Genomic DNA, 56856 nt, shown 5'->3' with positions numbered 1-56856 from the left:
GTGTTGCGGGTGTGTAGCGCCCACTAGTCCCACATATTGTTGTTGCAATGCAAACAAAGTAGAACGGGTGCTTCTATTTTGTAAAGCTATGATCTAATGCCGTTTTGATTGTTGAAAACTATTAACGGAAGGATGGACATATGCTGAAAAAATGGATTGCAATCGGCGCTCTGCTGGGCAGCAGCATGGCCCAGGCTTACATGCCCCAGTCGGGCACCTGGGTGGTTACCAGCGAACTCAATGGCAAGCCCGGTCGCGGCTTGGCTATTGATGTGCAGGGCCAGACGCTGGTCATGCAGATGTATGCCTACGACGCCTCCGGCAACGCCACCTTCTATCTGACGTCCGGTGCTTACAAGAACAACCAGTATTCCGGCACCTTGAACAAGTACCGTGGCGGCCGCTACCTGGGCAGCAGCGAACGCATTGGGCAGGAGAACGGCAACGATGGTGTCGTGTCGATGCGTTTCGAATCCGGCACCAAGGGCTACATCAGGTTCCCCGGCGAAGCAGAAAAGGAGATCTCCCGCTTCAGCTTCGGCTATGACAAGAGCCCGCAAAGCCTGTATGGCATGTGGTTGTTCACCCCGTTGGGGACCAGCACTCCCCGGTCGGATGTGGTCAAACTGCAAAAGCTGGTCGCGGGAAGCGGGTATGGCACCGGCTTTGTGACGACGGCAGACAATCGTTTCGCTTGCGAAAATGTGACCAGCGGCCCGAATGCAGGCTTGGTGGTCTGCATCAAGTTCAACATTGCCGATCGCGTGGAACAGGTCTACTACTTCGACTACAAGGTCAATGATGGCGAAGGCTATACAGGCACCTCGGCAGCTACCGCCACCAACCTGCTGATTGTTCGCCGCCTGACCACCAGCACTGATGACGGTACCGGAATCACGTTCAAGAGCGACGAAAGCGCCCCACCCGCCGATCTCGATGCGCTGCGCCAGGCTTTTGAAGCTGTTGTGGCAGAGCCTATCGAGCAATAAGCCCTCACGGCACCGCTCTCCAAGAAGCCAGCAGCCACCCAGGCTTGGGTGCTGCTGGCTTTTCTGCTGGTGAGCAAAACGCTCATCCATCGCGTACGGTGGACCCGACTCCGCAAGCCCAGCGCTACACTCAGCCACCATGCCAGCCTCTCAGCCCAGCCGCCTGTCCATCCGCGCTCTACAAAGCCCCATCAGCGGGCCCTGCTCGCTGGAGTTGGGCGCAGGCGAATGCATCGCCGTCATGGGGGCATCGGGGGCGGGTAAATCGGTGTTGTTGCGGCTGATTGCCGACCTGGATCCGGGCAGTGGCGAGGTGCTGCTCAACGGCCAGCCGCGCAGCACCTTCAGTGGGCCTGCGTGGCGCCAGCAGGTGATATACCTGGCAGCGGAGCCGGCCTGGTGGGGGCCATCGGTGATGGAGCATTTCCCGCAGGGTTCGCAATCGGCGCTGCTGGAGATGGCCAGCGAACTGGGGCTGCGCCAGGGATTCATCGGTATTCCGCTGGCCCAGTTGTCGACCGGGGAGCGCCAGCGCCTGGCCTTGCTGCGCGGACTGCTGCGCCAGCCCCAGGTGCTGCTGCTCGATGAGCCCACGGCTGCGCTCGATGACACGTCGGTCGCTGCGGTGGAGCAATTGCTGCAGCGCTGCCAGCAGCAGGGCTTGAGCCTGCTGTGGGTAACCCATTCGCAGGCCCAGGCGGCCCGCGTCGGCCAGCGCTGCCTGCAACTGGTAGACCACCAACTGCTGCCAATGGAGGCTGCGCAATGAACCCGGCCATCCATCTGCAGCCCAGCGATCTGCTGGTGGGCGCGGCGCTGGTGCTGGCCGCTGCTGCTGCATCCTGGGCCATGCGCCTGCAGCTGCAGCGCCAGGTGCTGTGGGCATCGCTGCGCATGGGGGTGCAGCTGCTGCTGGTGGGCTATGTGCTGCGGCTGGTGTTCCAGCAGGCGCACCCGGGCACCACCTTGGTCGTGGTGCTGGTGATGGTGGCCGCTGCCGCGCGCGAAGTCGCGGTGCGGCCGCACCAGCGCCTGTCCGGCGGGGGCAACTACCGCATTGCGGGCCTGGTGGTCGCGCTGTCGAGTCTGTCGACCGTAGTGCTGGCGCTGATGACCGCCGTGCGGCCCGACCCCTGGTTTGATGCGCGCTATGCGATTCCGTTGATGGGCATTGTGCTGGGCAGCGTGCTCAATGCCGCCAGCCTGGGGCTGGACAGTTTCTTTGACGGCGTACGCACCGGCCGCGCCGCCATTGAGGCCCAGCTGGCGCTGGGTGTTTCCTTGCGCCGGGCGATGGCGCCGCACACCCGTGCGGCCATCCGCCGGGGGCTGATCCCCATCATCAACCAGATGTCGGCCGCCGGGCTGATCACTCTGCCGGGCATCATGACCGGCCAGATCCTGGGCGGCATGGACCCGCTGGAAGCCGCCAAATACCAGATTCTGCTATTGCTGCTGCTGACCTTTGCCGGCGCGCTGGCCGCTGCCGGCAGCGTGCTGCTGGCCGCCCGGGCGCTGGGTGATGAGCGCCAGCGCCTGCGGCTGGACCGGCTGAACGCCACACGCTGACCGGCTTTTGCGTTGCTGCTGCGCCGTTCCTAGAATGGAGGAACACATCTGGGAGAGCAGCCATGGCAGAGCGCAACAAGGACAACCTGGTGGATGAGCTGGTCGGCTACGACCCGCTGGGCAGCGATCCGGCCTTGCAGGCCGCGCTGGCGCGTGCGCAGGCCCACCCCTGGCTGCCGGGCTTGCAGCAGCATGCGCGCACCGTGGGCAGCGCGGCGTTTGCTCAGTTAGCCGACCAGGCCAACCGCCACCCGCCGCAGTTGCAGCCCTGGGATGCACGGGGCCGGCGCATCGACCAGGTGGAGTTCCATCCCGCATGGCACCAGGTGCTGGCCCATTACCGCGCGCAGCAGCTGATCGACATGCCGTTTGCCGGCGCACCCGCTGCCGATGCACCGGCCCATGCACCGCCCCCTGCAACCAGCGGCCGCTGGACGGCCTGGGCCGCCGGCTTTTACCTGCATGGCCAGGCGGAGGCGGGCAGCCTCTGCCCCGCAACGATGACGACGGCAGCCATCCCGGTGCTGCGCAAGGAGCCCGCGTTGTGGGCACAGATCGCGCGCGGCATCAGCAGCGCCGAGCATGACGCGCGTGATGCACCGGTGGCAGACAAAACAGCTTTGTGGGTGGGCATGGGTATGACCGAAAAGCAAGGCGGATCGGATGTGCGCAACAACACCACCGTGGCCTACCCGCCGGATGCCGCAGGCGGTGGGCGCGGCGCCGCCTACCGGCTTCAGGGCCATAAATGGTTTTACTCGGTGCCGACGGCCGATGCGCACCTGGTGGTGGCACGCATGGCCAGCAGCGCGCACGACACCCATGCGCTGCAGGCACCGCTGGCCTGCTTCTGGGTGCCGCGCTGGCGGCCCGATGGCAGGCGCAACAGCGTGCTGGTGCAGCGCCTCAAGGACAAGGTGGGCAACCGCAGCAATGCCAGCAGCGAGGTGCTGTTTGACGACGCCTATGGCGTACTCGTAGGTGAGGAAGGCCGGGGCATTGCCACCATCATGGAGATGGCCACCATCACGCGGCTGTGCTGCGTGCTGGGCAGCAGCGCGCTGCTGCGCCAGGCCACCGTGCAGGCCCTGTGGTCTGCCAGGCACCGCCAGGCCTTTGGTGCGGCCTTGGCGGCGCAGCCGCTGATGCAATCGGTGCTGGCCGATCTGGCGCTGGAGAGCGAAGCGGCGCTGCTGCTGGCCATGCGGCTGGCACAGGCCTTTGAAGACAGCAGCGCCCCAGGCCAGACCACGGCGCTGGCCTGGCAGCGCATCATGACACCGGCGGCCAAGTTCTGGGTCTGCAAACGTGCCATTGCCTGCAGCGCCGAGGCGATGGAAGTGCTGGGCGGCAATGGCTATACCGAGAGCTCGGCGCTCGCCCGTATTTACCGCGAAGCACCGGTCAATTCGATCTGGGAGGGCTCGGGCAATGTGATGTGCCTGGATGTGCTCAAGGCGCTGCAGCGCGAGCCCGCGTTGCGTGATGCACTGTGGCAGGACCTGCAGCGCATGGCAGCGGATGACCTGGCGATGGCGCAAGCGCTGCAGCGCCTGCACACCCAGTGGCAGGCGATGGCGCAGGATGCCTGGGCACAGCAGGCGCAGGCGCGCCAATGGGTGCAGCAGCTGGTGCTGGTGGCGCAGGCGGGCCTGATGCGGCAGCACGCCGCGCCCGCGCATGCCGATGCCTTTGTGGCCAGCCGCCTGGGGCCGCATGCCCACCTGGGCGTGATGGGTGCTTTTCCCCTTGCCAAGGCCCAAATCAGCGCTATCCTCGGCGCCAGTCTGCAGTTGCAACATTGACCGGAAAGTAGCCATGGCCGTCAGCGTGTTTGATTTGTTCAAGATCGGTATCGGGCCCAGCAGCTCGCACACCGTCGGCCCGATGCGCGCCGCGCACGCCTTTGTGCAGCGCCTGCAGCGCCAGGGGGCGCTGGCACAGGTGGCCCGCCTGCGCTGCCAGCTGTTTGGCTCGCTGGGCGCTACCGGTATCGGCCACGCCAGCGACCGCGCCGTGATCCTCGGTCTGGCCGGCCATGCACCCGATACGGTCGATGTGAACGCCGTCGATGCCATCATTGCCCAGGTCAACAACAGCCAGCAGCTGCTGCTCAACGGTGAGCAGCGCATCGTGTTCGACCCCGCCACCGACCTGCTCCTGATTGGCGCGGTGAGCCTGCCTTTCCACCCCAACGGCATGCGCTTTGAGGCCTGGGATGCCCAGCATGAACTGGTTGATGCGCAAGCCTACTACTCGGTGGGCGGCGGCTTTATCGTCAGCGAAGAAGCGGCCCACGATGCCGAGCGCCAGCAAGCGATTGCACCCGATACCGATGTGCTGCCCCTGCCCTTTCACAGCGCCGCGCAGCTGCTGCAACTGGCGCATGACCACCAGCAGCCCATTGCGCAGATCATGCGCACCAATGAGCGCCACTGGCGCAGCGATGCCGACATCGACAGCGGCCTGCGCAAGATCTGGCAGGCGATGCAGGACTGCGTGCAACGCGGCTGCAGCACGCAAGGCCGCCTGCCTGGTGGACTGAACGTGAAGCGCCGCGCCGCAGGCTTTTACGAAGGCCTGACCCAGCATGCCAACACCGATCCGCTGGAGGTGATTGACTGGGTGAACCTGTTTGCGCTGGCGGTGAATGAAGAAAACGCTGCCGGTGGCCGCGTGGTGACCGCACCCACCAATGGCGCCGCCGGCATCGTGCCGGCCGTGCTGCACTATTACTGGCGCTTTGTACCCGGCGCCACCGAGGCCGGGGTGGTGGACTTTTTGCTGACCGCCGGCGCGATCGGCATTCTGTACAAGGAGAACGCCTCGATCTCCGGCGCCGAAGTGGGTTGCCAGGGCGAAGTGGGTGTGGCCTGCTCGATGGCGGCCGCCGGCCTGTGCGCCGTGCTGGGCGGCACCCCCGCGCAGGTGGAGAACGCCGCCGAGATCGGCATGGAGCACCACCTGGGCCTCACCTGCGATCCGGTCGCCGGCCTGGTGCAGGTGCCCTGCATCGAGCGCAATGCACTGGCCGCCGTCAAGGCCATCAATGCAGCGCGCATGGCGCTGCGCGGCGACGGCTCGCACATCGTCAGCCTGGACAAGGTGATTGCGACGATGCGCGCCACCGGCGCCGACATGATGAGCAAGTACAAGGAAACCTCGCTGGGCGGCCTGGCGGTGCACATCGTCGAGTGCTGAGGGCGCTGGACCCAAGCCCAACCTGGGTGACAGGCGGGGCAGCTTGCGGCGGCCAGAGGGTCCCTGGGTTAAAACGCAAGGCCTACAATCGCGCCATGGCTATGCATTTTGACTTGGTGGATCTGCGCCTGATGGTGCATGTGGCAGACGCGAACAGCATGACGCGGGGGGCCGAGCTGTCGTTCATCTCGCTGCCGGCGGCCAGCACCCGCATCAAGAACCTCGAAGAGAGCATGGGTGTCAAGCTGCTGTACCGCACCAGCCAGGGCGTCACCTTGACCTTGCCGGGCCAGGCCTTTGTGCAGCATGCCCGCACGGTGCTGGGCCAGATCGAGCACCTGCGCGGCGACATGCAGGAGTACGCACGCGGCATCAAGGGCCATGTGCGGGTGTTTGCCAACACCACGGCGCTGGGCGAGTTTCTGCCTCCGGTGCTGCGCGCCTATCTGCGCAAGCACCCGGATGTGGACATCGACCTGCGCGAGCGCCTGTCCAACGACATCATCCGTGCCGTCGGCGAAGGCCAGACCGATATCGGCATCGTCGCCGGCCAGGTGCGCACCGAAAGCCTGGTCGCAATGCCCTACCGCAGCGACCGCCTGGTGCTCGTCGTCTATGCCGACCATGCGCTCGCCCGCCGCAAGTCCGTGGCCTTTGGCGATACCTTGGAATACGACTACATCGGCCTGCACGAATCCAGCGCCATCCATGCGTTCCTGCGCCAGCACAGTGACCTGCTGCACCGCCCGATCAAGCAACGCATCCAGGTGGGCAATTTTGAAGCGGCCTGCCGCATGATCGAGGCGGGCGTAGGCATCGGCATCCTGCCCGAATCCGCTGCCCGCCGCCATGCGCGCAGCATGGACATCCGCATCATCAGCATCTCGGACGAATGGTCCAACCGCGAGATGCAGATCGTCGTGCGCAACCTCGAATCCCTGCCCTCCTTCGCCCGCGAGCTGGTGGAGCTGCTGGTCGAAGACGGCGCCAGCGGCGACGACGGCCTGGGTGAGGCGGACGGCGATGGCGAGCAGGTGCCAACGAGCAATTGAGCGGATCGTAGGCCTGAGAACCTGTACAGAAGGCCCGCCGCTGCATCAAAAGCTGCCACAAAGCTCACCCCAGCGCCCCGCCTCAACCGACGCGTCATGCAGGCGGTAGGCAGCCGGCTTGCGCAGCGCTATGCTGTGGCATCCCTGTTGTTGAGCCTGGACACCCCATGACTGCTATCTGGAAAAAGCCCATCTCGCTGGACGCGTTGCGTGACAAAGCGCGCCATACGGCGATTGAACACCTGGGCATCGAATACCTGGAAATTGGCGATGACTACCTGGTGGGCCGTGTGCCGGTGGACCACCGCACGCACCAGCCCTTTGGCCTGCTGCATGGCGGCATCAGCGTGGTGCTGGCAGAGACCCTGGGCTCCGTCGGTGCGCTGTTCTCTTCGCCGGCAGGCTGGCACTGTGTCGGCCTCGATATCAATGCCAACCATATCCGGGGCGTGAAGAGCGGCTGGGTCACCGGCACGGCCAAGCCGGTGCATATCGGCCGCATGACCCAGGTCTGGCAGATCGAGATGGTCAACGACGAGGGCAAACTGACTTGCGTGTCGCGCATCACGATGGCGGTGCTCGAAAACGCGGACTGATTCAGTCGCCGTAGGCCACGCGCGCCAATGCCTTGGCCAGCTCCCAGGCCGGGTCGATCAGCGGCAGGCCTTGCACGCTGTCGGCCCCGGGCAGGGCCAGCGGTATTTCGGTGCAGCCCATGATCAGGGGCACATCGCCATGGCGGGCGCGCATGGCCTGGGCCACAGCTGCAAAATCGGCGCGCGCCTGGTCCATGCGGTCCGCCTTCACACCCTGGTAGATGCCGCGCATCAGCTGCTCGCGCTCGGCCTCTTGCGGCAGGTGTACGGTGATGCCGCAGGCGGCCAGCGCCTGGTCATACAGGCCAATGCGGTAGGTGCCTTGCGTGGCCAGCAGCATGCAGGACGGCTGGCCTTGCTGCTGCAGCCCCTCGGCCACGACGCGCGCGATATGCAGCAGCTGCAGCTGCGGGTAGGCCTGCTGCAGGCGCCCATGCCAGGCATGGGCGGTATTGCAGGCCACGGCCACCGCCTGGGCACCGACGGACTGGAGCTTGTCCAGGCCCTGGCACATCATCGCGAAGGGGTCTTCTGCGGTCTCGGGCGCCAACAGCGCTGCGCTGCGGTCCGGTATGGGCAACTGGGCCAGCCAGTGCTCGGGGTAGCCCTGGTCGGTAACGGGTGCGCCGCTTGCGCGCACATGGTCTGCGCAGGCCTGTACAAACAGGCGCACAAAATCAGCGCCTGCTGCCGGGCCCATGCCGCCCAGAATGCCTACGGTGTGAAGCTTCATGCCGAACTCCAGAGAAAATGAAAAATGGCCCGTTGCCGGGCCATTGCAGTGCGTGCCTTGCACGACACGGGATTGTCCATCAGATCGCAGGCTTGTCGCTTTGCGCGGTCAGATTGTCCTGCAGTTCCTTGTTCATTGGCAGGCCCAGCGCCTGGTTCTTCGGAGGGATGGGCTGCAGGAACCACTTGTCGTACAGCTTGGTGAACTCGCCCGACTTCATCATGCCGCCGATGACGCCATCGACGATCTTCTTGAACGGTGCATCGCCCTTGGGCAGCATGCAGGCATAGGGCTCGACTTGCAGTGCGTCGGCCACCACTTCGTAGGCCGCCGGGTCCTTGGAGTTGGCCTTGAGGCCGAACAGCAGGATGTCGTCCATCGCAAAGCCGGCTGCGCGGTCGTTTTCCATCAGCAGGAAGCCGTCAGCATGATCCTTGGCCAGGGTAATGTTGATGTCCAGCTTCTGGTCGGCGCTGTACTTGCGCACCACAGGCAGGTTGGTGGTGCCGGTGGTGATCGCCAGGGTCTTGCCCTTCAGATCAGCCCAGTTCTTGATGCCCGCGCTCTTCTTTACCGCCACGCGGGTGCCGGTGTAGAAGTAGTTGATCGCGAAATCCACGTCCTTGTTGCGGGCGCTGTTGTTGGTGGTGGAGCCGCATTCGAGCACCACGGTGCCGTTCTGGATCAGCGGAATGCGGTTGGCCGAGGTGACGGGTTGCCATTTGACCTTCAGGTCGGGCTTGCCGATTTCCTTGCGCACGGCGTCTGCCACGGCGTTGGAGATGTCCACCGAGAAGCCGATGGCGTTCTGGCCACCGGAGAGGTAGCTGAACGGCACCGAGGATTCACGGTAGGCGAACGTGATTTCGCCCGAATCCTTGGCCTTGGCCAGCACATCGGCAAAGGCCGAGGGCAGGCAGGCGATGGCGGCAGCAGCACAGACCAGCGACTTAACAAACTTCATCGGGAACCTCCTTGAATCAAACAATAGGAACAGTGTAGAAACCAGCACTTTGTTTCAACAATGCCTTTTTGGGACAGGCCCATAACGCTTGGTTATGGTGCATGGCATACCGCACAGAGGCGGAACCGCTGTACCTATAAGCAAATGGCATGCCTGTTGCCCATTTTGCTATGCGACAGGCGGATTTCAAGCGCCTATATTTAAGGGTTTTCAGGGGGTGTTCCATGCAGGTTTGCATTCTGGGTGCGGGGATTGTGGGTTTGGCTGCCGCCTATGAGCTGACCCAGGCCGGGCACCAGGTGACGGTGGTTGACAAGGCCTCCCATGCGGGCAGTGGCACCAGCAAGGGCAATGGTGCGCAGCTGAGCTACAGCTATGTGCAGCCGCTGGCCGACCCTGCGATCTGGAAGCAGCTGCCCAAGCTGCTGTTCAGCAGCGATTCGCCGCTCAAGTTCCGCCTGCAGGCCGATCCCCAGCAGTGGAAATGGGGCCTGGCCTTTCTGGGCGCCTGCAATGCCGACCGCTCCGCCGCCAGCACCCGCGCCTTGCTGCAACTGGCTGCCGTCAGCCGCCAGCGTTTTGAGGCCATGCAGACCCAGGTCGGGGGCGACTGGGACTACAGCACCACCGGCAAGCTGGTGCTCTACCCCAGTGATGCAGCCGTGCAATCGGCGCGCCACCAGGTCGATGTGCAAAGCCAGCTGGGCAGCGCGCCGCAGCGCATCGTCGGCCCCGACGAAGCGGTGGCGCTCGAGCCCGCGCTGGCCGCTTACCGCAGCCAGTTCGCCGGCGCCGTGCACACGCCCAGCGAGTGCGCCGCCGATTGCTACCAGGTCTGCCGCCAGCTCGAAGACTGGCTGCGCCAAAAGGGCGTGAAGTTCATCATGGACACCCCCATCGAGCGCCTGCGCCGCGAAGGGGGCAAGATCGTCGCGCTGCAGACCGCGCAGGGCGAGATCGAGGCCGACCACTTCATGGTCGCGCTGGGCGTGGACAGCGTGGCGCTGTGCAAGCCGCTGGGGGTGGATCTGCCGGTCTACCCGCTCAAGGGCTACAGCATCACGTTGGACGTGGCCGCAGCAGGCCGCAAGGCACCGGCGGTGAGCATTACCGACAGCGCCCGCAAGGTGGTGTTTGCGCGCATTGGCCAGCGCCTGCGCGTGGCCGGCATGGTGGAGCTGGTGGGCCACGACCTGCGCATTCCGCAGGACAAGATCCGCAGCCTCTGCGCGTCCACCGAAGCGGTGTTTCCCGGTTGCAGCGATTACGTCAACGTCCAGCCCTGGGCCGGCCTGCGCCCTGCCACGCCGACGGCCGTGCCGATTGCCAAGTCGGCCGGTGCCAGCAACCTCTGGATCAACACCGGCCATGGCGCGCTGGGCTTTACGTTGGCGTTTGGCACCGCTGCACAGCTGGCCTACGACATCGGCCAGACCGCCTAAGCCGCAAATCCGCCTACAGCTGCGCCGCAAGCACCTTCTGCATCTCGCGCGTGATGGCCTTGACCAGCAAGGACTGCGGCTGCGAGACCGCGCGGATCGCATTGACCGGCACCTGCAGGCCCGGCGCCAAAGGCAGCACATCGACCTTGCTGTGGTCCGCGGACAAGGCGGTGCAGCCATCGACCATCGCGACGCCCAAACCATGGTGGGCCATCGCCAGCGCCGTGTGGTAGGTCTGCACCGTCACAAAGTGGTCCAGCCCGGCGCTCGATTCGCGGGCCAGCTGGCTCAGCAGCATGCCGACGGGGTCCTGCGCATCCAGGCTGATGGTGGGCACGCCGGTCAGGTCCTCGAGCGAGAGGCTGCCCGCGCGCAGCTTGAAGGGCGGCAGCATGCCCTTGGGCACCACGCAGACCATGGGCACGCGCGCCAGGCTCTCCTGCTGCAGGCTGGCCTGCTGCACATTGCTGAGCACAAAGCCGACATCGGCCTCCTGCATCATCAGCGCCGAGACGATCTGCGGCGAATGCAGCGACTGCAGGCTGACGCTGACATGCGGGTGCTTCTGCTTGAACTGCGCCAGCGCCCGGGGCAGTACCTCATGGCTCAGCGCCAGCACGCTGGCAATGCGCAGCTCATCGCCGTCGCGGCCCTTGCGCAGGCTGTCGGCCAGGCGCTGCACCTCTTCGAGCTGGGCAAACAGCTTTTCCATATGCGGCAGCAAGGCCAGCGCCTCGCTGGTCGGCGCCAAGCGGCCCTTGCTGCGCTGGAACAGCGCAAAGCCCAGCTGCAGCTCGGCATGCTGCAAGGTGCGGCTGACGGCCGGCTGCGAGATGTTGATGAGCCGCGCCGCAGCGCTGACGCTGCCGGTGTGCATCACGGCGTTGAAGACTTCGATATGGCGCAGGCGCATGGGTGGGGCCTCGCGGGTCAGCGGCCAGCGCCGATGTTGCTGCCGCCAGGGCCATCTTCTGCCTGCATGCGCGCCAGCCGCGCGCTCTTCCAGTACACATCGTCACCGCCATCGACACGGTTGAGCACACGGGCCAGCACAAACAGCAGGTCGGACAGCCGGTTGAGGTACTGGCGCGGCGCGGGGCGCATGGCCTCGCCCTGCTCCAGCGCCACCACCATGCGCTCGGCGCGGCGCGCCACGGTGCGGCAGACATGGGATTGCGCAGCAGCGCGCGTGCCTGCGGGCAGGATGAATTCGGCCAGGCGCGGCAGCTGCGCGTTGTAGTGCGCCAGTGCGGTATCGAGCTGCAGCAATGCATCGTCCTTGAGCAGTTCGTAGCCGGGCATGGACAGCTCCCCACCCAGGTTGAACAGCTGGTGCTGGATGTCGATCAGCAGCTCACGCACATCGGCGGGCAGGGGCTCGCACAGCAGCAGCCCGATGTGGGAGTTGAGCTCGTCGACATCGCCCATGGCCTGGGGGCGGCCGCTGGCTTTGGAGACACGGCTGTTGTCGCCCAGGCCGGTGCTGCCATCGTCACCGGTTCTGGTCGCAATTTGGGAGAGACGGTTGCCCATGGGTAATCCTTGTAAAGCGGCTGTGAATCTCCGCCTATTTTCTGTTACCGGCGCGGTAAATATGTAGCCGAGGCAACACTAAGCAAAAATGATAGCAAACAGCGCCGATTCCGGGTTCAATAGAGCCATGTCTGAATGACGAAAGGATCTACAGATGTCTGGCAAGTTTTTCGCCCACCCGTTTGACGCCCGCAGCGTGATGCTGTTTGCATCGATTGCGGTCACATCGGCGATGGCCAGTGCCCAACCTTTGAGCAGCAACCAGCAGCGCATCGGCCAGGCTGCCAGCGGCAGCCGCATTATCCAGGTCGAGCGCCAACTGGGCACCCATGACCCGCGCCGCCACCAGGCGCGCCAGCCGGTCAAAAAGTCTCTCTGACCAGCGTCCCCCGCTGGTTCTCCCGAACTCTCCCTCTCCCCGCTACGGCGGGGTTTTTTCATGGCCGGCTGCAGCGCAGCGGACAGCGCTGGAAGGCGGGCGGTGCTATTCTTGGCTTCCGCCCTGGAGAACCCCATGAACGCGCCCACCTCCCCCCACATCCTGGCTGCTGCGCAGCGCCCTATTCCCGATGCCTTCATGGCAGCGCTCAGTGCCCGTTTTGGCAGCCAGTGCGTGACCTCGCAGGCCGTGCGCGAGCAGCACGGCCGCGACGAAGGCTCGATCACCGCGCCGCCACCGGCCGCCGTGGTCTATGCCGAATCCACGCAGGACGTGCAGGATGCCGTGGCCCTGTGCCACCAGTACGAGGTGCCCGTCATTGCCTACGGCGCCGGCTCCTCGCTGGAAGGCCATCTGCTGGCCGTGCAAGGCGGCATCAGCATCGATGTGGGGCGCATGAACCGGGTGCTGTCGATCGACACCGAGGACCTGACCATCACCGTGCAGCCGGGCATCACCCGCAAGCAGCTCAACGAAGCGATCAAGGACACGGGCTTCTTCTTCCCGATCGACCCGGGCGCTGACGCCTCCATTGGCGGCATGGCATCGACCCGCGCCAGCGGCACCAATGCCGTGCGCTACGGCACCATGCGTGAGAACGTGCTGGCGCTGGAGGTGGTGACCGCCAACGGCCAGGTGATCCGCACCGGCAACCGCGCCAAGAAAAGCGCGGCCGGCTACGACCTGACACGGCTGATGGTGGGCAGCGAAGGCACCTTGGGCATCTTTACCGAGATCAGCCTGCGCATCTACCCGCTGCCCGAGGCGGTGAGCGCCGCCATCTGTTCGTTCCCGACCATTGAAGCGGCCGTGCGCACCGTCATCGAGACCATCCAGATGGGCATTCCGATTGCGCGCGTGGAGCTGATCGATGTGAATGCGGTGCGCATGGTCAATGCCTACAGCAAGCTCGATCTGCGCGAGGAACCGATGCTGCTGATGGAGTTCCATGGCTCGCCGACCGGCGTCAAGGAACAGGCCGAGATGGTGCAGGAGCTGGCCAGCGAACATGGCGGCAATGCCTTTGAATGGGCCGAGCGCCCGGAAGACCGCACGCGCCTCTTCACCGCCCGCCACAATGCCTACTTTGCAGCCGTCTCCAGCGTGCCGGGCTGCCGCTGCATCACCACCGATACCTGCGTGCCCATCAGCCGCCTGGCCGATGCGCTGCTGCAGTGCGTGACCGAGGCCGATGCCAGCGGCATCCCCTACTTTCTGGTCGGCCACGTGGGTGACGGCAACTTCCACTTCGGCTACCTGATCGACCCGGACAACGATGCCCAGCGCACCCAGGCCGAGCAGCTCAACCACCAGCTGGTGCAGCGCGCCATTGCGCTGGGGGGCACCTGCACCGGCGAGCACGGCATTGGCGTGCACAAGCAGGGCTTTTTGCTGGAAGAAGCCGGCGAAGGCGCCGTCGCGATGATGCGCGCCATCAAGCAGGCGCTGGACCCGAAGAACATCCTGAACCCGGGCAAGATCTTCCAGCTGGGCTGATCGCCACCATCCCCTTAGAACCTGTTCAAAGTCTCCTCGCGCCGCGACAGTGTCTTTGCGAGATGGGATGCGAGGCGCAACACCGCAGCAATAGCCGCGCTATTGCGAGGATTTGCAACGACGCAGACCGCTCGCAAAGCCACTGTCCCTACGGGTTGGAGTGAAATCGGGCGATTTCTGCGCGCTGGCCCTTGCTTGCACCCCGGTGCAAGCTGCGAACCAGCCCTTCGAACTCATCCCGATTGCACTCCAACGCGGCTGCGTAGAGACTTTGAACAGGTTCTTAGCCAAAGGCCCGCGCCACCAAGCGGTTGCGCGGGCCTTTTAACGCCTTCTGGCGGGTTTGCTGCTGCCACCTAGGGGTGGGCAGCGTCGTGCTTATGCAGGCACCACGGCAGCCTTCTGCTTGCGCGCGGCGACCCCGGCGCCGACAAAGCCGGCGGAGACCACGCTCAGCACCATGCCCACGGCCGCGCCAAAGAACACGCCGGCGTTCATCTGGTGGTCCAGCATGTAGCCAAACACCGGGGCAGCCAGGCAAAAGCCCAGGTCCAGGCCGGAGTACACGGTGCCGTAGACCCGGCCGGTGGCGCCCGGTGGCGCAGCGCGCTTGACCAGCATGTCCCGCGAAGGGCCGGCCAGGCCGGTGCCGATACCGGCCAGCGCCGCCACGCCCAAGGCCACATAGCCGGGCAGCCAGCCGGTGCCCACCAGCGCCAGCAAGATGCCGGAGAACAGCAGGCAGGCAGAGATGACTTTCTCCAGCCGCTCCACCCGGCCCACCAGAAAACCGCCCAGCACCATGCCGGCGGCGCCAAACAGCATATAGCCCGTCACCACATAGGCGGTGATGCTGGCAGGCAGCCCGTAGAGCTGCTGCAATGCGGGGCTGGAGAAGGACTGGATGGCGCTCATCGCGCAGGTGGTCCAGAAAAAGAAGGAGAAGCACAGCCAGACCGATGGCAGCTTCAGAAAGGCCATCGGGTGCTCCTGCGGGGCGGCGGCAGCACCGGCGGCCTTGGGCGCAGCGCCAGCCAGGCTGACGCGGTCATCGAGCGCATCGCGGTTGATGACCATGATGGCCAGGATGATGGCCGCCAGCGCAGCGCCGCAGAGGCAGGCCATGCGCCAGGAGCCGGTGGCCGAGGTGATGCCGGCCATGAACACCGGTGCAGCCGCCCAACCCAGGTTGCCCGAGAGCCCATGCACCGAAAAGCCATGGCCCAGGCGCTGGGGCGAGAGGCGCTTGTTGAGGATGGTGAAATCCACCGGGTGGAAGGGCGCATTGCCCAGGCCGGCAAAAATGGCGGCCAGCATCAGCTGCGCATAGCTGTTGGCGGTGCCGGCAATGACACCGGCCACCGCAAAGCTGCTGAGCGCGGCAAACATGATGGGGCGGGCGCCAAAGCGGTCGACCACAAAGCCGGCCAGCGCCTGGCCCACGCCCGAGACGATGAAAAAGGCCGACACCAGCACGCTGAGCTCGGAGTAGCTGAAGCCGAAGTCCGCAATCAGCCAGGGAAACAGCGGCGGCAGCAGCAGGTGGAAGAAGTGCGAGGAGCCATGGGCCAGGCCCACCAGGCCGATGGTGCGCGAATCCTGCCGCAGGCTGCCCAAGGCGCTCGGGTCGGGTGCGCCGGGGTCCGGTGCGGCGGTCGATGTTGTTGTGCTGGTTGTCATGACAGCGATGTTAGCCAAAGCCCTGTCGGCATGTATGCGACAGAAGGACGATTACTATCGCCAATGTGCCAAGCTGCTGTGCCTGGCACGTTTGCCCTTGCCCACCGCGAACCGCCTTGCGCCCTGCCGCCATGACTTCTGCCGTGACTGCCGCCCCGCCCCCACCGGCACGCATTGCCGCCGGAGGCGACGCTGCCAGCGCCCGCCGTGCCTGGTTGTATGTGGACTCGCTCACCCCGCATCTGTTTGTGCCCACCGCCGAGCGGCCGGTGCGCGCCAAGTTGCGTGAGCTCAGCGGCGACACCCGGGTGCTGCCCCACCAGCATGCCTGGGCGCAGTTGGCCATCTCGGTCACCGGCACCGTGCACCTGCGCGTGCCGTCGGCCACCTTTGTGGTGCCGCCCCGGCGCGCGCTGTGGATTCCGCCTGGCGTCGAGCATGCGGTGACCCTGGTGGAGACGGCCGAGCTGCGCACCCTCTACATCTACCAGGCCGAGGGCCAGTGCGGCCCGGGCCCGGGCGACAGCGCCTCCAATCTGTGGCGGCGCTGCCGCGTGCTGGAAGTCTCGGAGCTGATGCGCGCCCTGGTCTGCGACCTGCCCACCGAACCGGATGGCGGGCCCGCGCCCAGCGCTGCGCAACTGGCCCGCGAAGGCCATGTGAGCGCGCTGCTGCTCGATGAGCTGCGCCAGGCCACCCAGCTCGATCTGCGGGTGGACATGCCGCGCGACAAGCGCCTGCACAGCCTGTGCCAGGCGGTGCTGGACGATCCGCTGGCGCATGACAGCCTGCAGGCCTTTGCGCACAACAGCGGCGCCAGCCCCCGCACCATTGCGCGCCTGTTCCGCCAGGAGCTGGGCTGCACCTACCTGCAGTGGCGCCAGCAGGTCATTCTGGCCAAGGCGGTGGAGCTGGGTGCCAGCGGCCTGGCCATTGGCCAGATTGCCGCCGAGCTGGGCTACACCCCCAGTGCCTTCAGTGCGATGGTGCAGCGCGCCTGCGGTCTGTCGCCGGTACGTTTTCTGGGAATGCAAACCCGCTAGGAATCTGTTCTCCCCCGTCTCGTCTCCAACCTCTGTCATTGCCCCACCATGCCCCTGCACAGCTACGAACCCCGCCAAGGCCACCGCCTGCCCCATGACCCGTTCAACGCCATCGTCGGCCCGCGCCCGATCGGCTGGATCTCCAGCATCAGCAGCAGCGGAGTGCTGAACCTGGCGCCCTACAGCTTCTTCAATGCCTTCAACTATGTGCCGCCCATCGTCGGCTTTGCCAGTGTGGGCCGCAAGGACAGCCTGAACAACATCGAGGCCACCGGCGAATTTGTGTGGAACCTGGCGAGCGAATCGCTGGCCGAGGCGATGAACCAGAGCTGCGCAGCCGTCGGCCCCGAGGTCAATGAGTTTGAATTGGCGGGCCTGGCCACCGAACCCTCGCACCTGGTGCGCCCACCGCGCGTGCAAGCCAGCCTGGTGACGATGGAATGCCGCTGCACCCAGATCGTGCAGCTGCAGACCGCGCAAGGCACGCAGGTGCCTACCTGGCTGGTGCTGGGCGAGGTGGTCAAGGTGCACATCGACGAGCAGCTGTTGCAGGACGGCATCTACCAGACGGCAGCGGGCAAGCCGCTGCTGCGCGGCGGCGGGCCGGGTGACTATTTCACGATCAGCGAGGCCGGCAAGTTCGTGATGCGCCGGCCCACCTGATGCGGCAGGCCGGCCTCAGTCGCAGCGCATGCCAGTTGCTGCCGCAAAGCTGCCCAGTGACCAGCCCTGACCGAGCAGAAACATGCGGGTGCTGAGCGGATCGAGCCGCTCGGGTGCAATGCGGTCGCCCAGGTACTGCATCTTCTTGTTGGTGATGTCGACATAGCCCAGGCGGTGGCTGGCCGAGAGCTTGTGCCACAGCGCATGCGCACCGGGCGACTGGCGCGCGCCGGTGACCAGGCACAGGCCTGCATCGAGCGCCCAGCGGTAAATGCAGGAGGCCAGGCCCTTGCGCTGGTAGGCGGGGTCAAAGCGGCTGTGCGGGCCGCGTATGTAGCGGTCGGCGCGCCTGTCCAGCTCGATCAGGCGGTTGAAGACGGTAAAGCCCGCAATGCGGTGCTCCAGCTGGTCTTCGACATAGACGTAGAACTCGCCATCGGCGCTGCGGTAGCGGATCGCGAAACGGGGGTCGGACAAAGGGATTTCGGGCAGGCCATGGAGCCTGTCACCGGGGGTGTGGATGCGATCGTGGATGGAGGCGCATTCGCCTTCGAGTTGATGGGGTGGAATCGGGCTCACATCGATGCGCAACTCCACCGGCCGGTACAGCCAGGATGCCCAGAAGGGCGGTATCGCGAGGTTCATCAAAAACTCCTGCAGTGGAAAACCCGGCAGGTTAGCCCCGCCACCATTTCGCACGCAAAGGGTGCGATATGCGGCTGCCTCCGACGCGCGCAAAAAAGCCCGCCTGGTTTCCCAGGCGGGCTGTCAAAGTGCAAGGCCTTACGGCTTATTGCACACCCAATGTCATCGACGAGGTGGCACGGTTGCCAATCGCCACCGCAGACGAGCGGTTGCCCGATACATTGATGCCGCTGGTGCTTGGCACACCCGAGGCGCTGTAGCTGCCGCTCACCACCGCACTCACGTTGCCGCTGTTGACCTGCGTGGAGGTCAGCACCGCACTGGCCATCTGCTGGCCGGGCAGCGCCGAGACGTTCACCACGTTGTCTGCGTTGTTGCCTACGGCTGTGGCGCTGGCGGTGTTGCCGCTCAGATTGAGGGAGCTGCCACGGGTGAAGGCATCGGCGTTCAGGCTTGCGGTGGCGACAACATTGCCGCTGTTGGTCTGCGCATTGAGCAGGCCCACGGCCGATCCGCTGTTGAGCGCCGTGCCTGCACCTACTTGCACGCTGTTGAGCGAGGTGTTGCCTGCAGCCACTGCCAGCGCCTGGTTGCCGGTGGTGGTGATGTTGCCATCGAGGCGGTTGGCCGCAGTGCCTTGCATCTGCAGGCTGGCGGTAGAAGCCACGGCACCGGAATTACCCTGCACATTGCCCAGCAAGACGGCCTGGTCGCTCGCAAGCGTGCCGGCTGTCACGGTCAGCTGGTTGTTGGCCACGTTGGCACGGGCCAGGCTGCTGGCCTGGTTGCCAGTGATGGTGGTGTTGCCGCTGGGATCGGTGACCACGCTGCGGCCACTGAGGATCTGCATCTCGGTGGTGGCCGTGGTGTCACCTGCCGACAACTGCAGGTTGCCCAACAGGTTGGGCTGGGTGCCGGCCGCACTCAAGGTGCTGGTGGCCTGGATGTCCAGCGCATTGGTTGCCTGGTTCTGGCTGGCATTGGCGCTGAACTGGTTGCCGCTCACCACCAGTTCATGGCCGCCTGCGCGCGTGGTGACAGGTGTCAGGTTGCTCGTACCCTCAACGCCCAGGTTGACCTTGGTCAGTGCGCTTGCATTGCCCGATTGCACGGCCTGCACATTGAACAGGTAGGCTGCCGAGTTGCCATCGATGCGGCTGCCAGAGAGCGCGACCTGGTTGTCCGCCTGGTTGATGATCGCGTCCGAGCCGCCCACATTACCGCTGACCGTGAGGCTGGAACCCGAGGCCGTATTGGCGCGCAGACCGATCAGCATGGGGACCGGATCGGGAGAAGGGCTCAGGCTGGTGAGCCCGGCGACCGTGGCGCTGACATCGCCTGAGCCATAGCCCTGCTGGTTGATGACCGCAGCGGCAGCGTCTGTCACGCCGTTGGTGGCATTGACACGGGCCAGGTTACTGGCCTTCTGGCTGGCAGCGTTGGCGTTGAACTGGTTGCCGCTGACCACCAAGGTGGCATTGCTGGCGCTGGTGGTAGTTGCGCCCACCAGGTTGGATCCGGTGCTAGCCTGGACCTCGCCCGTCGCATGGCCCTGCGTGTTGGTCACCAGCGCGGACGATTGCGTCACCGCATTATCGGCACCGAACTGGGCGTCGTTGGTGGCGGAGGCTGCCGTCGCTTCGGAACTGAGCTGGTTGCCGCTCACCGTCAGGCTGGTGCTAGACAGACTGGTGGAGCTGCTGCCGATGCGCGCAACGCTGGCACTGGCCGAAACGGCACCACCCATGTTCAGCTGGGTGTTGGACGTGGTGGCCTGGCTGTCAGCGATGTTGCTGGCGCCGGCACGGGTCTGGTTGCTGGCGCTGGAGCCCTGGGCCTGGGCCTGTACCAGATTGCCGCTGACGCTCAGGGTGTCATTGGTGCTGTCCAGGGTCTGCACGCCCAGCGATCCCACATTGGCACCAGCTGTGACAACGGGCGAGCTCAGGGTTTGGGAATTCGTAGTCTCCAACACCGCACCGCTGATGGAGCCTGCAGCCGCCACGGCCGTGCGGTTGCTGCCGCTATTGCCATCGGCTTGGGCGCTGACGCTGTTACCGGCGACGCTGTAGCTGTTGTTGGCCGAGCCAGGCTTCTGGTTGTCGATGCCCAGCGTGGTTGCCGAGCCTGAGGCGATGACAACACCGCTATTGGCCTGGGTCGCCGTGGTGCCCAAAACCGTATTGGGCACCTGCACCACGTCACCGGATGACGTGATCTGCAGGGTACTGGTCTGCTGGTTGCCGCCAGCGGAGGCTTGCACCTGGTTGCCGCTCACGCTCAGCGTGCTGTCCGTCATGGGCTGGTTGGGGGTGCCCTGAACCCGGATACCCAGCAAATTACCGACCGAGCTGATGCCGAAAACGTTGCCCTCGGCCACTTGGTCAACGCTGCTGCTGGCATCGGCCCCCACATTGACGCTGCTGCCCTGCACCTGGATACCTGCCTGGGTGGTATTGGCCTGCGCGCTGGCATCGATCTTGTTGCCCGAGACGCTCAGCCTCAGGTTGTCCATGGCATTGGCGGGGTTGGCACCACCGGTCTGGTTCAGGCGGATACCCACCTGGTTCAGCGTAGTGATGGCTGTCACCGCGCCGGTTGCCGCCTGGCCTTGGGTGACGGTAGCCGTCGCCGGGGTGTTCATGTCAACCGCCGTGCCGGTGATCTGCATGGTGCCCACTGCCGTGCTGCCGATCGCCGCGGCGCTGGCTTCGTTGTTACTCACGCTGGCGGTATCACCATCGTGGTTGCCGACCACATTGGCGGCATTGACGCCGACCGTGCCCGAGGTGATGCTGCTGACGGTGCTATTGACCTGCTGGGCAATGTCCACCGTTGGCTGCGCTGGTAGCTGGTTGTTGATGGTCAGGGCAGCAGCGGCACCGGTATCGAGCCGGTGCTGGTTGCCAATAGCCAGCGCATCCACGCCATTGCCATTCACCACACCGTTGCCGGGGAAGGTGGTGTACTGCGCATTGCTGTTGTTTTGTGCGTTAACGACCCCATTGCTGGTCTGGTTGGTTGTGGGCCCGGTCACCGGAAGGGTTCCGTTGCTCTGTGCCAGCGCCACGCCCGAGGTGGCGGCGATCAATGCGGCCGCAGCGGCCAGTGGAGCCAGGCGTGCCCGGCGAAGAGAGGTTGGGTGCTTGTGGGACATGACTGTCTCCTAGTCGTACAGGGAGGAACACTAGACGTGATTTGGGTGTTTTATGCTCTTAGTGCCCGTCTATAAAGCGCTATAAGCTATTGAATGAGTAGCTGCAGGAACGAAGCTGCTCAAGGCTTGATCTGCAGGCGGGCCAGCAGGCGGTAGCCGGCGCCGTAGCGGTGCACCGTGGTGTCGCCGGGCGCAGGCCGCCACTGCAGCTGCACCTGGCTGGGGGGAATGCCGTGCTGGGCCAGTTCGGCACGCAAGGACTGCAGGCGTTCGTCGGTCAGTGCATCGCGGCGAGCGGGGTTCTGGTCGTTCTCGTTCTCCCGCGCCAGCAGCGCCATCCGCACACCCTGGCCGGCGCGCAGGCGGGTCGCCACGGTCTCTGCGGCGGTGGCCGATTGCTGGGCAATGCGGGTGTTGTTCTCTTCAAAGACCACATCCAGCGAGGTCATCGCAGCAGCCGTCTTCTCGGGCATGGCCGGCGTGGCCGCAGCAGCAGGGGCCGCTGCAGGCGCAGGCGCAGCGGCAGCTGCCGCGGTGTCGGCAGGCATCGCTGCTGGGGGTACTGCGGCGGGCTCGCCAGCCGCCGTCTTGGCGCCGTCCATGCAAGGGCCTGCCGGGGTTTGCGTCACGGTGCTGATCAGCTCCAGCACGCCCTGCTCCAAGGTGGTGCGCACGCCCAGTTGCACGGGCTCCAGGTCCTTGCTGCCGGCGTTGATGTCGAACAGGTTGCTGCCGAAGAAGCGGAAGATGCCCGCACCGATCTCGCGGCCCACGATCTGCTTTTGCAGGCTGACGGCCCGCACCACGCGCAAGGTCTTGGTCTCGACGATGCGCAGGTCGGCCCCGACATTCATCGTGAAGACCCGGAAGCGCGGTCCGATCTGGTTGACCTGGGCTTCGATGCCGCCGGACTGGATGTTGTAGTTCACCTCGGTGAGGCCACCGATGATGTAGTAGTCGGAACGGAGGATGGAGCCGCCGTAGTACGGCAGCCAGGGCACCGCGCGCTGGCCCTTCTCATCGGCCAGCGCGTGCTGGTTGCCATCGCCCAGTTGGCGCCGGTCGGTATAGGCCAGCTCCAGCTCGGCCACGCGGGTGTCGAAGCGCTCGCGCACATCGATGGCACCGCCGAGCTTGCCGAGCGCCGAATAGACCATCAACGACCCGCCTTGGGTGACGACATTGCCATCGCCCTGCGAGTACTTGCCGGTGTAGTCCTTGATGTCACCGACGGCAATGGACAGCGGTGCGCGGCCACTGCGCTGCTCGACGATGCGGTGCGACAGGCAGGCAAAGCTGTTGTCCAACGGCGTGCCGTTGTGGCGCGGGCCGGGGCCCTGCATCACGGGCGCTTCGTCATCGGCCATGCGCACCTGTTGGTAGGTGGGCAGTGCGCAACCGCTCAGCAGCAGGGTGGCGGCCAGGGCCGACAGGGTCATCGTGCGGCGGGGCAGCGGGCTGATCGTGGGCAGGGGGGAAAGCTTCAATGCGTGCATGGGGTCCTCCGTCCGCGCTTAGTTGATGGCGCCACTGGCACCGAACTGGCAGGCCGAGCTGCCGCTCACGTTGGTGCTTTGGTTGCCGCTGTTGTTCTGCGCGACCTGCATGTCCTGCTGGCCATGGGCGTTTTCGCTGTTGATCGGCGCCATCGTCGTCGTCGATGGGCTGCCCTGCACGCCGCTGCTGATGGCGCCGGTGTTGCTCTGGTTGTTGTTGGCCACACCGCCCCGGCCCAGGTTGTCACTGCTTTGGCTGGCGCTGCCGGTGCTCGATGCGCTGTTGCCGGCCGATGCATTGGTCTGCGGCGATGCAACCTGGTTGGCCTGGTCGGCCGAGCTGCTGTTACCAGCGGCGGTGGGCTGGAAATTGCAGTTCACCTGGCGCTCGATATTGGTGATGTAGGTACTCTTGAAGGCATCGTAGTAGCCGCCCTTTTTCTTCTCGACCAGGTCGTTGGTGAGGGCCCGGTTGGCCCGGTCGGCGCTGGTCTGGAACTGCCAGGGCACGGATTCGCCGAGCCAGCCTTGTGCGTGGCTGGAAGCGGCCGCCGCCAGCAGGGCGGCGGCAAGGTAGATGGCGCTGTGTTTCATGTCGTCCTCACAGTTGGGTGTTGTGCTGTTCATGGGCAAAACAGATGGAGCGACGACAGGCATCCCATGGCGGCCAGCCATCGCATGGGAAGGATGTTCGGCTGACCGTAAGTAATTGTAAATAGACCAGATGTACTAGCTCAGGGGCTGAAAAATGACCTAAATCCGCGCCGGAACTCAGGCCGTATTTGGTATTTAATTCATTAAAATCATAAAGATGCAGGTTATCCATGCTGCCCCAGCTGCTGGCATCCCGGCTTCGGTCGAGGCACTAGTGCATTTGGACTATTGGTCGCTTTAGTAAATAGATGTAAGGTACGGCCCATGACGACCTGCCTCGCCGATGCCGCAAGAAGGAGACTGCGGATATGACACTTCCTCTCCCATCACTGATGCTGGTGGACGACCATCCCCTCTTCCGCCAGGGCCTGCGCATGATGCTGTCGAGCAGCAACATGCTGCAGGCCGACATCCATGAGGCCGGTTCGGTCACCGATGCCGTGGCGCAGGCGCACTGGGTCAACCTGGTGATGCTGGACATCAGCATGCCGGGCTGCGATGGCCTCGAAGGCATTGGCCAGATCCGCAAACGCTGGCCCGGTGCCTATGTGGTGATGCTCTCGGGCCATGACCACCCCGAGCTGATGCGCGATGCGGTGCGCCAGGGCGCCTCCGGCTTCATCTCCAAGGCGCTGGAGCCCGAGGCCATCTGCGCCCAGGTGCAGCACTGGCTGCTGCGCAGCCTGGGCATGGAGCAGAACATCCACAAGGCCAGCGGCCGCAGCCTGACGCCAGACGCCAAGCCGCATGCCGAAGTGCTGCCGCTGCGCCAGTACGAGGTGCTCAAGATGCTGGCCAAGGGCTTCAGCAACAAGGCTATTGCCAAGCATTTCGGTTTGAGCGAACACACGATCCGCAACCAGGTGGCCTCCATCCTCAAGCACCTGGGCGCCGATACCCGAACCCAGGCGGTGCTGGTGGCACAGCGCAACGGCATCCTGCCCGCCACGGCCATCAAATAAAGCTGCCGCTGTCGCCGCCCAAGCGCCAGCGCCATGCCACTTGCCGGCCCCTTGCCAGGCAGGTGTACAACCAGGAAGCCATGATGGACACAGGCCCCCAAGACAAGCCCCAGTGGATGCGCTGGGCGCTGGCCGTTTTGCTGCTCTGCTGCCTGGTGGGCCTCGCGCCCGCCAAGGCTGCGTCGGAGCGCCTGCGCATCGGCATACCGCTGGAGCCTTCCTCGTTCGATATCACCAGCACCTCGGCAGCCACCGCCAGCGAGATCGCCTATGCCAATGTGTTCGAGGGCCTGACGATCATCGACGGGCAAGGCCAGATCAAGCCGCGCCTGGCCCTGAGCTGGACGGTGAGCCCGGACGGCAAGCAGGTCGATGTGCTGCTGCGCCGCAACGTGCGTTACCACGATGGCACGCCCTTCAACGCCGCGACCGCCGCCTTCAGCCTGCAGCGGCTGCTGCAGATGAGGAACACCAATGCCTACCTCGAGTGGTTCGACAAGCTGGTGTCGGCCGAGGCCAGGGACGAGTACCTGCTGCGCATCCGCCTGAGCGAGCCCGACGCGCTGCTCAGCTATGCACTGGCGATGCCCGGTGCGGTGATGGTGCACCCCGATAGCGCAGCCAGCAATGCCAGCACGCCGGTGGGCACCGGCCCGTACCGGGTCGAGAAATGGACCAAGGGCAAGTCGATCACCTTGCTGCGCAATGAGCAGTGGTGGGACAGCCGCAAGCCGGCCATCCGCATGGCCGATTTCCTCTTCATGTCCAGCGCGGCCGAGACCGAAAACATGCTGGCCGAAGGCCGCATCGATGCGCTCAGCTCGGTGACCCGGCTGACGGCTTCGTTCATGGCGCGCACCGACTATGTGATGGGGCAGCGCGGTGTCGAAGGCAAGCTGCTGATCGCGATGAACAATGCCCGCGCTCCGCTTGACGATATCCGGGTACGGCGTGCCATCAACCATGCGCTGGAGCGCAGCCGCTACCAGGGCATCTACGGCAGCTCGATCGAGGTGCTGCCCATTGGCAGCCACTTCTCACCGCATCACCCGGCCTATGTCGATCTGGTGCAGCGCTACCCCTACGACCTGGCACAGGCCAAGGCCTTGCTGGCCCAGGCCCAGGTGGCCCCGGGAACCAGCCTGCGCCTGGCCGTGCCGCCGACCGATTACGGGCGCTATGGCAGCCTGATCGTGGCCGCGCAGCTCGAAGCCATTGGCCTGCAGGTCGAGATCGTCCGCATGGATTGGCCCACCTGGCTGGACCAGGTGATGAAACGCAAGGACTATGACCTGAGCCTGATCATGCATGTGGAGCCGATGGACATCGGCATCTATGCGCGCGATGACTACTACTTCAACTACCACAACCGGGTGTTCAAGAAGATCTGGGAAAAGCTGCGCGCTTCGGCGTCGCCCCAGGAGCTGGATGAATGGCTGGGCCAGGCGCAAAGGCAGCTGGCCGAAGACGCCGTCAATGCGTTCATCGTCGTGCGGCCGGAGCGCAACTTCATGCGCAGGGGCCTGGTGGGCATGTGGTCGCGGTGCCCGATCCCGACCTTTGCGCTCGAAGACCTGCGCTGGCAGAACTGATGCCTATTCCAGACCGCCTCCATTCCCCTGCTGCTGCACAGACTGCACAGACCGCCACGGACCAACGCAGTTTTCCGATGTCGGTGACCTCGCGCATCCTGCTGATGCTGGTGATTCTGGCAGTGGGCATTGCCGTGGTGTTTGCACTGACCCTGCAGGGCCTGCGCCGCACCAACCAGGCCTTGCAGCAGCTGTCGAGCGTGGAGATGGAGCAGCTCATCGCCAGCACCCGGGTGATGCAGCAAAGCGAGATGATCGGCAGCTATGCGCGCCTGGTGGCCATCACCAATGACATCGGCGAGCGGCGCCTGAACATGGTGGAGCTGACCGACCGCATGGGCTGGCTCGACAAGCTGCTCGGCGAGATGACGCAGACCCGGCTGGATGGCGAGATCGATCCGCTGATGCAGTCCAAGCGCAATGCGCTCAATGCCAATGTGCAGCAGCTCAGCCAGGCCATCTTCCAACCCGCGCAGCATGGCCAGGACGAGCGCAGCATCTTCCAGCTGGTGGCCGACAACCAGATGCTGGCCACCGACATGTCCTTGTTGGCCAGCCGCGCAGCGGCCGACCTGCGGCGCCAGCTCAATGAACGCAGCGTGCAGCTGTCGCGCGATGTGGCCGCCCAGCAGACCAACCTGAACTGGCTGGTGGCCGTGCTGATCCTCTGTGTGGTGATGGCGGGCATCTACATGCATGCGTCCGTGTCGCGCCGCCTGGTGGCGCTGCGCCGCGAGGTGAGCAATGACGAGTTTGGTGGCATCTACGCGGTGCCCCAGCAGTGGGGCGACGAGATCGACCAGCTGGGCCGGGCCATTGCATCCTACAAGAAGCACCTGAGCGACCATGCCCGCTCGGCGCAGAATGCGGTGCGCGCGAAGAACCGCTTTCTGGCCGGTGCCAGCCATGACCTGCGCCAGCCGGTTCAGGCGCTCAACCTGTTTCTGGAGACCTTGCGCGGCTCGGGCCTCAACAGCCAGCAGGCGGTGGTGCTGGAGCATGCGCGCGCCGCATTGTCGGCCAGCCGCGAGATGCTCGACACCTTGATGGACTACTCGCGCATCGAGGCCGGGGTGCTCGATCCCAAGTTCCAGCCGGTGGCCATTGCCGGCTTTCTGCGCAGGCTGGAGAAAGAGTTCGGTCCGCAGGCCGATGCCAAGAACCTGGTCTTCCGCGTGCGCGACAGCGAGGACTGGATCTACACCGACCAGTCGCTGCTGTTCATGCTGCTGCGCAATCTGGTGTCCAACGCGCTGCGCTATACCGAACAGGGGGGCGTGCTGCTGGGCGTGCGCAAACGCGGGCTGCAAAGGGTCATCGAGGTCTGGGACACCGGCGTGGGCATCGATGACGAACACCACGACCTGATTTTCCAGAAGTTCCGCCAGGTGGGCGAGGACCACCAGATGGGAACCAAGGGCCTGGGACTGGGCCTGGCGATCGTGCGCGAGCTGGCCGATATCCTGAACGTGCAGGTCACGCTGTCATCGGTTCCCGGGCGCGGCAGCGTGTTCCGGGTCAGCCTGATGGCCGAGGCCGTGCCTGCGGGCGGCTATGGGCTGGTCGCCGGCCTGTGGGAGCAGCCCGACGAGGGCGACTATTCGTCGCTGCATGGCCTCAAGGTGCTGGTGGTGGACGATGAGCCGCTGGTGCGCGTGGGACTGGCCAGCATGCTTGAGCAATGGCATTGCCAGGTGATGAGCGCCGCCACGGTGGACCAGGTGCGGCGCCTCATCGGCCACATGCAGGAGAGCAGCAGCAAGCCGTTTGATGTGGTGCTGACCGACCTGCGCCTGTCGGCGACCGAAGACGGCAGCATGGTCGTGATGGCGGTGCGCGATGCCACGGCCGAGCATGCGCCTTGGCAGCAGACGCTTCCCCATTACGTGATTCTGACCGGCGACACGGCCCCCAAACGGCTGCAGATGGCCAGCAGCCTGGGAGCGACGTTGATGCACAAGCCGATGGACCCACGCCAGCTGCACAAGCTGCTGGCACGGGAGCTGCGGCTGCGCTGCGATATCGAGGAGTTCATGGAAACCCAGCCCCCTGCCGATATCGACGAGGCCACCGACAAGGCATGAAAAAGCCCGCCGGGGCGAGCGGCGGGCGGGTAGCCGGGCGAGGCTGCAGTCTGCGCGGAAGGCTTATTCCGACAGCTGGCGCATCGTCGCCTGGTCCAGGCGGCCGGTCACCGACAGGCCCTGGTCTTGCTGGAAGGAGCGCAAGGCGTTCTGCGTGCGGGGGCCGGAGGCACCATCAGGCGTGCCCACGTCGTAGCCCAGCTCGTTGAGGCGCTGCTGCGCTTGCTTCATCGTCAGGCGCACATTGGTCTTGGCGCCCGGTGCCGAGGTCTGGCTGGGCGCTGCGGCGCCGTCCACACCGAGGCGGCCGCCACCGCCCAGGCCCTGGCCCTTGACGGATTGCGCGCTGTAATTGCGCAGCGCCTGCACCATCTGGTTGTAGGCATCGACGAAAGCGGCCGACACGACCTTGCCTTGCGAGGTGTTGGAGTAGCCCCCGATGCCAGCGCCTGCTGCACCGCCGAACAAGGTGCCAAAGCCACCCCAGTCGGTGTTGCTGGCGTTGCCGGTCGACGAGGACACCTGCACGCCCGAGCGGTTGTCCACCAGGGTCAGCATGGCCGAGGCCTCGCGGGTCTTGCTGCTGGCCGCCACACCTGCCAGCGCGCCGCCGCCACGGCCGCCCAGGATGCCGCCCAGCGCCGCACCAAAGCCGCCGGCATTGTCTTCGCTGAAGGTCACTTCAGGCGTCAGACCATAATCCGATGCGACCACCTGGCCCTTGCCGAAATTGCTGCCCTTGCGCATCTCGCCGTTGTCCATCATCGCGCGCTCGCGGTTCATCGCGTTCATACCGGCAGCGCTGCGCTCGACCACGACAAAGCAGTTCGACTGCTGGATCAGCACGCGCAGCAGGTTGGCAGTCGGTGGCAGGCGGTATTCATTGCGCAGAATGGTGTACCAACCGGCTTGCTGGTTCTCGACCAGGGAGACCGTACCCACCGGCGAATCGCATTTTTCGAGTTGGCTGTTTTCACCCTGGCTGCTGCCCCCTGCAGCGCCACCGGTCACCATGTTGTTGGTGCCGCCGCCCAGCTTCATACCGGTGCTTTCGCAGCCTGCCAATGCCAAGACGGCCAGTGCCGCCAATGCTGCCTTTTTCATGTCGCTCTCCCGCAAGTAAATCAGTTGTGCATTCAAAGCGAGCCCGGAATGGCTTCCAGGCTCGATGGCTTCGATTTCGTATTTTTGCTTTGCGCTGCGGACACGGATTACCTGATTCCAGAACCCACCTCGGAGCGTTATCCACTCTTAAGCGAACTTGTTAGCGAATGTCACCAAAATAACGGCGTGCAGCACATGGCCGGTGCATTATCCACGTAATTTATCAATCAATCCATTCAGAGCATCCAGAGAACCAAACTGGATTACCAGTTCACCCATCTCTTCGAGTTTGCCGGCACGCTTGACGCGTTTTTTAACCCGTACCTCTACCTCCGCCATCAACAGGTCGGACAGCTCTTCTTCCACCCGCTTCAAATCGCGGGATTTGGCAGCCTTGGCCTTGACCGGGGTTTCTCCGGAAAACTCGGCACTGACCCTTTTGACCAGGCTCTCGGCCTCGCGCACGCTCAGTTTGCGCGCATTGATCTGGTTGGCAGCAGTGATCTGTGCAGCGCGGTCCAGCGCCAGCAGGGCACGCGCGTGGCCCATGTCCAGATCCCCTGCCATCAGCATGGTCTGCACCGGCTCGGCCAGGTTCAGCAGACGCAACAGGTTGGAGGCGGCCGAGCGCGAACGGCCCACGGCCTGCGCAGCCTGCTCGTGTGTCATCTGGAACTCGCCCACCAGACGCGAGAGGCCTTGTGCCTCTTCCAGCGGGTTGAGGTCTTCGCGCTGGATGTTCTCGATCAGCGCCATCGCGGCGGCGGCCTCGTCGGGCACCTCGCGCACCAGCACCGGTACCTCGGCCAGCCCAGCGATGCGCGCTGCGCGGAAACGCCGCTCGCCGGCGATGATTTCGTACTTGCCGGCGTTGTCCCCGGCAGCGAGCTTGCGCACCAGAATGGGCTGCATGATGCCCTGGGCCTTGATGCTCTCGGCCAGCTCATACAGCGCGCCCTCGTCCATGCGCGTGCGCGGCTGGTAGACGCCAGGCACCATGTCATCGAGCAGCAACTGGTGCGGCAACTGGCCCTTGTCGTCGCTGGCAGGCGCCGTGTCTTCGACCTTGGGGCCCAGCAGTGCTTCGAGGCCGCGTCCCAGGCCCTTGGGTTTTTTGGTTGCCATGGTTGTCAGTTCACCTTTTTTGGTTCGGCCATCAGCTCGGCCAGCAGCGCCTGGCCCAGCGGCCAGTCGCCCAGGCCGGACTCGGCATTGATATGGCCGCAGGCGCCCTGGTCCACCCAGCGGGCACCCCAGTTGCTGGCCAGCCACTGCGCGCGCTCGGCGCTGCAATAGGGATCGTTTTGGCTGCCCACCAGAATGGCGGGAAAGGGCAGTTTCTGCAGCGCAATCGGCGACCAGCCGGGGATGTGTTCGGCCAGGTCGGGGCGCTCCACATCGCCCGGTGCCACCAGCAGCGCGCCACGCACCTTGCTGGCCGCCTGGGACGAATGGGCGGCCCACCAGGCCGTCAGGATGCAGCCCAGGCTGTGGGCGACCAGCACCACGGGCTGCGGCGCATCCAGCACCACATCCTGCAGGCGTGCCGTCCAGTCACCGCGCTTGGGGTGCTGCCAGTCGTGCTGCTGCACGCGCTCATAGCCCCATTGCTGCTCCCACACCGTTTGCCAATGGCCTGGCCCGCTGTTTTGCCATCCTGGCAGCAGCTTGATGGACGAGGATTCAATGCTCATTTTTTAATAGCAAAAAAAGCGCCACCGTACTGCGCTGTTTCAAAGAAATGCAAACCCTTATTGTGCCCGAATGTCTCTCGCACGCAATGCGGGCGCCAGCGGCATCGCTGCGGCCATGAAAAAGACCTCCGCATGCCGGGCACCGGAGGTCTGTCGGGCAGCGGCCAAGGCAAGCTGTCACTTCATGCGCTTGATGCGCTTGACCATCTCCTTGGCAAACTCGACAAAGGCCTTGCTGCCCTTGGCGGCCGGATCGAACACGACGCCCGGCAGGCCATAGCTGGGGGCTTCGGCCAGGCGCACATTGCGGGGGATCACGGTGTCGAACACCTTGTCGCCGAAATGCTCGCGCAGCTGGTCGCTTACCTGCTGCTGCAAGGTGATGCGCGGGTCGAACATCACGCGCAGCAGCCCGATGATCTCCAGGTCGCGGTTCAGGTTGGCATGCACCTGCTTGATGGTGTTGACCAGGTCGGTCAGCCCTTCGAGCGCAAAGTACTCGCATTGCATCGGCACGATCACGCCATGGGCCGAGCACAGTCCGTTCAACGTGAGCATGGACAGGCTGGGCGGGCAGTCGATCAGCACGAAGTCAAAGTCGGCGTCGCTCGCCTCCAGCGCGGCCTTGAGGCGCTTTTCACGGCGCTCCAGCTCGACCAGCTCCACCTCGGCGCCGGACAGCTCGCGGTTGGCGCCCAGCACCCAGTAACCGCAGCGCTCGGAATGGACGGCTGCTTCCTTGATGGTGCTCGATTCGAGCAACACGTCATAGACCGAGGTTTCCAGCGCGCGCTTGTCGATGCCCGAGCCCATGGTCGCATTGCCCTGCGGGTCCAAATCGACCAGCAGCACACGCTGCTTGATCCGGGCCAGACCCGCCGCCAGATTGACTGCTGTGGTGGTCTTGCCAACGCCGCCTTTTTGGTTGGCGATACAGAAGATTTTTGCCATGAGAACTCGCTTCGTCCACTAACTTATTTGGTCAGGGCCAGCTTGAGGCCAAAACCGATCAAAAACACGCCCGCTGTTTTTTCCATCCACTTGACCAGCGCGGGGTTGGCACGCAGGCGCTCGGCCAGCATCTTGGTGATCAGCACCACCACCGTGCAGTACGCCAGGCTGATCACGGCCACCGTGGCCGCCATCACGGCAAAGGTGGGGATGCCGCGGTGGGTCGCCGGATCGACGAACAGCGGAAAGAACGCCATGTAGAAAACGATGGCCTTGGGGTTCATCAGGGTGATGACAAAGCCCTGCTTGAAATAATGCCTGGGCGCAATCTGGATGACTGGCTGGTCCCCCGGCTTGGCCGTGAGCAGCTTGTAGCCAATCCAGCCCAGGTAGGCCGCGCCCAGCCATTGCACCGCGTGGAAGGCCGCCGGGTAGGCTGTGAGCACCGCTGCGACGCCGGCTACCGCCAGCCACATCAGCACCTGGTCAGCCGCCATGCAGCCGGCACAGACCGCAAGGCCAGCCTTGATGCCGCCCTTGCCCGTAGAGGTGATCAGCGCCAGGTTGCCAGGCCCCGGGATCATCAAGAACAGGAGCACGGCGAAGACAAATGCACCATAGTCAGAAATGCCAAACATGTGCCGCCCCTGCAATGGAAACTTTGAGTGTAAACGACGGCCCCGCTTGCTTGCCAGCAAAATGCGCGTTGTTACCGGCCCAAGCGTCAACAAAAAGCCCCGAGAAATCGGGGCTCTGCATGGATTCGATTCAGTGCCGCAGCTGAGCCGCAGCACGCCTGCATCAGGAGACTTGGTGGCGCATCCAGACAATGCAGCGCTCGGCATCGAGACCGGGCACCTGCAGCGGCTCGATGTTCAGCAGCTGTACCGTGGCGGGCAACAAGGCCAGCTCATCGTCGGGGCGCTTGGCCTTCATCGCCAGCCAGATGCCATCGGCCTTCAGGGTCTGGGCCGACCAGGCGGTAAAGTCCTGCAATGCGGCAAAGGCGCGGCAGCTGACCACGTCGTACTGCTGGCTCAGCTGCTCCACCCGCGACTGGATGCCGTGCAGGTTGCGCAGGCGCAGCGCCGCAGCCGCCTGCTGGATGAAGGCGATCTTCTTGCCAACGGTATCGACGCAGCTCACATCCAGCTGGGGCAGACAGATCGCAAATACCACGGCAGGCAGACCACCACCCGATCCGACATCGAGCAGCCTGGGGGCCGGCAGACCCGTGCCCTGCAAATGGCGCACCAGCGGCGGCACGGCCGCCAGGCTGTCGAGCAGATGGTGGGTCAGCATCTCTTGCGGGTCGCGCACCGAGGTCAGGTTGTAGACCTTGTTCCACTTCTGCAGCAGATCCAGAAACGCCATCAGCTGTGCAATCTGCTGGTCGTCCAGCGACAGACCCAGTTGCTGTATGCCGTCACGCAGGGGGGCTTCCAACAGAGCGCTCATGCAGTCGTTACCTCTTGTGCAGTGCTGAATCCTTTGAAGCCGCCTTTTTTCAGGTGCACCATCAGCAGCGAAATGGCAGCAGGTGTGACACCGGAAATACGCGATGCCTGACCCAGGGTTTCGGGGCGGTGGGTTTGCAGCTTCTGGCGCACCTCGAAAGACAGCGCAGTCACCTGCATGTAGTCCAGCTCGGCGGGCAGGCGCAGCTTTTCATAATGGGCTGCACGTTCCACTTCATCCTTCTGGCGGTCGATATAGCCCGAGTACTTGGCGCCGATCTCGACCTGCTCCACCACGGACTCGCTCAAACCACCGAGTGTTTCACGTGAAACGTCGCTGGTCTGGTAAGCGCCTTCGTTCATGCTCATCAACGTCGCGTAGTCCACACCCGGGCGGCGCAGCAGATCGAACAGGTTGTACTCCCGCTCCATCGCCTTGCCCAACACACGTTCGGCCTCTTGGGCAGTCACGATGCGTGGGTTCACCCAGGTGGCTTTGAGTCGTTCTGTTTCACGTGAAACAGCGTCGCGCTTGCGGCTGAACGCATCCCAGCGCGCATCGTCGACCAGGCCCATCTTGCGGCCCTCTTCCGTCAGGCGCATATCGGCATTGTCTTCACGCAGCTGCAGGCGGAACTCCGCACGGCTGGTAAACATGCGGTAGGGCTCGGTCACCCCCTTGGTGATCAGGTCGTCCACCAGCACGCCAAGGTAGGCTTCATCGCGGCGGGGCGTCCAGGGGCCTTCGCCCCGGCATTGCAGTGCGGCGTTCAGGCCGGCAAACAGGCCTTGGGCTGCCGCCTCTTCATAGCCGGTCGTGCCATTGATCTGGCCGGCAAAGAACAGGCCCTGGATCTGCTTGGTCTCAAAGCTGTTCTTCAAAGAGCGCGGGTCGAAGTAGTCGTACTCGATCGCATAGCCCGGGCGCAGGATGTGGGCGTTCTCCAGGCCCTTCATGCTGCGCACCAACTCGTACTGCACATCGAACGGCAGGCTGGTCGAGATGCCATTGGGGTAGTACTCGTGGGTGGTCAGGCCTTCAGGCTCCAGAAAGATCTGGTGGCTTTCCTTGTCGGCAAAGCGGTTGATCTTGTCTTCCACACTGGGGCAGTAGCGCGGCCCTACCCCTTCGATCTTGCCGGTGAACATCGGGCTGCGGTCAAAGCCGCTGCGGATGATCTCGTGCGTGCGCGCATTGGTGTGGGTGATGTAGCAAGGCATCTGCGCCGGGTGCATCGCCGCATCGCCCATGAAGCTGAACACTGGCAACTGGCCCTCGTTCACGCCACCGGGCATGCCATCGCCAGGCTGGGTTTCACACTGGCTGAAGTCGATCGAGCGGCCATCGATGCGCGGCGGGGTGCCGGTCTTGAGGCGCCCCTGGGGCAGCTTCAACTCCTTCAGCCGCGCCGACAGGCTGACCGCTGGCGGATCGCCGGCACGACCAGCGGCATAGTGGTTCAGGCCCACATGGATCTTGCCATCCAGGAAGGTGCCGGCCGTCAGCACCACGGTGCGGCTGCGAAAGCGGATCCCTACCTGGGTCACGGCGCCCACCACGCGGTCGCCCTCCACCATCAGGTCATCCACCGCTTGCTGGAACAGCCAGAGGTTGGGCTGGTTCTCCAGCATCTCGCGGATCGCCGCCTTGTACAGGATGCGGTCGGCCTGGGCACGGGTGGCGCGCACGGCCGGACCCTTGGAGCTGTTGAGGATGCGGAACTGGATGCCGCCCTTGTCGGTGGCCAGCGCCATCGCGCCGCCGAGCGCGTCCACTTCCTTGACGAGATGGCCTTTGCCGATGCCGCCAATGCTGGGGTTGCAGCTCATCTGGCCCAGGGTTTCAATATTGTGGGTCAGCAGCAGCGTCTTGCTGCCCATGCGGGCAGCGGCCAGCGCTGCCTCGGTGCCGGCATGGCCGCCACCGACAACGATGACATCGAATTCTTGCGGGTAGGTATAGGGGGTTTGGCTCATGGGGCCTCATTCCAGGGCTCGCAAGGCATGCGCCTCGCAGTCAGTCAGCCCTTCTGCCGAAATGGCAAATAGTCGGTTTTGCCCGCTATTTTAATGACTGGGGTGTTTACACGCCGGCAGCCGTGTTATTGCGCCGCATCCACCGCTGCTGCAGAGCCTTGTCAAAAGCGATAGCATGGTTCGGCTTTAACCTTTACTGGAGATTTGTCGATGAAGCTGTATTTCTCTCCTGGCGCCTGTTCCCTGTCGCCCCATATTGCCCTGCTGGAAGCCGGCCTGCCCTTCACCCTGGAGATGGCCAGCACCAAGACCCATCAGCTCAAGGACGGCACCGACTTCTACACCATCAACCCGCTGGGCTATGTGCCGGTGCTGGAGCTGGACAATGGCCAGCGCCTGCGCGAAGGCCCGGCCATCGTGCAGTACATCGCCGACCAGGCGCCCGCCTCCAAGCTGGCACCTGCCAACGGCACCTTTGAGCGCTACCAGCTGCAGGAATGGCTGGGCTTCATCGGCACCGAGATCCACAAGGGCTTTTCCCCGCTGTTCAACCCCAACCTGCCCGACACCGTCAAGGACATGTCCCGCGTGCATGTGCTCAAGCGTCTGACCTGGGTGGATTCGCAGCTGGAAGGCAAGGAGTTTCTGATGGGCACGGATTTCACCGTGGCCGATGCCTACCTGTTCACCGTGTGCGGCTGGAGCAAGTTTGTCGGTGTCGACACCAGCGGCCTGCAAAACCTGGCCAGCTTCATGCAACGCGTGGGCGCCCGGCCTGCGGTACAACAGGCCATTGCAGAAGAAAAGCAGTAATCGCTCTGCCGGCCAGGGGATGCTGTTTCACGTGAAACACATCCCGGCCGATGCGATGGTGATGCGGTGCCGATGCCCGATCCTTGTACGGGTGCATCGCATAAAGACCCTGCTCTTGACCTTCACACCGTGTCAGCTTTCAAGATCAGGCCATCAACCACTGAAAGGAAACCCCATGCAAAACACCTTCCAAGTCCAAGGCATGACCTGCGGCCACTGCGAGCGCGCCGTCACCCAGGCTGTGCAGCAGCTCGACGCCCAGGCCAAGGTAGCGATTGACCGCGCCCAAGGCAAGGTCGTCGTTGACTCCAGCCAGCCGGCAGACAAGATCGCAGCGGCCATCGCGGCCGAAGGCTACCAGGTCCTGTAAACATGGCCCGCCCGTCACGCAAGCCTGCGGCTGAGCGGTCCATCGCCTGGCCGGTGTCCATCAGCAAAGCGGCCCAGCTGGCGGGTATTTCTGCACGCATGGCCCGCCACTACGAGTCGCTGAACCTGCTGCCACATGTGAACCGCACCGACAGCGGCTACCGCCTGTATACCGAGTCGGACGTGCACACCCTCTCCTTCATCCGCCGCAGCCGCGATCTGGGCTTCTCGATGGAGGAGATCGAGAACCTGCTCAACCTGTGGCACGACAAGCAGCGCGCCAGCAGTTCGGTCAAGGAGATTGCGCAAAAGCATATCGAGACCTTGCGCGAGCGCATTGCCGCGATGAAAGCGATGGAGCGCTCGTTGCAGACGCTGGTGCACAGCTGCCATGGCGACCAGCGTCCGGACTGCCCTATTCTCGACAGTCTGTCGGACCCTGCGGCGGCGCCAGATACGGCCAGCTGCTGCAAGCATTGAACGCTTGGACAGACAACCGCCTCAGCCATAAAAAACGCGCTCCTGGGAGCGCGTTGCTGTTTCTGTGGGGTAGCCGTCAGAAGGGGCTGGAATCCGGATCCTGGTCCACCGGCGCCGATTTGGGACCGGTCTGCATGCCGCCAGGCTTGCCAGACGCATCGAAAGGCTTGCCCACGCCCGCACCCAGGCTGATCGGTTTGACGGGCGCTGCAGCCCCTTCCAGGGCCGCTGCAGCGGGTTTATTGCCCCGGTCAGGCAACTGGCCCAGCTCGGTGCGGCCTTCACCGCCCAACGCCTGGATCAGATCCGGAATCAGCTGGCTGAACTCACCAGTGGCAATGGCCACGTCGGCGTCGAAGCCGCCATCCTCACTGGCGCCTTCCATCACCACATCGAGCAAGGCCACTTTCTTGAGCTGCAGGCCCTCGGTCAGCACGAAGCTGACCCGGTCGTCCCAGGTCAGCGCCAGCTTGGTGGGCAGCTTGCCCTGGTCGATATGCTCGCGGATCTCGTCGATGCCCAGCGGGTGGCGGGCATAGCGCACAACGGCCTTGGATTCGTCGGCGCTCTTGAGCTCGCACTCCTGGTCGATGCTGAAACCAGCCGGCGCATCGTAGCTGTGCAGCCAGGCGGACATCGCGCCCTGGGGGCTGTTCTGGGTATCGATCAGCGCCACGGCAAAACCGGGCGAGGCCTCCACCAGCATCGTGATCACCTCGTCGGCCCGGCCCTGGCTGCTGGTGTCCAGCACCAAAAGCCGCGCCTGCGGATCGATCCAGATCCACAGCCCGCCTTGCTTGGTGAAGGCCATCGGCAGCAGATCCAGCTTGCACTCGTCCTTGAGCTCCTGCTTTTCCTTCTTGCCGGGCTTGCGGCCTTCCTGGGCTTCGATATGGGCGAGCTTCTCATCGAGCTTGCGGTTGAGCACGCTCGCGGGCAGCATCTTGCTCTCGCTCATCAGCCGCAAGATCCAGTGGCCGCCCACCGATTCGACCATGGCCCCGTGCTCTTCGCCGCGCGGGGGCACCCAGCCGGTGGACTTTTCCTGGGTGGCACCGCACTGCTCAAACTGCTGCTTGGCCAAGGCGGTATCCAGCGCCACCAAATCCGGCTGCCAAGCTTCGGAGATGCGGTAAAAAATCATGTTCTTGAACATGCCATTCCTTTGTTCTGGAAGGCTGCCAACCTGCTGGGCAGCCCTTTAAAAAACACAAGCGGCCCTGGTGTGCCGCACTGATCTGCTGTCCATTGTGCCGTGAATCGGGCCTGCCCCAGAGCGATGAACCGGGCAAAAAAGCCGGGGTTTGGATGGGTTGACCGGCTGCCAGCAGCGCATTTCCACCAAGCCGAACAACCAAAATTGGTAATTCTTTACACAGCCATACCGGGCGGTGACGGGGCTCTTACATGGCAGGCGGACACTGCATACATCGCATCAGACAGCACAACCCGGAAAGGAAACACCATGTCTCTCTTGCAACGCAGCGCCATCGTGACCGCCATGCTGGCCAGCCTGTCAGTTTCCAGCTTTGCCCAGACCCCCAGCACGCCAGCAGCAGCCCCTACCGTGCAAAGCGCCCCCGCCCCCGCCAAAAAGGGCCATGGTCCTGAAGCGCGCGAGGCCCGTATGGCCCAGCGCATGCAGGCCCTCAAGGCCTCGCTCAAGCTCAATGCCAGCCAGGAAGCAGCCTGGGCCAGCTATGTGGCAGCCATCAAGCCCCAGCGCCCGGCCCCGGGTGAGCGCCCTGAGCGTGCTGATCTGGCCAAGTTGACCACCCCAGAGCGCATTGACGCAATGCAGGCCATGCATGCCAAGCACCAGGCGGCCATGGACCAACGCAACCAGGCGACCAAGGCTTTCTATGCGACGCTGACGCCTGAGCAGCAAAAGACCTTCGATGCGGAAACCTTGAAGATGCATGAACGCCGTGGGCACGGGCCGGAGGGCAAGGGGCCCCATGGCCAGCGCCATCAAGGCCCAAATGCGAAACAGACTGTTCCACCTATCGACAGTAAATAAGGCGGACACCCCCTCCCCCCTCGGATCGCTCACCATCCCCGCTAGCGCAGCTGTCATCAGCTGCGCTTTTTTTGCTTGTGGTCTCGTCAGCGGTTGCATACAGACAACAACCTGCTTTTGCTGACAGAAGCAAGAGTTGACCAGGTGTAACATTATTTGATGCAATACCGCCCTCTCCTCTCCGCTGTCGGCTTGTGCGCGCTGACTGTCTGGAGTGCTTCTGCCCATGCGCAATTCGCCGATAAGCGCAACACCGCTACCTTGTACCTACAAGCCGGTGTTGCCGAGCGTGACGCACGTGCGCTCACCATTGGCTCGACCATCCCGATGGACTGGAAGACCTTCTGGTGGGGCCATCCCGTCACCGCCCATTGGGACATGAGCCTGTCGGCCTGGAACTCGGACCGCATGGAACGCGAAGGCAGCCGCACCATCGCCGTCGTCGGTCTGGTACCCACCTTGCGCTTCCACAGCAAGAGCCAGTACCCCTGGTTCGTCGAAGCCGGTCTGGGCGGCTACGTCTCCAGCAAGCTGTACGAAAGCCGTGAAAAGCGCTTTTCGACCGCGTTCAATTTCGGCACCCATATCGGCGTGGGCTACTTCACCGGCATGCGCCGTGAGAACGAATGGTCCGTGCGCCTGGAGCATCTCTCCAACGCGTCGATCAAGCGCCCCAACCCGGGCGAGAACTTTGTGCAACTGCGCTACGCACGGCACTTCTGATCCCCTCAATCCCCCTCTTCCCCTTGCTACCGCCTTCTGGCGGTATTTTTTTGCCTGGCGCAGGGGATAGTGATCAGGGAGGCGTCTAACGTCGAGTGGAGCTGCCGGGGCAGCCTGGAGAGCCTGTATGCCGTAGCGGAGTGTTCAACACGGCCAGAGCAAGTACCCAGTTAATAACTGTATAAACATACAGTATCAGAGAAATAGCGCAGTGTCCTGTGCTACAGGGCAGCCGCCCATAGCCGATGGATGTTCGCCAGCGAGTGCGTTTGAACGGCAGCAGGGCCCGCAGGAGGTGCGCTGGACGCTTTACCAACCCCTTGCCCTACCCACCCACCTCCCAGGCGCGCACAGGCTCCTTGTGCGCGGTAGACGGCTTTCTTGGAGCGGAGCCCGGTAACCGATGGAGATTTGCGCCGCCGACCAGCGAATCCCCTGCTACCCGCAGCACGACGGCATGCGCGATACCCGGTCAACAACTCTCTTCCATTCCCTGCTAAGCGGCATCACCGTTAGCGACACGCATCCAAAAGTATAGCTAACACCTATGTTGGGCTGTGCATTTGCGCACAGTGCATCTCCCGGGCAGGAACTCTCGAATAGAGCGACAGGATCTCGCTGACGAAGCCACGGAATGGCGAAGCCCTTCTTCCCTCTGCGTTCAGGATGTGGCGGGAAGCCTGAGGCACTTTTTGGAAGCGCTCAGCGCGACGTCTCTTACCCCTGGCCGTTTAAATTTTCACAGTCTGAAAAATTTCAAGATATGAAACCTTGCCGAGCTTGCCTTTGGTTTTTCTTTTATTTTCTTTAAAAGAATAGTAGGTAGTAGTAGAAGGGCCCCCACTTCTGTGGATAAGTGCAATAAAGCAAAAATTTTCAAAAGCTTGAAATTTTTCCAACCATGTTGATGGTACCCGTCTACGCTTGTCACTGCAAAGTGGATAAGTAGAGGGTGTGGGTTATTTCTGTGGATAAGTTGGTTTGGGTGTATGTATTATCCACACACATTCTGTTGCGTCAAAATTTCGACAAGTGTTTGATAAATAAAAACTTATCCACATATGTTCTGCTGTCCCCACAGATGGCGTGCCTACTGGCGTCTGCTGTGCGTATGAATGCGTGAGTGCTAAAAATTACCCACAACGCCCAGGGCAGCATTGGAGGTTTTTGGCGCTGAACGTTTTGGCTGAGAAATCTGTGGATAAGTTTTTTTTACTGATGAATCAGTCCTCTAGCACGCCGTCGGTCTGTGTGCACCAGGCCTTTTTGCCGGTGCATGAGATTGGATCAAGTTCCTGAACTGATGCATGTCTGTGGACAACCCATGAGTTGTTGTTGCTTTATCCCAAAAGTTATCCACAGTTCTTCTGGGTCCCGGGTCTGCAGTTCCGATGACATCGCCTGTGGGTAAGGCTGCGTATCTGAAAATAACCAGCAAAAACAATGGATTGCTGTCATTTCGCCGAGATGGATGGTGTGTGCACCCAAGTCTCTTGCGTTGTCTTGTGGGCAGCAATGCGCCTTTTGGGTGAAAACAATCGGCATGTGCAGAACGCGGGTCTCTGCGCCATCTGTGCGGTCACGGCGGCGAGTGGAGATCGATGACTCGGCGCCGCTGACGGATGGGAGCGTGCCGCCTGTGGACATCTCGCTTCCACGGAGCCGCACCCAGGCTCTGGATCTGCGCACGGAGGCCCTGTGTTTTGTGGCTCGCCGCTCGCCGGGCGCAGTCGATGCCCATCACGGGCCGTGCTGGTCTTTTCTGCTTCCCTTCCGTCAATCCAGACGATCAGACCAAGCCGCTGGCGCTACAGGCTTGGCTGTAAACGCTGGAAGTAGCCGTTGAGCCCCTGCGCGATGGGGCGGCGCATACCAATCCCCGAGCTCCAAAGTCCATTTTTTGGATCGCACCTGCATGTTTGGAACGCCCTCCGCATTACGGCCAACACCGCAGGGCGGACCCCGGTGCGCCAGCACTCATCAGCCGATGCAACTCGGCTGATTTTTTTGCCACGTGTCCTGTGCGCGGCATACGGCATCAAGAACGCGGTCGAGCCCCCTTCAAAACAGACGGCACCGCCCCCCAGCCTCCCCGCGTCAAATCCAAAATTTCAATTTGAATGATTCAAATAAACTGAAATGAAAAGCCATTCACTTCATATCTGCTATCCCGATGCTATCAATAGATGAATCGATAAATGCCGTTTTTTTATGCAAAGAGGACCGTGACATGGTGCACTTTGTCAACAAGTTATCCTGGGCACGCTTGTGAATAATCTTTCACATCGTGATAAATTCCACACTGTGAAAATGTAAGAGAAAGAGTTATGCACATTTCTCTGACCGGCATCCCGCTATACGATGGCCCAAATTTGTGGATAAGTAAAGCACTTATGCGTTAAAACGACAACTATCTGCTCGGATCTTACTTATCCACAAATTGACTTGCTGGCATGTCCTCGGTGTATCCTGTGGATAAGTCTATCTGGTTTTAGATGAGTTATGCACAGAACATGGGTGATTTTCGGTTAGAAAATAGCTGCTTGTGGCTTTATCCACAATTGAATAGGGATAAATAGCGCTAAGAAGATTGCCTAAAAAAGAAGCGAAACAAGCCCAAAACTGTGGAAAAAGTTGTGTATTGTTTGTACCTGGTGCCGATGGCTGTCGGACACACATTCGGAGTGAGATATAGAAAATAACGGTATATTGCGAAGAGATGTGCCAAAAATAGATAGTTTCAGGTACTTTTGTGGCAAAGTGCGTGCTTTCAAAAAGTGGTATGAGTCTGTGGATATCTTTTATGAAAGCAACAAGAGCCATGTATTTTTGTCACATGTGTATAACTTGTGCATGGATCTATCCATTGAACACATGAAGATATCCACCGGTTTTTCAGCGTCCCAAGACACCACTGGCACGGTGCATTCAGTCAATTCGAATGACCGCTATCGAGCGTTGGTAGGTGCGTACCCAGGGCTGTTTGCGCCTGGGGAGGTGATGGCGCAGCTGAGCAGGGTGGGAAGAGAGGCCACGAACATGCTGCGAGCTGGGCGTCGAGTCAGCCAGCAGCTACTCCTGACCCACTTCCTTTCGCTTTAGGCTCTGGTGAGCGGCAGATAGGCACGCTGCAAAGCGATGCGCTTTCCGCCCCCAGGTGTCTGGGTGCAGGTGCGCGATAAATGCGGGCGCGGGGTGCGGGTGCGGCCGGCCCATCACCCAAAAACCATCGCTGCGTTCGTGCAAAGGGATCTTGTATGCGGGCCGCGCTGCAGAGCGCCATAGCGCATCGGCGCCATAGCGGGCCGGGAGCAAACCTCCAAGCTCCAGGCACATGGCCAGCAAAACGCATCAGCCCAGACGCAAAAAAGCACCGCTAGGCGGTGCTTTGTTCAGGAGAAGGGCCTTTTCAGGCCCGTTTCAGCCCTCAGGCTTCGGCGTCTTCGTCGGTGGCGGTGCGGATGGTTTCGCGGTTGCTCTTGTCGCGCATCTTGGCGACGTCTGTATCCAGCGCGCGGTGCAGCTTTTCCAGAGCCGCATTGAAGGCCTCGGCAACCTTCTCGGCCTCGGCGTTGACCGCCAGGGGTTGGCGCCCGTTGGCCCGTGTCTCCATGACGCAGCGCTTGCCCTTGCCGCCGTTTTTCAGCGCGTCCACATCGGTGAGGTAAACCTCCACACGGGTCACATATTCGCGAAAGCGCGAAAGCTTGTTTTGTACCTCGGTCTGTGCCCATTGGGAGAGAGATTCTCCGCCTTGGACATTGTCACCAGCGTGCACTTGAACTTGCATGGATGTGCTCCTTTCTCGAACTTGCTGGGCGGGCGGCCCAGCTTTGACAACCGGATGCCGCGAAGGCCATCGCCTTGCGGCATTGAGTTAGATACATCCTAACGCGCAAAACTGCAGCTCAGACCGCGACATGGTCAATATGCGTAAAAGCCCTGAGAAAGATCAAGCGTCCTACAGCCCCAAGGGGAGGCGTTCGGACGGCCGGGCGGGGCAGCGATGGGCTTGAAACGCGGCGGACCGTCCCCAGCAGACGGCCCTGGCTGCAGGGCGCTGCGCGTTTTTAGCTTGCTGCAAATGTTGAAGCGGGCAGGCGATACAGCACATGGGTGCGCAACGGGTGGCCTTCGGGCAGGGCAGGGTGTTCAAAGTCTCCCGCCTGGTCGCGCTCCATGCCCAGGCGCTGCATCAGCGCCTGCGATGGCAGGTTGCTGGTGGTGGTGAAGGCCACGATTTCAGCCAGCTGCAACGGGCCAAAGCCCACGGCCAGTGCTGCTTGCGCCGCCTCGGTGGCCAAGCCCTGGTGCCATGCATGGCGCGCCAGGCGCCACATGATTTCAACGCAGGGAGAAAAAGGCAGGTCGGCCTGCGGCACATGCAGCCCAACGATGCCAATGAATTGCTGGTCTTCCAGCCGCTCCACCGCCCAGACGCCCCAACCACGCTCTGCCATCAGCGCCTCGCAGCGGTCCGCCATCGCATCGCTTTGCGGCCGGGTCAGCGGCGCGGGAAAGTAGCGCATCACCTCAGGGTCGGCCGTCATCGCGGCAAAGGCTTCCCGGTCTTGCGGCTGCCATTGGCGCAGCTGCAGGCGGGCGGTGCGGGGCTCGATCAGGGGGGCGGTCATGGGTGGCTTTCATGAATGAAAAAGCGGCTGGCACGCAAGGCATCTGCGTGAGCCGCTGGGATGATCAACAATGCCAAGCGCAGCGGGCTCTAAAGCGCCCTGCTGCACCCGGTATCAATGGTGGTGGCCGTGCGCGCCATGCACATGGCGGTGGGCAATTTCTTCTTCGCTGGCCGCACGCACATCGACCACCTTGCCGCTAAAGCGCAGCGCCAGGCCGGCCAGCGGGTGGTTGCCATCGAGGTGCACTTCCGGGCCCTTGATCTTCTTGACGTAGAAGGCCTGGGGCTCGCCACGGTCATTGGCGCCGCGCAGCTGGCCGCCCACCTTCACGCCCGGTGGGAACTCGCTCTTGGGGATGACACGCACCAGGCTCTCGTCACGTTCGCCAAAGGCATCTTCCACCGCCAGATCCACGCTGGTGCTGAAACCCACGGCCTGGCCTTCAAAAGCGGCTTCCACCTTGGGGAAGATGTTTTCATAGCCGCCATGCAGGTAGGCGAGGTTGCCGCTGTCCAGCGGCTTGCCTTGCGCATCGGTCACCTTGTATTGGATGGTGACGGCGCAGTCTTTGGTGATGTTCATGGTCTTGTTTGAAGAGTCTGGCAAAACCGCAAGTGTAGGGCTTGCCGCCGCTGCGCTCCATCGCGGGGCCGGATGGCAGGGGCCGCGCCAAGGGTTTGGCGCTTGTCATGCAAACGGCTTGCTCTCCTACGGATGCATGCTGCAGTGCAGCGCGAGACTTGGGATTTGTGACCGCTTTTGCGGTCGAAAGGAAGAAGAAATGGTTCAGCAACTCGCAGGCAAGGTGGCCTATGTGACGGGCGCCGCCAGTGGCATTGGCAAGGCCATCGCCGATCTGTATGCGCAGCAGGGCGCCAAGGTGGTGATCGCCGATCTGAAGCAGGAAGCTGCCGAGGCGGCGGCCAAGGATATTGCAGGCAAGGGCGGTACCGCCCTGGGGCTGGCGGTCGATGTGACGCAGGAAGACCAGGTGGACGCCTCGGTCGAAGCCGCGGTGAAGGCCTATGGCGGCATCGATATCCTGGTGAGCAATGCTGGCATCCAGATCGTCAAGCCGGTGCAGGAATTCAGCCTGCAGGAGTGGCAAAAAATGCTGACCATCCAGCTCGATGGCGCCTTCCTCACCACCCGCGCCTGCATCAAGCACATGTATGCGCAGGGCCGTGGCGGCAGCATCATCTACACCGGCTCGGTGCACTCCAAAGAGGCCTCCAAGCTCAAGGCCCCTTATGTGACGGCCAAGCATGGGCTCGAAGGCCTGGCCAAAGTGGTCGCCAAGGAAGGGGGACCACAAGGTGTGCGCGCCAATGTGATCTGCCCGGGCTATGTGCGCACGCCCCTGGTGGACAAGCAGATCCCCGAGCAGGCCAAGGAGCTGGGCATCAGCGAAGCCGATGTGATCAAGAACGTGATGCTCAAGGACACCGTCGATGGCGAGTTCACCACCGTGGATGATGTGGCGCGTGTCGCGCTGTTCTTCGCGGCCTTTCCCACCAATGCGCTGACAGGGCAGTCGCTGATCGTCAGCCACGGCTGGTTCATGGAGTGATACCGGTCTGCGGCAACACGCCAGGCACAAAGCATGGGGGACGCGGGATGCCAGGCGCTATCCGCTGTTAATCTGATGATTAAATCAGCTAAAACCGCTGAAAATGCGCTGTAGGCGCCGCGTCTGGCGTTGGCAGCAGCCCACATTTGTTACATGGTTTGCAGTCTGCTTTGCACAGCCGGCAGGCGGGGAAACCCCGCCTGCCCGACAATGGCGGATTGGCCTCAGCAGCGCTGCGCGCAGCGCGATGCCGGCCCCAGGCTTTGCAGACACCTTCCATGGCGATCCCTTTTATTTCCGCTTTGACAACCACCTTGCGCCGCGCAGCGAGCGTCCTGCCCGTGCTGGCGCGGCGCCTGCGCCAGTGGCTGGCCGCGCGCAGCAAAAAGCAATGGCTGCTGGCGGTGGCGGCCTTGCCAGTCCTGCTGCTGCTCTATGTGCTGCTGCTGATTCCGCTGACGCCGTCGATCGGCGATATCCAGAAAAACAAGGTCGAGGCGCCCACCCAGCTGCTGTCGGCCGACGGCAAGGTGCTGGCGCAGTACAAGCGCTCCAACCGCGAATGGGTGGCCCTCAAGGACATCTCGCCCAACGTCATCAACGCGCTGATCGCGACCGAAGACCACCGTTTTTATGAGCATGGCGCGCTCGATTGGCGCCGCACCTTTGGCTCGGTGCTGCACACGGCCATGGGCCGGCCCCAGGGCGGCTCCACCATCACCCAGCAGCTGGCGCGCAATATGTTCCCCGAGGAAATCGGCCGCGCCCGCTCGCTCAACCGCAAGCTCAAGGAGGCCGTGACGGCCTACAAGATCGAATCGGCCTACACCAAGGACGAGATCCTGGAGACCTACCTCAACACCGTGCCCTTTCTCTACAACGCGTTTGGCATCGAGATGGCCGCACGCACCTACTTTGACAAGCCTGCCCAGAAGCTGAGCGTGCTCGAAGCTGCCACCCTGGTCGGCATGCTCAAGGGCACCAGCTACTACAACCCCGTGCAAAACCCCGAGCGGGCCCAGCAGCGCCGCAACACCGTGCTGGCGCAGATGAACAAGCACGGCAAGCTCAGCGACCAGGATTTCGAGACCTTCAAAAAACGCGGCATCAAGCTGGATTTTGAGCGCCAGGACGAGGCCGTGGGCATGGCGCCGCATTTTGCGCAGGCGCTGCGCAAATGGCTGATCGAATGGGCCGATGCCAACGACTACAACATCTACGCCGATGGCCTGGTGGTGCAGACCACCATCGACTCGCGCGTGCAGCAATGGGCCAACCAGGCCGTAGCGCGCCAGGGCCGGCAGTTGCAGGTGACGGCCAATGGCCTGTGGAGCAACCGCAACCAATGGACCGCCAAGAACCCGCTGGTGCAAAGCTTTGTGCGCGAAAGCGCCGTCTACCGCCAGGCGGTGGCCGATGGCCAGGACAAGGACGAAGCGCTGCAGCGCCTGTTGGCCGATGCCGACTTCATGGCCAACCTGCGCCAGGACAAGGTGCGTGTGCAGGTGGGCTTTATGGCGATGGACCCGCGCAGTGCCCATGTGCTGGCCTGGGTGGGCAGCCGCGACTTTGCCATCGACCCGTTTGACCATGTCTCGCAAGCGCGCCGCCAGCCCGGCTCCACCTTCAAGCCCTTTGTCTATGGCGCGGCACTGCAGGACGGCGCCTTGCCCAGCGACCAGCTGATGGACGAGGCTGTGCGCATTCCGCTGGGCGGCGGTCAGTTCTGGCGCCCCACCGATGGTGGCCCGCCATCCGATCAGCCGATGACCCTGGCCGATGGCCTGGCCTACTCCAAGAACACCATCACCGCCCAGGTGATGGCCAAGGTCGGCCCTGCCAAGGTGGCCAAGCTGGCGCGGGCGCTGGGCGTGCGCGACAGCAAGCTTGAAGATGTGATGTCGCTGGCGCTGGGGACCAGCCCGGTCACCTTGCAGGAGATGGTGACCGCCTATTCCACCCTGGCCAATGGCGGCGGCTACCGCGCGCCGGTCATGGTCACCCGTATCAGCGACCGCGACGGCAAGGTACTGGCCGAGTTTGAGCCACCCCAGACCGAGCTGGCGCTGGACAGCGGCGTGACCTATGGCTTGATCGACATGATGCGTGGCGTCATCACCAAGGGCACCGGCCGGGGGGTGGCGCGCTACGGCGTCAGCGGCGACTGGATCGGCAAGACCGGCACCACGCAGGACAATGCCGACGGCTGGTTCATGCTGGCGCACCCTGACTGGGTGGGCGGCGCCTGGGTCGGCTTCAACGACAGCCGCGTGCAGCTGAACGACTACTGGGGCCAGGGCGCCCACAGTGCGCTGCCGGTCGTCGCCGAGGTGGCCGCCGCATCGCAGCGCGCCAAGCTGGTGCAGGCACAGGCCCGCTTTGAGATGCCGGCCGAGAACAACACCTTTGTGCAGCGCCTGCGCAGCTGGATGCTGGGCTTTGGCGACAACAAGCCAGCGGTCGATCCGTTTGAGCAACCGCCTGCAATGCAGCCGCTGCCCGATCGCGGCAACCCCGGGGATGCGCCTGTGATCGACGACCCCGAAGCGCGGCCGATAGGCCAGAGCGGCGCGGGCCCGCGCGGCCCGAGTGGTGAGGGCGACTACCCCGTCTTCCAGAACAACCCACCGCCAGCGCAGCAGCCGCAAATGCCCGCGCAGCGCCCGGCCGATGCGGGCCAGCCGCAACCCGGTGTCGTGGTGCCTGGCCCATCGTCCAACCCCGTGCCATCCAACCCGGCACCGGCGGCACCGGCCTTCCCCGGTAGCGCCAGCGCACCTCAGAGCCAGCCGTCGGGCAACCCACCGCCGATTGAGCGCGGCGTGGTCGTCTCGCCGGTGTCATCCGGCAGCGTGGGCCAACCGGTGCCCACGGCCGATGGCGGCATGGTCTGGCGCCGGGCGGCGCCGTCTGGCGCGGCGGCCCCGCAGTCCGGCAATGCAGGTATTGCGGCCAGCGAGATCAACTGATCCCATTGCCCAGTTTTTAAGCAGTTTTAAGGAGTAAACCATGGTCTTCAACCACCGCCGCCAGACCCGCTGGCAATGGATGCGCGCCACATGCCTGGGCGCTGCCATGTTGGCATCGACCGCCGCGATGGCCGTGGACAACCCCGATACCCCCGACCGCCTGGCCGCCTTCGAGCAGCGCATACAGCCGCTGGAGGCCGCCATCGGCAACCAGAACACGACGGCAGACATGCTGCGCGCCAGCAGCGCCTATGCCAAGCAGCTCGATGTGGAGCTGAACCAGATCTACCGCGAGCTGATGGTCAAGGTGGGCGCCGCTGGCTCGCAAAAGCTGCGCGCCGCGCAGCGCAACTGGCTGAGCTTTACGACCACCGAAGCCGCCTTTATCGACGGCACCTGGAACGCCAAAGACTTTGGCAGCTCCTCAGCGCTGTCGCGCAGCGAGTACCGCAACAGCCTGACCAAGGCGCGCATCGTGCAACTGCTGGGCTATCTGCGTTCCTATCCCGAATGATGGATGTGAGCGGTCACTCTTCAATGACTTCATGCACACCGGAGCTTCCACGCTTCCAGTAGGCCGCTGCCTTGGTCCATTTAGGGTGGGCACCATGCTCGGCAATCAGCGCTGCACGCAGCGCCTTGGCGGCCGTCGATTCCAGCGCCACCCAGTTGTAGTAATCGCCGGCAGGCGCATCAATCTGGCGCAAAGCCGCTAGCAGCCGCTCGGCATCGCCGGCCGGCTGGCCCTGGCGGTGCACCCAGTGCACCTGCAGATCGGCAGCGCTGTCCAGTTTTTGCTCATCGGCCGCGTCATTCACTTCCACCACCACCACCGCCTGGGTGCCGGCAGGCAGCTCGCGCAGGCGGCGCGTGATCGCTGGCAGCGCCGCATCATCACCAATCAGCAGATGCCCATCAAACGCCGTGGGCACGATAAAGGAGCCGCGCGGCCCCGCAATCCCCAGCGCATGGCCACTGGCCGCCTGCAGCGCCCAGGCCGTGGCAGGGCCGGCCTCATGCACCGCAAAGTCAATCGTCAAGGTCTGCGCCTGCGCATCGTAAGAGTGGGGCGTGTAGTCCCGCATCGCCTCGCGCATCGCGGGCGGCAGGCCTTCGCTGCCGGGTGGCGGCAATTGCAGCTCGCCATTGGCATCCGGAAACAGCAGCTTCACATGGTCATCAAAGCCCAGGCTGCTGAAACCCGCCAGGTCGGCACCCCGCAAACGGATGCGCAGCATATGCGGCGTCAGCTGCTCCACCGATTCGACAGTGGTACGGCGCAGCTTGATCTCATGGCGCGCCCGCTCAGGCGCACGCGCAGCCAACAGCTCGGGGGAAGGGGAAGTGGGAAGGCTCAGTTGCAAGGGCATGGTGTGTTCAATCCGTTTCTAAGATATATCTTTTATCTTAAATGAGAACCATTCCTGCGGCTAGGGCGGGGTGGCAATCCCTGGTTGGGGTGTGGCTATGGCGGGGGTGGGGTTGCGAAAGGGTGGGGGGTGTGCGCAAAGACTGTAGGTATGCAGTGATGCGACGGTTTGCGGATGGGATGCAGGGCTTCAATGGCTTGGGTGGCTCCCTAGTTGAAATTCAACAGGCAGCGTGACTCGGCAACGAGGACTTACTGGGGCTTTCGCTAAGCAATGCTGCTGGCCGCAGGCCTTGTTGTCTTCAACCACCATCACTACTGCTGAGTTTGAACGACGACCACGATGCATTCGCTTCCACCGACGTCAACAGACTTGCGCCATGCATGCTTCATGTTTGAGACAGCGCAGAACTCGCCGTATGCCTTTGAGGCGAGTTCTTTTCGAAGTGCGGGAGTCAACGCAGGAAGCGCGCCAGAAGGCATATTTGAACACCAGGTTGATATGAATCCTCGATAGTTGCTGTGACTTCCCTGCGCTACGTGGGTAGCACCTTTGTAGGAAACGATGTAGGTGTACAAAGGCATCAACGTACTTTCGTTCGGTGGCGGGGAGCGCCTAATTGCGCACGAGCCGTAAACGGCCACTCATGGCCGAACTACGACTTCGGACGCGAGAGAATGACAAGCGCAAGCACGCTGTCGCGGAACTCGTAATGCACCCATGCATCGACACGTTCGTGCGGTACCCAGGACGTTTTGAGGCCTAGCTGCGGCCCAAATTCTGCCACGCATCTAAATCACCGCTTCTGGCCGGTATGCGGCCGTGAAAGGCTGCCCTCAGGCGACTGCTTAAGGCTGATCTGAGTCGTTCATGGCCCAGCGCCTGGGCGGCAGCAACCGCCAATTCCAGACATTGACCTGCTACCAGGTCAGACGTCTGCTATGCGCCTCAAACCGGAAGCTGGCTGGATCGCACTGCGCCAAACAGCCTGAACGGCAGCTCTCGTAAACCCCGAACCGGAGTAGCTGACGCTGAACAGTTCATTGCATAGCATCGGCAAAGTCGCCAGTCGATGTGTCAAGTCCTTCACTTGTCGGCCCGCTCATTGGACAGACTATATTGGTCGTTCAACTGTGATTGGTCGAAAGCAATCTCCATGCGTGTCACGCTTGCCGTCAAAAATCTAGCCTTCGCTGCACTGATGGCATCGCCTGTGGCGCTTTCTATCGGATCTGGGTGGTCTGCTTTGATTGCTCCTAGTGGCACTAAAGAGCCTGCAACAGCTTGGGTGCTGATTGCGCTTGCATCGATGGCAATGACAATCAATCTTCACCTTTCGTATTTACGACCTGCGCTATACGCCAAGCTCCATGACAAATCAATGGAAGGCTACAAGCATGCTTCTGGGATTCCACTGATTGGATCAATCCTTGCAGCAATTGCGGTTTTAGTTGCCTGGGGAAAGCTGTTGGTAGCGGTCGCCAGCTTGGTGATTCTTTTCGCCGACACAGGAAGCGTTGTTTGGTTGTTTGCAGCCCTTGCGCGTGACAGATCCTTTTGGAGCGAATCGAAAAACGCTTGACTCGTTGCGCGAATTCCGGGCCTGCTGCTGAGCGCCAACGCTGAGAGACCGCTTTCTAAACCGCGAACGACAGCTCCTGACCAATAGGCACCAGCAAGAGACTAAAACACCGCAGCCACCCGCTTCACTCACAGCCTCCAGGAAATTGCTCCCCAGCCTGAGTGCAGCGCAGCACCCATTACCCCGCGTTTAACCCCGCATAAAACCCCCGCGTAAACGCCTCCTCAAACACCGAATACCCCGACCAATCACTGTGCGCAAAATGCAGGCGCCCGGTGCTGGGGGTCGGCAGGGCTTGGAGGCGTTCGCCGTTGATCAGCGCTGGGCGCTTGGCGCTGCTGGCAGGTTGGCCGATGCGGCTCAGCACGGTCTGGGTGCCGGGGCGGGGGATGGCCATCGCGTGGCCGTAGCGCATGACCTCGACATGGGTGATTTTTTCGTAGATGTCGGCGTGCGCGCGGGCCAGGGTGGCCAGGGTTTGGTCGCGTGCGGCTTCCCAGGTTTGGGCCAGCAGTTGCTGGCGGGCGCTGCGGGCGCTGGCGCCGGGCTGGTTGCCGCCTAGCGCGCGGTAGCAGGTCAGCACGGTGGGCAGTTGCTGCATTGCATTCAGGCGCTGGTGGCCGGCGTTGACGTAGCCCAGGCCGCCGTGGGCCACATCGTCGTACAGCACATTGTCCCAGGCCAGTTCGGCGCCGGGGCGGTCGCGCAGCGGCGCGCGGATGTGGACGTTGGTTACCTGCCAGGGTGCCCAGTCCAGCGCCTGCACGGCGGCGCGCAGAAAGTCGGGCGGGTCTTGCACCACATGGGCCGCGATAAAGGTCGGCAGTGCGACGATGCAGTGCGCGGCCAGCCAGCGCTGCATGCTTTGGTTGGCGTGGTTGAAGCTGTCGATCTCCACACCTTGGCGCGTCTCGGCAATCCGCATCACCGTGTGGCCGCTGTGCAGCCAGCCGGCGGCCTGCACCGGGGCCGTGAGCTGCTCGCTGAGCCAGCCATTGCCTTGCGGCCAGGTCAGCACGCTGTCATGCGCATCGTCCGCCGTGCCTGGCGCCTGAAAGCCGTGGCGGCTGGCAAAGTAGTGCAGGCCGGCCCAGGCCGATACCTGGGCGCAGCCGGCGCCAAAGTCGTCCTGGCAGGCATAGTCCAGGTACCAGCGCAGGTGCGGGTCGTCCAGCTGCTGCTGGGCCAGCCAGGTGTCAAAGCGGATGGCATCCAGCGCCTGGTGGGCGGGCGCCAGGCCGCCTGGGGCGTGCCAGCTGCGCATCGTTGGCATGCTGAAGGGCTGGGCGCGCATGGCCTGGTCCACCAGCTGGGCAAAGCGCTGGTACTGGGCCAGGGTGCTGGCGGCCACGTCCTGCGTGGGCAGCAGGCCTTCCTGCCATTCGCCGTGTATAAAAAGGCGCTCCTGCGGGCTGAAGCACAGGTACTCGTCCTGGTACTGCCAGCGGCCGGCCACGCGCTGGCGCACGCCCTGCTCTTCGAGCAGGTCCTGCACCTCGGGGGCGTTGTCACCAGGCACCGGAAGGTAGTGGGCGCCCAGGGGGCAACGCAGGCCCTGCACGGTGCCGCCACGGCTGTTGCCGCCGGCCTGGTCTTCCAGCTCCAGCAGGGCCACATCGCTGGTGCCTGCCAGCCGCAAGGCGCGGGCGGCCGACAGCGCGGCTATGCCGCCGCCGGCAATCAGCACCTTCACGCGGTGGATTCGGCTGGGCGCGGGCAGCGGCAGGCCTTGCGCCAGGCGGTCGCGCATCGCATGGCCGCGCTCCCAGGCCTGGCCCACAAAGCCGCCTTGGATATGGGCGGCGCTGGTGCTGGGTGGCGCGGGCTTGCAGCCGGCCAGCGCAGTGCTGCCGGCCAGCGCGGCGGCGCCTTTCAGGACAGAGCGGCGCTGCATCACTGGGCGGTCCGCAGTGGGCAAGGGTGGCAGGCCATCATGTCAGTGCGCCACCTTGCCCCATTCGCGCTCATAGGTGTGCACCAGCACCTGGTTGGACAGGCGGTTCACCTCGGTCGGCACCCGCGCCATGTCGGGCGGAAAGTCAAACAACAGCGGCAGGCTGGGCAGGCTCAAAAAACGCATGCCTTCGGGCAAGGTGCTCGGCAGGCTCCAGGGCCGGCGGCTGGCAATCACAAAGCCCCATTCGCCAAAGCTGGGCACATGGGCGTGGTAGGGCGTGGCCTGCATGCCCACCGATTCGACGGTGGTCACCACGGTCCAGAAACTCTCGCGCGCGATCAGTGGCGAGGTGGTCTGGATCACCGCAAAACCGCTGGCCGCCAAATGCTGGCCCAGCATTGCGTAAAAGCTGTTGGTGAACAGCTTGCCCACCGCAAAATTGGTCGGATCGGGGAAGTCCACGATGATCACATCGAACACCTCGTCGGCCTTCTGCAGCCACTGGAAGGCATCGGCATTGATGATGCGCACCTTGGGGTCGTTCAAGGCATTGCTGTTGAGCGCCTGCATGCTCGGCACGTTCTTGAACAGGTTGGTCATCTGCGGGTCCAGCTCGACCAGGGTCACCGATTCGACCGAGGGGTACTTGAGCACCTCGCGCACGGCCATGCCGTCGCCGCCGCCAAACACCGCCACCTTGCGCGGCGCGCCAAAGCGGCTCATCACCGGGTGCACCAGCGCCTCGTGGTAGCGGTATTCATCGCTCTGGGCAAACTGCAGGTTGCCGTTCAGGTACAGGCGCGCGCCGCGCTTGCCCTGGGTCACCACAATGCGCTGGTAGGGCGTGGTGCGCGCCAGCACAATGGGCTCCTGGTAGAAGTGGTCCTCGGTCAGCGATGTCAGCCGCTCGGCACCCACCAGGCCGCCCAGTAAGGCGGCAATCACCAGGCCGCAGGCCAGCACATGGCTGCCAAAGCGGCGCAGCTCTTCCTTGAAGAGAAACAGCGCCCATACTGCCACCAGCGCATTGAGCAGGCCAAACACCAGCCCGGTGCGGATCAGCCCCAGGTGCGGCACCAGCAGCAGCGGAAAGGCCAGCGACACCGCCAGCGCGCCCAGGTAGTCAAAGGTCAGCACCTTGGAGACCAGATCGCGCAGCACCACATTGCGCTTGAGGATGCGCATCACCAGCGGTATCTCCAGCCCCACCAGGGTGCCCACCACCAGCACCGTGCCATACAGCATCCAGTGGAAGGCGCTGGGCACATAGGCGTTGATGATGGACAGCACGGCAGGCAGGGCCCCGCCCACCAGCGCCACCATCAGCTCGATGCGCAGAAAATGCGCCGGCAGCTCGCGCACCAGGTAGCGCGACAGCCAGGAGCCGATGCCCATCGCAAACAGGTAGGTGCCGATGATGGTGGAGAACTGCAGCACCGAATCGCCCAGCAGGTAGGACGCGAGCGCTGCTGCGGCCAGCTCGTACAGCAGGCCGCAGGCTGCCACCACAAACACGCTGAACAGCATCGCCACTTCCAGCGGGCTGGCGCGCCGCACCTCGCCTTCCGGCAGGGCAGCATGGCCAAACTCCAGCGCGTCGCGCGCGCCCAGGGGGCTGCCCGGACTGGGGCTGGGGGATGCGTTGGCAGAAGGGGTGGCGGGGGTGGAGGTCGACACGGGCGGGAGCTGCAGAAGCCGTGCAGGGCGCGCAGGCGCCCGCAGTGTTGGCTGAAAAAGAGAAAAAAGACAGGGCGCCCGCGCACAGGCCAGGCGCCGCCAGCGTGGCAATAGGCGGCTGACAGCTATGGCCATCAGCGCCCGCGCAGGCGCAGAGCTAGCCGATCGCCGCTGCCACGATGATGCTGATGCCCAGGCTCATCGCCGCCACCACCACGCCCAGCGCGAGGTTCTGCTTTTCCACAATCTCGGCCCACATGTCCACGGGGGTGATCTTGTCGATGATCAGAAAGCACAGCCAGAAGACCACAACGCCCACCATGGCGAACAGGATGGAGCCAAAAAACGCCGCAGGGCGGAACCATTCCAAATCCATCACAACTCTCTCCTTCGTCAAAAGCGCGCCCTTATCGGGCTGTGCGCAGTGCTGTTGCCAGCGATTGTTTATTTGTGGCTGCCGCCGGAGCTGTAGCCACCCCATGAACCGCTGGACGACCGGCCGCTGCCCGTGCTGCTGCTGCACTTGCTCACATAGGTCGGGTCGGCGGCCAGTTTGCGCCGCTCCAGCGCAGTATCGCAGCCCTTGGGCCACAACCAGATGAGCAAAAAGAACAGCAGGAACAGGCCAATGATGACCGGCATACAGCCGAGCTTGGGCACCGTGAAGCTGCTGGTCTCGGGTTTGAACAGCGCCACCTGGTCGCCCATGCCAAAGGCCGATGCCACCGACTCGGGCGTCATCTTGCGGCCCAGCGACCAGCTCAGCTCGCGCGGGCCCTGCTCCAGGTTCAGCAGCTGCGCGCCATCCTTGCCCCGGGCAAAGTCCACATTGTCGGTCTTGTCGCCCCGGGCCACCGGCCAGTAGAACTCGCCCAGTACATAGGTGGTCTCGGCGCGGTAACGCGATTGCAGCTGGTAGGTCTGCTGCTTCCAGGTCGCCGTGCTGCGGCCTGCGCGGTAGTCGGGCGCGCCGGTCAGGGTCTTGACCAGGCTCCAGCCTTCGCTGCTGTTGACCAGGAACTGGAAGCCCTGCTGGCTGTGGTAGAGCAGGTACTCGTCCCAGCCAAAGTATTCGTCGTCATCGGGCTCGATGCCGATGCGGTGCTGAAACCCCACCAGCTGCCATTTGCTGCCAGCCAGGTTCGCTATCTTGCCCAGCGGCACCAGAGGTTTGACCGGGTCCTTCTGGATGGCGGCGCGCAGCTCCCCGCCAATGCCTTGCGACACATCGATGAGCGAGCCGCAGCTCGGGCAGGTCAGCGCCTGGGTCGTGTCCAGCTTGATATCGACCCGCGCCGCGCAGCGCGGGCAGTTGAAGTGCCGGCCCTCGTCCTTCTTGTTGGACGTGGTCTTCAGCCCTGCAATCTTGAGCGCGCCCAGCAGCACCGGCGCGCCCAGGTAGACGGCGGGCGGGTTCTCGCTGTAGTCGATGGACAGCACCTTGTCGTCCTCGGTGCGCAGCTCCACCACGGTAAAGGGCTTGCCCAATTCGGGCTGGTGCGGCATCTCGCCCTCGGCCGCCATCAGCTGGGCCAGTACGACGCTGGTCACGCTGTACTGCACGCCGCTGATCGC

General features: G+C 63.6%; 51 protein-coding genes (2 of these 51 running past the window's edge). 25 read left to right on the top strand and 26 right to left on the bottom strand.

Annotation, left to right across the window (positions count from 1 at the left end; translation table 11 throughout):
* From recQ to MJ205_RS20155, 8 genes are all read left to right on the top strand, one after another.
* A protein-coding gene (gene recQ, locus MJ205_RS20190) for a DNA helicase RecQ (protein WP_239810088.1) crosses the window boundary here: on the top strand, positions 1-27 show its 3' end. 1905 nt of this gene lie to the left of the window's left edge; 27 of the gene's 1932 nt are visible here — the last part of the coding sequence; its start codon lies beyond the left edge, outside the window; its stop codon occupies positions 25-27.
* Between the two features lie 113 nt (positions 28-140).
* Positions 141-989 (top strand): hypothetical protein, encoded by an 849-nt coding sequence (locus tag MJ205_RS20185; protein ID WP_239810087.1) that lies wholly within the window; start codon positions 141-143, stop codon positions 987-989.
* Positions 990-1128: 139 nt separating this feature from the next.
* Positions 1129-1758 (top strand): ABC transporter ATP-binding protein, encoded by a 630-nt coding sequence (locus MJ205_RS20180; protein ID WP_239810086.1) that lies wholly within the window; start codon positions 1129-1131, stop codon positions 1756-1758.
* Positions 1755-2558, top strand: a complete 804-nt coding sequence (locus MJ205_RS20175) for an ABC transporter permease (protein ID WP_239810085.1) — start codon at positions 1755-1757, stop codon at positions 2556-2558. Before MJ205_RS20180 ends, MJ205_RS20175 begins: the two co-directional genes overlap by 4 nt.
* Positions 2559-2620: 62 nt before the next feature.
* On the top strand, positions 2621-4363 hold the full coding sequence (locus MJ205_RS20170; protein ID WP_239810084.1) for an acyl-CoA dehydrogenase family protein: 1743 nt from the start codon (positions 2621-2623) through the stop codon (positions 4361-4363).
* Positions 4364-4376: 13 nt separating this feature from the next.
* Positions 4377-5759, top strand: coding sequence for an L-serine ammonia-lyase (locus tag MJ205_RS20165; protein WP_239810083.1), 1383 nt, complete (start codon positions 4377-4379; stop codon positions 5757-5759).
* A 95-nt stretch (positions 5760-5854) separates the two neighbouring features.
* Positions 5855-6811 carry a LysR family transcriptional regulator gene (locus MJ205_RS20160; protein ID WP_239810082.1) on the top strand — a complete coding sequence of 319 codons (957 nt, stop codon included), beginning with the start codon at positions 5855-5857 and terminating at the stop codon, positions 6809-6811.
* A 167-nt stretch (positions 6812-6978) separates the two neighbouring features.
* Positions 6979-7407 (top strand): hotdog fold thioesterase, encoded by a 429-nt coding sequence (locus tag MJ205_RS20155; protein WP_239810081.1) that lies wholly within the window; start codon positions 6979-6981, stop codon positions 7405-7407.
* A 1-nt stretch (position 7408) separates the two neighbouring features.
* Here the strand turns inward: MJ205_RS20155 and MJ205_RS20150 are convergent, their stop codons facing one another.
* Positions 7409-8140, bottom strand: coding sequence for an aspartate/glutamate racemase family protein (locus tag MJ205_RS20150; protein ID WP_239810080.1), 732 nt, complete (start codon positions 8138-8140; stop codon positions 7409-7411).
* A 79-nt stretch (positions 8141-8219) separates the two neighbouring features.
* The gene (locus MJ205_RS20145; protein WP_239810079.1) at positions 8220-9104 is read right to left on the bottom strand and encodes an amino acid ABC transporter substrate-binding protein; all 885 of its coding nucleotides are present in this window, start codon (positions 9102-9104) and stop codon (positions 8220-8222) included.
* Positions 9105-9328: 224 nt separating this feature from the next.
* On the opposite strand from MJ205_RS20145, the gene MJ205_RS20140 reads away from it, so the two are divergent.
* Positions 9329-10546, top strand: a complete 1218-nt coding sequence (locus tag MJ205_RS20140; protein WP_239810078.1) for a D-amino acid dehydrogenase — start codon at positions 9329-9331, stop codon at positions 10544-10546.
* A 13-nt stretch (positions 10547-10559) separates the two neighbouring features.
* Here MJ205_RS20140 and MJ205_RS20135 read toward each other — a convergent pair whose 3' ends face one another.
* Both MJ205_RS20135 and MJ205_RS20130 read right to left on the bottom strand, forming a co-directional pair.
* Positions 10560-11459, bottom strand: coding sequence for a LysR substrate-binding domain-containing protein (locus MJ205_RS20135; RefSeq protein WP_239810077.1), 900 nt, complete (start codon positions 11457-11459; stop codon positions 10560-10562).
* A 17-nt stretch (positions 11460-11476) separates the two neighbouring features.
* Positions 11477-12079: a cob(I)yrinic acid a,c-diamide adenosyltransferase gene (locus MJ205_RS20130; RefSeq protein ID WP_230774000.1), complete on the bottom strand. Its 603-nt coding sequence runs from the start codon at positions 12077-12079 to the stop codon at positions 11477-11479.
* A gap of 154 nt (positions 12080-12233) precedes the next feature.
* On the opposite strand from MJ205_RS20130, the gene MJ205_RS20125 reads away from it, so the two are divergent.
* Positions 12234-12458 (top strand): hypothetical protein, encoded by a 225-nt coding sequence (locus MJ205_RS20125; RefSeq protein ID WP_239810076.1) that lies wholly within the window; start codon positions 12234-12236, stop codon positions 12456-12458.
* A 135-nt stretch (positions 12459-12593) separates the two neighbouring features.
* On the top strand, positions 12594-14015 hold the full coding sequence (locus tag MJ205_RS20120; RefSeq protein ID WP_239810075.1) for an FAD-binding oxidoreductase: 1422 nt from the start codon (positions 12594-12596) through the stop codon (positions 14013-14015).
* Between the two features lie 378 nt (positions 14016-14393).
* Here the strand turns inward: MJ205_RS20120 and MJ205_RS20115 are convergent, their stop codons facing one another.
* Positions 14394-15695: an MFS transporter gene (locus MJ205_RS20115; protein WP_239810074.1), complete on the bottom strand. Its 1302-nt coding sequence runs from the start codon at positions 15693-15695 to the stop codon at positions 14394-14396.
* 131 nt (positions 15696-15826) lie between these two features.
* Between MJ205_RS20115 and MJ205_RS20110 the strand changes: the two genes are divergently transcribed.
* Positions 15827-16738 carry an AraC family transcriptional regulator gene (locus MJ205_RS20110; RefSeq protein ID WP_239810073.1) on the top strand — a complete coding sequence of 304 codons (912 nt, stop codon included), beginning with the start codon at positions 15827-15829 and terminating at the stop codon, positions 16736-16738.
* Positions 16739-16786: 48 nt separating this feature from the next.
* Positions 16787-17401: a flavin reductase family protein gene (locus MJ205_RS20105; protein WP_239810072.1), complete on the top strand. Its 615-nt coding sequence runs from the start codon at positions 16787-16789 to the stop codon at positions 17399-17401.
* Positions 17402-17416: 15 nt separating this feature from the next.
* Here MJ205_RS20105 and MJ205_RS20100 read toward each other — a convergent pair whose 3' ends face one another.
* The 5 genes from MJ205_RS20100 to MJ205_RS20080 all read right to left on the bottom strand — a co-directional run bounded on the left by MJ205_RS20100 (position 17417) and on the right by MJ205_RS20080 (position 23525).
* Positions 17417-18046, bottom strand: coding sequence for an N-acetyltransferase (locus MJ205_RS20100; protein ID WP_239810071.1), 630 nt, complete (start codon positions 18044-18046; stop codon positions 17417-17419).
* A gap of 145 nt (positions 18047-18191) precedes the next feature.
* The gene (locus tag MJ205_RS20095) at positions 18192-21203 is read right to left on the bottom strand and encodes a beta strand repeat-containing protein (protein ID WP_239810070.1); all 3012 of its coding nucleotides are present in this window, start codon (positions 21201-21203) and stop codon (positions 18192-18194) included.
* Between the two features lie 119 nt (positions 21204-21322).
* Complete coding sequence (locus MJ205_RS20090; protein ID WP_239810069.1) at positions 21323-22699, bottom strand: CsgG/HfaB family protein; 1377 nt, start codon at positions 22697-22699, stop codon at positions 21323-21325.
* Positions 22700-22717: 18 nt separating this feature from the next.
* Positions 22718-23293, bottom strand: a complete 576-nt coding sequence (locus MJ205_RS20085) for a hypothetical protein (RefSeq protein ID WP_239810068.1) — start codon at positions 23291-23293, stop codon at positions 22718-22720.
* Positions 23294-23300: 7 nt separating this feature from the next.
* Complete coding sequence (locus MJ205_RS20080; RefSeq protein WP_239810067.1) at positions 23301-23525, bottom strand: hypothetical protein; 225 nt, start codon at positions 23523-23525, stop codon at positions 23301-23303.
* Between the two features lie 136 nt (positions 23526-23661).
* Here MJ205_RS20080 and MJ205_RS20075 point away from each other — a divergent pair, with 136 nt between their 5' ends.
* The 3 genes from MJ205_RS20075 to MJ205_RS20065 all read left to right on the top strand — a co-directional run bounded on the left by MJ205_RS20075 (position 23662) and on the right by MJ205_RS20065 (position 27991).
* The gene (locus MJ205_RS20075) at positions 23662-24315 is read left to right on the top strand and encodes a response regulator transcription factor (RefSeq protein ID WP_239810066.1); all 654 of its coding nucleotides are present in this window, start codon (positions 23662-23664) and stop codon (positions 24313-24315) included.
* A gap of 83 nt (positions 24316-24398) precedes the next feature.
* On the top strand, positions 24399-25907 hold the full coding sequence (locus MJ205_RS20070) for an ABC transporter substrate-binding protein (RefSeq protein WP_239810065.1): 1509 nt from the start codon (positions 24399-24401) through the stop codon (positions 25905-25907).
* Positions 25907-27991 carry an ATP-binding response regulator gene (locus tag MJ205_RS20065; protein WP_239810064.1) on the top strand — a complete coding sequence of 695 codons (2085 nt, stop codon included), beginning with the start codon at positions 25907-25909 and terminating at the stop codon, positions 27989-27991. The genes MJ205_RS20070 and MJ205_RS20065 overlap by 1 nt, the downstream gene beginning before the upstream one ends.
* Positions 27992-28054: 63 nt before the next feature.
* On the opposite strand, the gene MJ205_RS20060 is transcribed toward MJ205_RS20065, so the two are convergent.
* The 7 genes from MJ205_RS20060 to mnmG form a co-directional block, all read right to left on the bottom strand.
* Complete coding sequence (locus MJ205_RS20060) at positions 28055-29095, bottom strand: peptidoglycan-binding protein (protein ID WP_230774031.1); 1041 nt, start codon at positions 29093-29095, stop codon at positions 28055-28057.
* 207 nt (positions 29096-29302) lie between these two features.
* Complete coding sequence (locus MJ205_RS20055) at positions 29303-30220, bottom strand: ParB/RepB/Spo0J family partition protein (protein WP_239810063.1); 918 nt, start codon at positions 30218-30220, stop codon at positions 29303-29305.
* 5 nt (positions 30221-30225) lie between these two features.
* Positions 30226-30789 (bottom strand): RBBP9/YdeN family alpha/beta hydrolase, encoded by a 564-nt coding sequence (locus tag MJ205_RS20050; RefSeq protein WP_446715037.1) that lies wholly within the window; start codon positions 30787-30789, stop codon positions 30226-30228.
* Between the two features lie 177 nt (positions 30790-30966).
* Positions 30967-31740 (bottom strand): ParA family protein, encoded by a 774-nt coding sequence (locus MJ205_RS20045; protein ID WP_230774034.1) that lies wholly within the window; start codon positions 31738-31740, stop codon positions 30967-30969.
* A gap of 23 nt (positions 31741-31763) precedes the next feature.
* Positions 31764-32378, bottom strand: coding sequence for a LysE family translocator (locus tag MJ205_RS20040; protein WP_239810062.1), 615 nt, complete (start codon positions 32376-32378; stop codon positions 31764-31766).
* Between the two features lie 163 nt (positions 32379-32541).
* Positions 32542-33198, bottom strand: a complete 657-nt coding sequence (rsmG, locus tag MJ205_RS20035) for a 16S rRNA (guanine(527)-N(7))-methyltransferase RsmG (protein ID WP_239810061.1) — start codon at positions 33196-33198, stop codon at positions 32542-32544.
* Complete coding sequence (gene mnmG, locus MJ205_RS20030) at positions 33195-35174, bottom strand: tRNA uridine-5-carboxymethylaminomethyl(34) synthesis enzyme MnmG (RefSeq protein ID WP_239810060.1); 1980 nt, start codon at positions 35172-35174, stop codon at positions 33195-33197. Before mnmG ends, rsmG begins: the two co-directional genes overlap by 4 nt.
* A 210-nt stretch (positions 35175-35384) precedes the next feature.
* Between mnmG and gstA the strand changes: the two genes are divergently transcribed.
* From gstA to cueR, 3 genes are all read left to right on the top strand, one after another.
* A complete protein-coding gene (gene gstA, locus MJ205_RS20025) occupies positions 35385-35987 on the top strand; it encodes a glutathione transferase GstA (protein WP_239810059.1) in 603 nt (200 codons plus the stop codon).
* Between the two features lie 175 nt (positions 35988-36162).
* Complete coding sequence (locus MJ205_RS20020; RefSeq protein WP_239810058.1) at positions 36163-36357, top strand: heavy-metal-associated domain-containing protein; 195 nt, start codon at positions 36163-36165, stop codon at positions 36355-36357.
* A 2-nt stretch (positions 36358-36359) separates the two neighbouring features.
* A complete protein-coding gene (gene cueR / locus MJ205_RS20015) occupies positions 36360-36836 on the top strand; it encodes a Cu(I)-responsive transcriptional regulator (protein ID WP_239810057.1) in 477 nt (158 codons plus the stop codon).
* Positions 36837-36912: 76 nt separating this feature from the next.
* On the opposite strand, the gene MJ205_RS20010 is transcribed toward cueR, so the two are convergent.
* Positions 36913-37992: a recombination-associated protein RdgC gene (locus tag MJ205_RS20010; protein ID WP_239810056.1), complete on the bottom strand. Its 1080-nt coding sequence runs from the start codon at positions 37990-37992 to the stop codon at positions 36913-36915.
* Between the two features lie 309 nt (positions 37993-38301).
* Here MJ205_RS20010 and MJ205_RS20005 point away from each other — a divergent pair, with 309 nt between their 5' ends.
* Together MJ205_RS20005 and MJ205_RS20000 are read left to right on the top strand one after the other, a co-directional pair.
* Positions 38302-38856, top strand: a complete 555-nt coding sequence (locus MJ205_RS20005; RefSeq protein WP_239810055.1) for a Spy/CpxP family protein refolding chaperone — start codon at positions 38302-38304, stop codon at positions 38854-38856.
* A gap of 159 nt (positions 38857-39015) precedes the next feature.
* On the top strand, positions 39016-39579 hold the full coding sequence (locus tag MJ205_RS20000) for an acyloxyacyl hydrolase (RefSeq protein WP_239810054.1): 564 nt from the start codon (positions 39016-39018) through the stop codon (positions 39577-39579).
* Positions 39580-43006: 3427 nt separating this feature from the next.
* Here MJ205_RS20000 and MJ205_RS19995 read toward each other — a convergent pair.
* The 3 genes from MJ205_RS19995 to MJ205_RS19985 form a co-directional block, all read right to left on the bottom strand.
* A complete protein-coding gene (locus tag MJ205_RS19995) occupies positions 43007-43369 on the bottom strand; it encodes an HPF/RaiA family ribosome-associated protein (protein ID WP_239810053.1) in 363 nt (120 codons plus the stop codon).
* A 280-nt stretch (positions 43370-43649) separates the two neighbouring features.
* Complete coding sequence (locus MJ205_RS19990) at positions 43650-44213, bottom strand: GNAT family N-acetyltransferase (RefSeq protein ID WP_239810052.1); 564 nt, start codon at positions 44211-44213, stop codon at positions 43650-43652.
* Between the two features lie 114 nt (positions 44214-44327).
* Positions 44328-44798 carry an FKBP-type peptidyl-prolyl cis-trans isomerase gene (locus MJ205_RS19985; protein ID WP_239810051.1) on the bottom strand — a complete coding sequence of 157 codons (471 nt, stop codon included), beginning with the start codon at positions 44796-44798 and terminating at the stop codon, positions 44328-44330.
* Positions 44799-44997: 199 nt separating this feature from the next.
* On the opposite strand from MJ205_RS19985, the gene MJ205_RS19980 reads away from it, so the two are divergent.
* The 3 genes from MJ205_RS19980 to MJ205_RS19970 all read left to right on the top strand — a co-directional run bounded on the left by MJ205_RS19980 (position 44998) and on the right by MJ205_RS19970 (position 49269).
* A complete protein-coding gene (locus MJ205_RS19980; RefSeq protein ID WP_239810050.1) occupies positions 44998-45786 on the top strand; it encodes a 3-hydroxybutyrate dehydrogenase in 789 nt (262 codons plus the stop codon).
* Positions 45787-46064: 278 nt separating this feature from the next.
* Positions 46065-48755 carry a penicillin-binding protein 1A gene (locus tag MJ205_RS19975; RefSeq protein ID WP_239810049.1) on the top strand — a complete coding sequence of 897 codons (2691 nt, stop codon included), beginning with the start codon at positions 46065-46067 and terminating at the stop codon, positions 48753-48755.
* A gap of 40 nt (positions 48756-48795) precedes the next feature.
* Positions 48796-49269 carry a lysozyme inhibitor LprI family protein gene (locus tag MJ205_RS19970; protein ID WP_239810048.1) on the top strand — a complete coding sequence of 158 codons (474 nt, stop codon included), beginning with the start codon at positions 48796-48798 and terminating at the stop codon, positions 49267-49269.
* A 13-nt stretch (positions 49270-49282) separates the two neighbouring features.
* On the opposite strand, the gene MJ205_RS19965 is transcribed toward MJ205_RS19970, so the two are convergent.
* Positions 49283-50125 carry a siderophore-interacting protein gene (locus MJ205_RS19965; protein ID WP_239810047.1) on the bottom strand — a complete coding sequence of 281 codons (843 nt, stop codon included), beginning with the start codon at positions 50123-50125 and terminating at the stop codon, positions 49283-49285.
* Positions 50126-51281: 1156 nt separating this feature from the next.
* On the opposite strand from MJ205_RS19965, the gene MJ205_RS19960 reads away from it, so the two are divergent.
* Positions 51282-51707, top strand: coding sequence for a hypothetical protein (locus MJ205_RS19960; protein WP_239810046.1), 426 nt, complete (start codon positions 51282-51284; stop codon positions 51705-51707).
* A gap of 178 nt (positions 51708-51885) precedes the next feature.
* Here the strand turns inward: MJ205_RS19960 and MJ205_RS19955 are convergent, their stop codons facing one another.
* From MJ205_RS19955 to MJ205_RS19940, 4 genes are all read right to left on the bottom strand, one after another.
* The gene (locus MJ205_RS19955) at positions 51886-53601 is read right to left on the bottom strand and encodes an NAD(P)-binding protein (RefSeq protein WP_239810045.1); all 1716 of its coding nucleotides are present in this window, start codon (positions 53599-53601) and stop codon (positions 51886-51888) included.
* Positions 53602-53643: 42 nt separating this feature from the next.
* Positions 53644-55131, bottom strand: a complete 1488-nt coding sequence (locus MJ205_RS19950) for a polyamine aminopropyltransferase (RefSeq protein WP_239812805.1) — start codon at positions 55129-55131, stop codon at positions 53644-53646.
* A gap of 307 nt (positions 55132-55438) precedes the next feature.
* The gene (locus MJ205_RS19945) at positions 55439-55657 is read right to left on the bottom strand and encodes a DUF350 domain-containing protein (protein WP_021027983.1); all 219 of its coding nucleotides are present in this window, start codon (positions 55655-55657) and stop codon (positions 55439-55441) included.
* A 68-nt stretch (positions 55658-55725) separates the two neighbouring features.
* Positions 55726-56856: the 3' portion of a DUF4178 domain-containing protein gene (locus MJ205_RS19940; protein ID WP_239810044.1), read on the bottom strand. 429 nt of this gene lie beyond the right edge of the window; 1131 of the gene's 1560 nt are visible here — the last part of the coding sequence; its start codon lies off the right edge, out of view — the gene reads right to left on this strand; it ends in the stop codon at positions 55726-55728.

The organism is Comamonas sp. B21-038, from assembly GCF_022387135.1.
GTDB classification, from domain to species: Bacteria; Pseudomonadota; Gammaproteobacteria; order Burkholderiales; family Burkholderiaceae_C; genus Comamonas; species Comamonas sediminis.
The sequence above is the reverse complement of the archived record's forward strand: the minus strand, read 5'-3'. Positions and strand labels throughout refer to the sequence as shown.

Coding starts and splice junctions, on each gene's coding strand:
- MJ205_RS20110 (WP_239810073.1), top strand. CDS start 15,827: ATGACTTCTGCCGTGACTGCCGCCCCGCCCCCACCGGCACGCATTGCC.
- MJ205_RS20100 (WP_239810071.1), bottom strand. CDS start 18,046: ATGAACCTCGCGATACCGCCCTTCTGGGCATCCTGGCTGTACCGGCCG.
- MJ205_RS20180 (WP_239810086.1), top strand. CDS start 1,129: ATGCCAGCCTCTCAGCCCAGCCGCCTGTCCATCCGCGCTCTACAAAGC.
- MJ205_RS20130 (WP_230774000.1), bottom strand. CDS start 12,079: ATGGGCAACCGTCTCTCCCAAATTGCGACCAGAACCGGTGACGATGGC.
- MJ205_RS19970 (WP_239810048.1), top strand. CDS start 48,796: ATGGTCTTCAACCACCGCCGCCAGACCCGCTGGCAATGGATGCGCGCC.
- MJ205_RS20155 (WP_239810081.1), top strand. CDS start 6,979: ATGACTGCTATCTGGAAAAAGCCCATCTCGCTGGACGCGTTGCGTGAC.
- MJ205_RS20005 (WP_239810055.1), top strand. CDS start 38,302: ATGTCTCTCTTGCAACGCAGCGCCATCGTGACCGCCATGCTGGCCAGC.
- MJ205_RS20125 (WP_239810076.1), top strand. CDS start 12,234: ATGTCTGGCAAGTTTTTCGCCCACCCGTTTGACGCCCGCAGCGTGATG.
- MJ205_RS19955 (WP_239810045.1), bottom strand. CDS start 53,601: ATGCAGCGCCGCTCTGTCCTGAAAGGCGCCGCCGCGCTGGCCGGCAGC.
- MJ205_RS20175 (WP_239810085.1), top strand. CDS start 1,755: ATGAACCCGGCCATCCATCTGCAGCCCAGCGATCTGCTGGTGGGCGCG.
- MJ205_RS20080 (WP_239810067.1), bottom strand. CDS start 23,525: ATGGATAACCTGCATCTTTATGATTTTAATGAATTAAATACCAAATAC.
- MJ205_RS20075 (WP_239810066.1), top strand. CDS start 23,662: ATGACACTTCCTCTCCCATCACTGATGCTGGTGGACGACCATCCCCTC.
- MJ205_RS20000 (WP_239810054.1), top strand. CDS start 39,016: ATGCAATACCGCCCTCTCCTCTCCGCTGTCGGCTTGTGCGCGCTGACT.
- cueR (WP_239810057.1), top strand. CDS start 36,360: ATGGCCCGCCCGTCACGCAAGCCTGCGGCTGAGCGGTCCATCGCCTGG.
- MJ205_RS19995 (WP_239810053.1), bottom strand. CDS start 43,369: ATGCAAGTTCAAGTGCACGCTGGTGACAATGTCCAAGGCGGAGAATCT.
- MJ205_RS19985 (WP_239810051.1), bottom strand. CDS start 44,798: ATGAACATCACCAAAGACTGCGCCGTCACCATCCAATACAAGGTGACC.
- MJ205_RS19980 (WP_239810050.1), top strand. CDS start 44,998: ATGGTTCAGCAACTCGCAGGCAAGGTGGCCTATGTGACGGGCGCCGCC.
- MJ205_RS20020 (WP_239810058.1), top strand. CDS start 36,163: ATGCAAAACACCTTCCAAGTCCAAGGCATGACCTGCGGCCACTGCGAG.
- MJ205_RS20065 (WP_239810064.1), top strand. CDS start 25,907: ATGCCTATTCCAGACCGCCTCCATTCCCCTGCTGCTGCACAGACTGCA.
- MJ205_RS20120 (WP_239810075.1), top strand. CDS start 12,594: ATGAACGCGCCCACCTCCCCCCACATCCTGGCTGCTGCGCAGCGCCCT.
- MJ205_RS19950 (WP_239812805.1), bottom strand. CDS start 55,131: ATGCTGTTCAGCGTGTTTGTGGTGGCAGCCTGCGGCCTGCTGTACGAG.
- MJ205_RS20085 (WP_239810068.1), bottom strand. CDS start 23,293: ATGAAACACAGCGCCATCTACCTTGCCGCCGCCCTGCTGGCGGCGGCC.
- MJ205_RS20010 (WP_239810056.1), bottom strand. CDS start 37,992: ATGTTCAAGAACATGATTTTTTACCGCATCTCCGAAGCTTGGCAGCCG.
- MJ205_RS20045 (WP_230774034.1), bottom strand. CDS start 31,740: ATGGCAAAAATCTTCTGTATCGCCAACCAAAAAGGCGGCGTTGGCAAG.
- MJ205_RS20095 (WP_239810070.1), bottom strand. CDS start 21,203: ATGTCCCACAAGCACCCAACCTCTCTTCGCCGGGCACGCCTGGCTCCA.
- MJ205_RS20160 (WP_239810082.1), top strand. CDS start 5,855: ATGGCTATGCATTTTGACTTGGTGGATCTGCGCCTGATGGTGCATGTG.
- MJ205_RS20060 (WP_230774031.1), bottom strand. CDS start 29,095: ATGAAAAAGGCAGCATTGGCGGCACTGGCCGTCTTGGCATTGGCAGGC.
- MJ205_RS20040 (WP_239810062.1), bottom strand. CDS start 32,378: ATGTTTGGCATTTCTGACTATGGTGCATTTGTCTTCGCCGTGCTCCTG.
- MJ205_RS20105 (WP_239810072.1), top strand. CDS start 16,787: ATGCCCCTGCACAGCTACGAACCCCGCCAAGGCCACCGCCTGCCCCAT.
- rsmG (WP_239810061.1), bottom strand. CDS start 33,198: ATGAGCGCTCTGTTGGAAGCCCCCCTGCGTGACGGCATACAGCAACTG.
- mnmG (WP_239810060.1), bottom strand. CDS start 35,174: ATGAGCCAAACCCCCTATACCTACCCGCAAGAATTCGATGTCATCGTT.
- MJ205_RS20150 (WP_239810080.1), bottom strand. CDS start 8,140: ATGAAGCTTCACACCGTAGGCATTCTGGGCGGCATGGGCCCGGCAGCA.
- MJ205_RS20140 (WP_239810078.1), top strand. CDS start 9,329: ATGCAGGTTTGCATTCTGGGTGCGGGGATTGTGGGTTTGGCTGCCGCC.
- MJ205_RS19990 (WP_239810052.1), bottom strand. CDS start 44,213: ATGACCGCCCCCCTGATCGAGCCCCGCACCGCCCGCCTGCAGCTGCGC.
- MJ205_RS20170 (WP_239810084.1), top strand. CDS start 2,621: ATGGCAGAGCGCAACAAGGACAACCTGGTGGATGAGCTGGTCGGCTAC.
- MJ205_RS20070 (WP_239810065.1), top strand. CDS start 24,399: ATGGACACAGGCCCCCAAGACAAGCCCCAGTGGATGCGCTGGGCGCTG.
- MJ205_RS19975 (WP_239810049.1), top strand. CDS start 46,065: ATGGCGATCCCTTTTATTTCCGCTTTGACAACCACCTTGCGCCGCGCA.
- gstA (WP_239810059.1), top strand. CDS start 35,385: ATGAAGCTGTATTTCTCTCCTGGCGCCTGTTCCCTGTCGCCCCATATT.
- MJ205_RS19945 (WP_021027983.1), bottom strand. CDS start 55,657: ATGGATTTGGAATGGTTCCGCCCTGCGGCGTTTTTTGGCTCCATCCTG.
- MJ205_RS20145 (WP_239810079.1), bottom strand. CDS start 9,104: ATGAAGTTTGTTAAGTCGCTGGTCTGTGCTGCTGCCGCCATCGCCTGC.
- MJ205_RS20165 (WP_239810083.1), top strand. CDS start 4,377: ATGGCCGTCAGCGTGTTTGATTTGTTCAAGATCGGTATCGGGCCCAGC.
- MJ205_RS20055 (WP_239810063.1), bottom strand. CDS start 30,220: ATGGCAACCAAAAAACCCAAGGGCCTGGGACGCGGCCTCGAAGCACTG.
- MJ205_RS20135 (WP_239810077.1), bottom strand. CDS start 11,459: ATGCGCCTGCGCCATATCGAAGTCTTCAACGCCGTGATGCACACCGGC.
- MJ205_RS19965 (WP_239810047.1), bottom strand. CDS start 50,125: ATGCCCTTGCAACTGAGCCTTCCCACTTCCCCTTCCCCCGAGCTGTTG.
- MJ205_RS20090 (WP_239810069.1), bottom strand. CDS start 22,699: ATGCACGCATTGAAGCTTTCCCCCCTGCCCACGATCAGCCCGCTGCCC.
- MJ205_RS19960 (WP_239810046.1), top strand. CDS start 51,282: ATGCGTGTCACGCTTGCCGTCAAAAATCTAGCCTTCGCTGCACTGATG.
- MJ205_RS20115 (WP_239810074.1), bottom strand. CDS start 15,695: ATGACAACCAGCACAACAACATCGACCGCCGCACCGGACCCCGGCGCA.
- MJ205_RS20185 (WP_239810087.1), top strand. CDS start 141: ATGCTGAAAAAATGGATTGCAATCGGCGCTCTGCTGGGCAGCAGCATG.
- MJ205_RS20050 (WP_446715037.1), bottom strand. CDS start 30,789: ATGAGCATTGAATCCTCGTCCATCAAGCTGCTGCCAGGATGGCAAAAC.